General features: G+C 70.8%; 48 protein-coding genes and 1 riboswitch (1 of these 49 running past the window's edge). Of the genes, 22 read left to right on the plus strand and 26 right to left on the minus strand.

The features are described from left to right. Positions 1–23 precede the first annotated feature (23 nt). The 4 genes from ACFYM0_RS16325 (at position 24) to ACFYM0_RS16340 (ending at position 2,299) form a co-directional block, all read left to right on the plus strand. Positions 24–341: a cupin domain-containing protein gene (locus tag ACFYM0_RS16325; protein WP_327253803.1), complete on the plus strand. Its 318-nt coding sequence runs from the start codon at positions 24–26 to the stop codon at positions 339–341. A gap of 163 nt (positions 342–504) precedes the next feature. Then, on the plus strand, positions 505–723 hold the full coding sequence (locus ACFYM0_RS16330; RefSeq protein ID WP_327257574.1) for a DUF5326 family protein: 219 nt from the start codon (positions 505–507) through the stop codon (positions 721–723). A 291-nt stretch (positions 724–1,014) separates the two neighbouring features. Then, entirely contained in the window at positions 1,015–1,752 is a 738-nt protein-coding gene (locus ACFYM0_RS16335) for an IclR family transcriptional regulator (protein ID WP_388501747.1), read from the plus strand. Between the two features lie 97 nt (positions 1,753–1,849). Next, a complete protein-coding gene (locus tag ACFYM0_RS16340) occupies positions 1,850–2,299 on the plus strand; it encodes an SsgA family sporulation/cell division regulator (RefSeq protein ID WP_243331178.1) in 450 nt (149 codons plus the stop codon). A 204-nt stretch (positions 2,300–2,503) separates the two neighbouring features. Here the strand turns inward: ACFYM0_RS16340 and ACFYM0_RS16345 are convergent, their stop codons facing one another. Continuing rightward, positions 2,504–3,910 carry a YibE/F family protein gene (locus ACFYM0_RS16345; RefSeq protein ID WP_388501530.1) on the minus strand — a complete coding sequence of 469 codons (1,407 nt, stop codon included), beginning with the start codon at positions 3,908–3,910 and terminating at the stop codon, positions 2,504–2,506. Between the two features lie 72 nt (positions 3,911–3,982). After that, positions 3,983–4,127, plus strand: a riboswitch (TPP riboswitch). On the opposite strand from ACFYM0_RS16345, the gene thiC reads away from it, so the two are divergent. After that, entirely contained in the window at positions 4,122–5,909 is a 1,788-nt protein-coding gene (thiC, locus tag ACFYM0_RS16350; protein ID WP_327253801.1) for a phosphomethylpyrimidine synthase ThiC, read from the plus strand. (Overlaps the previous riboswitch by 6 nt.) 66 nt (positions 5,910–5,975) lie before the next feature. On the opposite strand, the gene ACFYM0_RS16355 is transcribed toward thiC, so the two are convergent. Next, positions 5,976–7,112 (minus strand): glycosyltransferase, encoded by a 1,137-nt coding sequence (locus tag ACFYM0_RS16355; protein ID WP_388501533.1) that lies wholly within the window; start codon positions 7,110–7,112, stop codon positions 5,976–5,978. A 241-nt stretch (positions 7,113–7,353) separates the two neighbouring features. On the opposite strand from ACFYM0_RS16355, the gene ACFYM0_RS16360 reads away from it, so the two are divergent. After that, on the plus strand, positions 7,354–8,289 hold the full coding sequence (locus ACFYM0_RS16360; protein ID WP_388501535.1) for a hypothetical protein: 936 nt from the start codon (positions 7,354–7,356) through the stop codon (positions 8,287–8,289). An 8-nt stretch (positions 8,290–8,297) separates the two neighbouring features. Here ACFYM0_RS16360 and ACFYM0_RS16365 read toward each other — a convergent pair whose 3' ends face one another. From ACFYM0_RS16365 to ACFYM0_RS16375, 3 genes are all read right to left on the minus strand, one after another. After that, positions 8,298–9,110 (minus strand): hypothetical protein, encoded by an 813-nt coding sequence (locus tag ACFYM0_RS16365; RefSeq protein ID WP_388501537.1) that lies wholly within the window; start codon positions 9,108–9,110, stop codon positions 8,298–8,300. A gap of 148 nt (positions 9,111–9,258) precedes the next feature. Beyond that, positions 9,259–10,515 carry a metallophosphoesterase gene (locus tag ACFYM0_RS16370; RefSeq protein WP_388501749.1) on the minus strand — a complete coding sequence of 419 codons (1,257 nt, stop codon included), beginning with the start codon at positions 10,513–10,515 and terminating at the stop codon, positions 9,259–9,261. Positions 10,516–10,730: 215 nt separating this feature from the next. Continuing rightward, positions 10,731–11,846 (minus strand): LacI family DNA-binding transcriptional regulator, encoded by a 1,116-nt coding sequence (locus ACFYM0_RS16375; protein ID WP_214954921.1) that lies wholly within the window; start codon positions 11,844–11,846, stop codon positions 10,731–10,733. A gap of 362 nt (positions 11,847–12,208) precedes the next feature. On the opposite strand from ACFYM0_RS16375, the gene hisC reads away from it, so the two are divergent. Further along, positions 12,209–13,291, plus strand: coding sequence for a histidinol-phosphate transaminase (gene hisC / locus ACFYM0_RS16380; protein WP_388501539.1), 1,083 nt, complete (start codon positions 12,209–12,211; stop codon positions 13,289–13,291). 16 nt (positions 13,292–13,307) lie between these two features. Here the strand turns inward: hisC and ACFYM0_RS16385 are convergent, their stop codons facing one another. Then, positions 13,308–13,676, minus strand: coding sequence for a cyclophilin-like fold protein (locus ACFYM0_RS16385; RefSeq protein WP_243331197.1), 369 nt, complete (start codon positions 13,674–13,676; stop codon positions 13,308–13,310). Positions 13,677–13,864: 188 nt separating this feature from the next. Between ACFYM0_RS16385 and ACFYM0_RS16390 the strand changes: the two genes are divergently transcribed. From ACFYM0_RS16390 to ACFYM0_RS16405, 4 genes are all read left to right on the plus strand, one after another. Then, positions 13,865–15,370 (plus strand): cytochrome ubiquinol oxidase subunit I, encoded by a 1,506-nt coding sequence (locus tag ACFYM0_RS16390; RefSeq protein ID WP_388501542.1) that lies wholly within the window; start codon positions 13,865–13,867, stop codon positions 15,368–15,370. 18 nt (positions 15,371–15,388) lie between these two features. Then, positions 15,389–16,390, plus strand: a complete 1,002-nt coding sequence (cydB, locus tag ACFYM0_RS16395) for a cytochrome d ubiquinol oxidase subunit II (RefSeq protein ID WP_388501545.1) — start codon at positions 15,389–15,391, stop codon at positions 16,388–16,390. A 61-nt stretch (positions 16,391–16,451) separates the two neighbouring features. Next, on the plus strand, positions 16,452–20,078 hold the full coding sequence (cydD, locus tag ACFYM0_RS16400; protein ID WP_388501547.1) for a thiol reductant ABC exporter subunit CydD: 3,627 nt from the start codon (positions 16,452–16,454) through the stop codon (positions 20,076–20,078). Positions 20,079–20,088: 10 nt separating this feature from the next. Further along, on the plus strand, positions 20,089–21,825 hold the full coding sequence (locus ACFYM0_RS16405) for a GAF domain-containing sensor histidine kinase (protein WP_388501548.1): 1,737 nt from the start codon (positions 20,089–20,091) through the stop codon (positions 21,823–21,825). Between the two features lie 18 nt (positions 21,826–21,843). Here ACFYM0_RS16405 and ACFYM0_RS16410 read toward each other — a convergent pair whose 3' ends face one another. Then, the gene (locus ACFYM0_RS16410) at positions 21,844–22,779 is read right to left on the minus strand and encodes an HAD hydrolase family protein (RefSeq protein WP_388501550.1); all 936 of its coding nucleotides are present in this window, start codon (positions 22,777–22,779) and stop codon (positions 21,844–21,846) included. Positions 22,780–22,956: 177 nt separating this feature from the next. Here ACFYM0_RS16410 and ACFYM0_RS16415 point away from each other — a divergent pair, with 177 nt between their 5' ends. Both ACFYM0_RS16415 and ACFYM0_RS16420 read left to right on the plus strand, forming a co-directional pair. Further along, positions 22,957–23,223: a hypothetical protein gene (locus tag ACFYM0_RS16415; RefSeq protein WP_388501554.1), complete on the plus strand. Its 267-nt coding sequence runs from the start codon at positions 22,957–22,959 to the stop codon at positions 23,221–23,223. Between the two features lie 138 nt (positions 23,224–23,361). Beyond that, complete coding sequence (locus ACFYM0_RS16420) at positions 23,362–24,267, plus strand: LLM class flavin-dependent oxidoreductase (protein ID WP_388501556.1); 906 nt, start codon at positions 23,362–23,364, stop codon at positions 24,265–24,267. Positions 24,268–24,353: 86 nt separating this feature from the next. Here the strand turns inward: ACFYM0_RS16420 and ACFYM0_RS16425 are convergent, their stop codons facing one another. From ACFYM0_RS16425 to ACFYM0_RS16435, 3 genes are all read right to left on the minus strand, one after another. Then, positions 24,354–27,401 (minus strand): tetratricopeptide repeat protein, encoded by a 3,048-nt coding sequence (locus ACFYM0_RS16425; protein ID WP_388501558.1) that lies wholly within the window; start codon positions 27,399–27,401, stop codon positions 24,354–24,356. Further along, complete coding sequence (locus ACFYM0_RS16430) at positions 27,398–29,302, minus strand: HSP90 family protein (RefSeq protein ID WP_388501560.1); 1,905 nt, start codon at positions 29,300–29,302, stop codon at positions 27,398–27,400. The genes ACFYM0_RS16425 and ACFYM0_RS16430 overlap by 4 nt, the downstream gene beginning before the upstream one ends. Positions 29,303–29,497: 195 nt before the next feature. Next, positions 29,498–30,037, minus strand: coding sequence for an RNA 2'-phosphotransferase (locus tag ACFYM0_RS16435; protein ID WP_388501563.1), 540 nt, complete (start codon positions 30,035–30,037; stop codon positions 29,498–29,500). 135 nt (positions 30,038–30,172) lie between these two features. Here ACFYM0_RS16435 and ACFYM0_RS16440 point away from each other — a divergent pair, with 135 nt between their 5' ends. Next, on the plus strand, positions 30,173–30,994 hold the full coding sequence (locus ACFYM0_RS16440) for an aquaporin (protein WP_388501566.1): 822 nt from the start codon (positions 30,173–30,175) through the stop codon (positions 30,992–30,994). A 105-nt stretch (positions 30,995–31,099) separates the two neighbouring features. On the opposite strand, the gene ACFYM0_RS16445 is transcribed toward ACFYM0_RS16440, so the two are convergent. From ACFYM0_RS16445 to ACFYM0_RS16460, 4 genes are read right to left on the minus strand one after another with little or no spacing between them, the layout of a single operon-like run. Next, the gene (locus ACFYM0_RS16445; RefSeq protein WP_388501568.1) at positions 31,100–32,014 is read right to left on the minus strand and encodes a MerR family transcriptional regulator; all 915 of its coding nucleotides are present in this window, start codon (positions 32,012–32,014) and stop codon (positions 31,100–31,102) included. Positions 32,015–32,024: 10 nt separating this feature from the next. After that, on the minus strand, positions 32,025–32,948 hold the full coding sequence (locus tag ACFYM0_RS16450) for a metal-dependent hydrolase (RefSeq protein WP_327253741.1): 924 nt from the start codon (positions 32,946–32,948) through the stop codon (positions 32,025–32,027). Continuing rightward, on the minus strand, positions 32,945–34,717 hold the full coding sequence (locus tag ACFYM0_RS16455) for an SDR family oxidoreductase (protein ID WP_388501752.1): 1,773 nt from the start codon (positions 34,715–34,717) through the stop codon (positions 32,945–32,947). Before ACFYM0_RS16455 ends, ACFYM0_RS16450 begins: the two co-directional genes overlap by 4 nt. Positions 34,718–34,722: 5 nt before the next feature. Continuing rightward, positions 34,723–35,592: a M24 family metallopeptidase gene (locus tag ACFYM0_RS16460; RefSeq protein ID WP_388501571.1), complete on the minus strand. Its 870-nt coding sequence runs from the start codon at positions 35,590–35,592 to the stop codon at positions 34,723–34,725. Positions 35,593–35,819: 227 nt separating this feature from the next. On the opposite strand from ACFYM0_RS16460, the gene ACFYM0_RS16465 reads away from it, so the two are divergent. The 5 genes from ACFYM0_RS16465 (at position 35,820) to ACFYM0_RS16485 (ending at position 40,161) form a co-directional block, all read left to right on the plus strand. Continuing rightward, on the plus strand, positions 35,820–36,875 hold the full coding sequence (locus ACFYM0_RS16465; protein WP_388501574.1) for an ABC transporter ATP-binding protein: 1,056 nt from the start codon (positions 35,820–35,822) through the stop codon (positions 36,873–36,875). Continuing rightward, on the plus strand, positions 36,865–37,752 hold the full coding sequence (locus ACFYM0_RS16470; RefSeq protein WP_388501576.1) for an ABC transporter permease: 888 nt from the start codon (positions 36,865–36,867) through the stop codon (positions 37,750–37,752). The genes ACFYM0_RS16465 and ACFYM0_RS16470 overlap by 11 nt, the downstream gene beginning before the upstream one ends. Next, positions 37,749–38,660: an ABC transporter ATP-binding protein gene (locus ACFYM0_RS16475; protein WP_388501578.1), complete on the plus strand. Its 912-nt coding sequence runs from the start codon at positions 37,749–37,751 to the stop codon at positions 38,658–38,660. The genes ACFYM0_RS16470 and ACFYM0_RS16475 overlap by 4 nt, the downstream gene beginning before the upstream one ends. 14 nt (positions 38,661–38,674) lie before the next feature. Continuing rightward, complete coding sequence (locus tag ACFYM0_RS16480) at positions 38,675–39,394, plus strand: ABC transporter permease (protein WP_388501580.1); 720 nt, start codon at positions 38,675–38,677, stop codon at positions 39,392–39,394. A gap of 125 nt (positions 39,395–39,519) precedes the next feature. Continuing rightward, the gene (locus ACFYM0_RS16485) at positions 39,520–40,161 is read left to right on the plus strand and encodes a rhomboid-like protein (RefSeq protein WP_388501582.1); all 642 of its coding nucleotides are present in this window, start codon (positions 39,520–39,522) and stop codon (positions 40,159–40,161) included. Positions 40,162–40,302: 141 nt separating this feature from the next. Here ACFYM0_RS16485 and ACFYM0_RS16490 read toward each other — a convergent pair whose 3' ends face one another. The 9 genes from ACFYM0_RS16490 to ACFYM0_RS16530 all read right to left on the minus strand — a co-directional run bounded on the left by ACFYM0_RS16490 (position 40,303) and on the right by ACFYM0_RS16530 (position 50,203). Further along, positions 40,303–41,115 (minus strand): HAD family hydrolase, encoded by an 813-nt coding sequence (locus ACFYM0_RS16490; RefSeq protein ID WP_327253734.1) that lies wholly within the window; start codon positions 41,113–41,115, stop codon positions 40,303–40,305. Then, the gene (gene serS, locus ACFYM0_RS16495; protein WP_388501585.1) at positions 41,112–42,389 is read right to left on the minus strand and encodes a serine--tRNA ligase; all 1,278 of its coding nucleotides are present in this window, start codon (positions 42,387–42,389) and stop codon (positions 41,112–41,114) included. The genes ACFYM0_RS16490 and serS overlap by 4 nt, the downstream gene beginning before the upstream one ends. Positions 42,390–42,915: 526 nt before the next feature. Next, entirely contained in the window at positions 42,916–43,851 is a 936-nt protein-coding gene (gene pheA, locus ACFYM0_RS16500) for a prephenate dehydratase (RefSeq protein ID WP_388501588.1), read from the minus strand. A gap of 42 nt (positions 43,852–43,893) precedes the next feature. Continuing rightward, entirely contained in the window at positions 43,894–45,201 is a 1,308-nt protein-coding gene (efeB, locus tag ACFYM0_RS16505) for an iron uptake transporter deferrochelatase/peroxidase subunit (protein WP_388501590.1), read from the minus strand. Between the two features lie 5 nt (positions 45,202–45,206). Further along, on the minus strand, positions 45,207–47,264 hold the full coding sequence (locus ACFYM0_RS16510; RefSeq protein ID WP_388501593.1) for a copper resistance CopC/CopD family protein: 2,058 nt from the start codon (positions 47,262–47,264) through the stop codon (positions 45,207–45,209). Positions 47,265–47,286: 22 nt separating this feature from the next. Beyond that, on the minus strand, positions 47,287–47,802 hold the full coding sequence (locus ACFYM0_RS16515; protein WP_388501595.1) for a copper chaperone PCu(A)C: 516 nt from the start codon (positions 47,800–47,802) through the stop codon (positions 47,287–47,289). Next, positions 47,799–48,452 carry an SCO family protein gene (locus tag ACFYM0_RS16520; protein WP_388501598.1) on the minus strand — a complete coding sequence of 218 codons (654 nt, stop codon included), beginning with the start codon at positions 48,450–48,452 and terminating at the stop codon, positions 47,799–47,801. Before ACFYM0_RS16520 ends, ACFYM0_RS16515 begins: the two co-directional genes overlap by 4 nt. 96 nt (positions 48,453–48,548) lie before the next feature. Continuing rightward, positions 48,549–49,277: a YcnI family protein gene (locus ACFYM0_RS16525; protein ID WP_388501601.1), complete on the minus strand. Its 729-nt coding sequence runs from the start codon at positions 49,275–49,277 to the stop codon at positions 48,549–48,551. A gap of 110 nt (positions 49,278–49,387) precedes the next feature. After that, the gene (locus ACFYM0_RS16530; RefSeq protein ID WP_388501603.1) at positions 49,388–50,203 is read right to left on the minus strand and encodes a hypothetical protein; all 816 of its coding nucleotides are present in this window, start codon (positions 50,201–50,203) and stop codon (positions 49,388–49,390) included. Between the two features lie 295 nt (positions 50,204–50,498). On the opposite strand from ACFYM0_RS16530, the gene ACFYM0_RS16535 reads away from it, so the two are divergent. After that, on the plus strand, positions 50,499–51,005 hold the full coding sequence (locus tag ACFYM0_RS16535) for an ATP-binding protein (protein ID WP_388501606.1): 507 nt from the start codon (positions 50,499–50,501) through the stop codon (positions 51,003–51,005). Between the two features lie 60 nt (positions 51,006–51,065). On the opposite strand, the gene ACFYM0_RS16540 is transcribed toward ACFYM0_RS16535, so the two are convergent. Together ACFYM0_RS16540 and ACFYM0_RS16545 are read right to left on the minus strand one after the other, a co-directional pair. After that, entirely contained in the window at positions 51,066–52,532 is a 1,467-nt protein-coding gene (locus tag ACFYM0_RS16540) for an aminopeptidase P family protein (protein WP_388501609.1), read from the minus strand. 190 nt (positions 52,533–52,722) lie between these two features. After that, a complete protein-coding gene (locus ACFYM0_RS16545; RefSeq protein ID WP_388501612.1) occupies positions 52,723–54,327 on the minus strand; it encodes a PP2C family protein-serine/threonine phosphatase in 1,605 nt (534 codons plus the stop codon). A gap of 407 nt (positions 54,328–54,734) precedes the next feature. Here ACFYM0_RS16545 and ACFYM0_RS16550 point away from each other — a divergent pair, with 407 nt between their 5' ends. Together ACFYM0_RS16550 and ACFYM0_RS16555 are read left to right on the plus strand one after the other, a co-directional pair. Further along, positions 54,735–55,433: a bifunctional DNA primase/polymerase gene (locus ACFYM0_RS16550; RefSeq protein WP_388501614.1), complete on the plus strand. Its 699-nt coding sequence runs from the start codon at positions 54,735–54,737 to the stop codon at positions 55,431–55,433. A 108-nt stretch (positions 55,434–55,541) separates the two neighbouring features. Next, a complete protein-coding gene (locus ACFYM0_RS16555) occupies positions 55,542–56,219 on the plus strand; it encodes a hypothetical protein (protein ID WP_388501616.1) in 678 nt (225 codons plus the stop codon). 253 nt (positions 56,220–56,472) lie between these two features. On the opposite strand, the gene ACFYM0_RS16560 is transcribed toward ACFYM0_RS16555, so the two are convergent. Continuing rightward, on the minus strand, positions 56,473–57,440 hold the 3' portion of the coding sequence (locus ACFYM0_RS16560; RefSeq protein ID WP_388501617.1) for a DUF5926 family protein. The gene runs 7 nt beyond the window's last position; the window shows 968 of its 975 coding nt (coding positions 8–975); the start codon falls outside the window, past its right edge; it ends in the stop codon at positions 56,473–56,475.

Raw genomic sequence — 57,440 nt, forward strand, 5'->3', positions numbered from 1 at the left:
AGAGCACAAGGGGTACAAAGAAGATGAAGGCCTTCCGGCTGGACGAGCTCGAGGCCGAGCGGGCCGCGAACAAGGGTGCCTACCTGCAGTTCCTGCGCGAGCGGAACATGTCGGTCGGGCTGTACGCGCTGGACGCCGGGCAGAGCGATCCCCAACAGCCGCACGGCCAGGACGAGGTGTACTTCGTCGTCAGCGGCAGGGCCTCGATCACCGTCGGGGAGGAGACGACGACGGTCGCCAACGGGAGCGTGGTCTACGTGCCGGCCGGGGTGCCGCACAAGTTCCACCACATCACCGAGAACCTGAAGGTAATGGTCGTCTTCTCTCCGCCGGAAGGGTGAACGGGCCCGGGGGCTGAGGGTCCGGGGCCCCGTTCCCCTAGGGGTCGGGTCAGGGGACTACGGGGGCTCGCGGGCCCCCGCCGGCGGCCGTGGCCTCCTAGCATCGAGAGCAGGAGTTACCGGCTAGACGGACTAGGAAGAAGAGGTCGAGGACATGGAAGGCATCCGAGGGATATTCGAGGGCATGCCCTGGTGGGTCAAGTGGGTCGCCGTTCCACTGCTGGTGCTGTTCGTCTTCGGTGGTGTGATCACCAGCATCATCGGTGCAGTGATCGGCTTCCTGTTCAAGGCGCTGCTCCTCGTGGCCCTCGTCGGAGGCCTGATCTTCGTCGTCAGGAAGTTCAAGGGCAACGAGACGAAGTCCTCCGCCGGAGAGTGGTAGAACTGGCACAACCAGGGTCACAGTGGGATTAACCCAGCTGAGGGAACGTGAAGCGCTAAACCGCTCTCAGCCCGGGAATCGGCGGATAGAGTGGCAATCTGTGCCGTTCCCTGGGCACCGAACGCCGGTACTGCCGCTCTGACCTGCGGTTCTTTGTTACAGCCACCGAGCACGACCCCCAGGAGTCACGGCACACGCGGGGGCGGCCCCCGCAGGGCGGGCCCCCCCAAGGCTCGCCGCCACGCCTGGGGGTGAGCTTTGTCTTCGGTTCACAATGCCGGTGTGCCGACTCTGATCGGTTCGGTGCAGCGCGCACTGAGGCTGCTCGAAGCGGTGGGTTCCCATAGCGAGGGAGCCCCGGCGAAACAACTGGCGCGCGAGGCCGGGCTCCCGCTTCCCACCGCGTACCACCTGCTGCGCACCCTGACGCACGAGGGCTATCTGCGACGGGAGAGCGGGGTCTTCGTCCTGGGGGACGCAGCGGGCCGTCTGGCCGGTGGCGGGCTTCAGCAGAAACGTCGCAGCATGATCCTCGACTCCCTCGCGCACTTCCGCGACGCGGTCGGGGCCCCCGTCTACTTCGCCGTCTACCGCGAGGGTGAAATCGAGGTCGTGGGTGTTTCGGACACCCCGGCGAACCCGGCCTGTGAAGAGTGGGCCGATTTCCGCGAGACCGGCCACGCGCACGCCATCGGGCAGTGCCTGCTCGGCCAGCTCGACGAGAAGGCGCGCAAGGAGTACTACGACCGTCACCCGGTCGAGGCCGTCACCCCCTACACCGTGCGGGATCAACGGGCTCTGGAGCAGCGGATCGGCTCCATGGAGCGGATGCAGCCGGTGACCGAGCGGCAGGAGTACGCCCTGGGAACGGTGTGCGCGGCCATCCCCATCACGGCCGGCGACACCGCCGCGACCATGGCGATTTCTCTCCCTCTGCACCAGGAACACCGATTGCTGTATGCGGTCGATCGGCTACGGAGTGAAGTAGGCGCGCTGTTGAGCACCCTCTCGTTCTCTATCAGTATCTGAAAACTCACTCCTTGTGATCTGCAAGCGCTTCCACCACTCTTGTCAAGAGGGCCTTGGGGGATCATTCCTGGCCACTTCCACTACAGCGGGGTAGGCAATGCGCGAGTCGGTACAGGCAGAGGTCATGATGAGTTTCCTCGTTTCCGAGGAGCTCTCGTTCCGGATCCCGGTGGAACTCCGGTACGACGCTCGTGACCCCTACGCAGTCCGCCTGACCTTCCACCTTCCCGGAGATGCGCCCGTCACCTGGGCGTTCGGCCGGGAGCTCCTTCTGGACGGCATCAACAAGCCGTGCGGTGACGGCGATGTCCACATCGCCCCGACCGATCCGGAGGAGCTGTCCGATGTCCACATCCGGCTGCAAGTAGGCGCAGACCGGGCACTCTTCCGTGCGAGCGCGGCGCCACTCGTGGCATTCCTCGACCGCACCGACCGGATCGTCCCGCTCGGCCAGGAGCGCAACCTCGGGGACTTCGAGGAGAACCTCGACGAGGCGCTCGACAAGATCCTCGCGGAGTCGCAGCAGAACGAGCAGAACGCGGGCTGACCGAAGCCCGGCCGGACACCTGCTGACCAGGGTGGCCCGGCACGCATCACCGCATCACCGCACGACCTGATTCATTTGCATCACTTGCATCACCGGATTCACGCACCAGGGCTCAGCGTGCCGACGCGCTGAGCGCTCCACCTTGCCGTTCTTCACGACCGGCCGTGCGCGCGAACTGACCGGTCGCGCCCGCCGGTCCGCCTTTCAGCGCTTGCGCCGCCGACCCCGGCCGCCGCGGAGCGGCCCCGAGGCCGCTGTGGCCGCCGGGGATTCCGCGCGGTCCGCGGACACCACCAGCGCGGCCAGCGCCGTGGTCACGGGTACCGAGGCGACCAGTCCGATCGAGCCCACGAGGGTCCGTACGATCTCCTCCGCGACCAGCTCGCTGTTGGCCACCGAACCCATACTGCTGTTCGCGATCGAGAACAGGAGGAGCAGGGGCAGCGCCGCACCCGCGTAGGCCAGTACCAGGGTGTTCACCACCGATGCGATGTGGTCGCGCCCGATGCGGATGCCCGCCCGGTAGAGCCCGCGCGGGCCCATCGACGGGTCCGCCTGGTGGAGTTCCCAGACCGCCGAGGTCTGAGTGACGGTCACGTCGTCGAGCACGCCGAGCGATCCGATGATGACACCCGCAAGCAGCAAACCGCTCATGTCGATGTTCGGGTAGAGCCCGTGGATCAGCCCGGTGTTGTCGTCCGTGTTGCCACTGAGGACGGCCCAGTCGATGAACAGCGAGCCCAGCAGGCCGATCAGCAGCAGCGAGACGAGGGTGCCGAGGACCGCGACCGAGGTGCGGGCCGTCAGTCCGTGGCACATGTAGAGCGCGATCAGCATGATCGCGCTGGCCCCGACCACGGCGACGACCAGCGGATTCGACCCCTGCAGGATCGCGGGGAGGATGAAGAAGGTCAGCACCGCGAAGCTGACGGCGAGTGCGATGAGTGCGAACAGCCCTCGCATCCGCCCGACGAGGACCACCGCGAGGGCGAAGATGCCCGCGAGCACGGCCATCGGCAGCTTGCGGTTCACGTCGATCACGGAGTACTGGAGATCCTGCGGTGCGTCCGGGGCGTACGCGACCACCACGCCCTGGCCGTCCGTCAACTGTCGTGGTGCGCCCGGCTGGACGATCTCGACGAACTCGCGGCCCTTGTCGGGGCCGCTGCCGACCCTGATGGTGGCCTTCTTGCACTCGCCGGTCTGAGCGGCGAGTGCCTCGCGCCCCTCGGGGGTCGAGGTGTCGCCGGTGGCCGGCACCTGCGCGGCGTTCACGGATTTGCAGTCGACGTGCTGGAGCGCGACGACCGTGCCCTGCTGGGTCTGCCGGTCGAACCCGACCCCGGTGCGCTCGTGGGCCGGGGCCCCACCGGGCCAGAGCACCGCCATGCCGATCACGACCGCGGCGGCGAAGGGGATCAGAACGGCCGCGATCACCTTGCGCAGGTGCTTCGAGACGGGGGCCGCCGGGCCATGGCTGTGCGAATGGCCGTGGGAGTGCCCGGGAGACCGGTCGGGCGAGTGACCGGGGTCCGCGTGCGCATGGCCTGAGTGGCCGGCGTGACCAGCGGGATCCGTGGGCTCGGTGGGGGGCTGCGGCGAGGACGTCACTGACTGATCATCGCAACAGATGAGGGGGCCCACTGTTCAGCACGCCACACATGACGCTAGCGTGGGGGCTACTTTGCACAACGCGGGAGCTCGGAGCACCGGGCTGAGAGGGCGCTGATCACCGTTCGCATTCGAATATGCGTACGGGAGGAGGCTGCGTCGACCGCCGAACCTGTTACCGGGTAATGCCGGCGTAGGGAGATTAGGTCTCATGACCATTCAGGACGCACGCACGCCTGCCGTCAGCCAGGACGCCGATGGCCAGACCGAGCGCCAGCCTGGCTGGCACAAGGGATACGTGGCGGGCTCCCGCCCCGACATCCGGGTGCCGGTCCGCCAGGTCCACCTCACCAACGGCAAGGACGTGACGCTCTACGACACGTCCGGGCCGTACACCGACCCGCAGATCGAGACCGACGTGCGCCGCGGCCTGCCGCCGCTGCGCGAGAACTGGATCATCAGCCGCGGGGACACCGAGGAGTACGCGGGCCGCCCCGTGCGCCCCGAGGACGACGGCATCAAGCACACCTCGCCGCGCGGTGGCCTCAAGAACCTCGACGCGGTCTTCCCGGGTCGTCCGCGCCAGCCCCGCCGTGGCCGTGGCGGCGCCGCGGTCACCCAGCTCGCGTACGCCCGCCGGGGCGAGATCACCCCGGAGATGGAGTACGTCGCGATCCGTGAGAACGTCTCCCCCGAGGTCGTCCGCGAGGAGATCGCCGCAGGTCGCGCGGTCATGCCGGTCAACGTGAACCACCCCGAGATCGAGCCGATGATCATCGGCAAGCGGTTCCTGGTGAAGGTCAACGCCAACATCGGCAACTCCGCCGTCACCTCCTCGATCGAAGAGGAGGTGGACAAGATGACCTGGGCGACCAAGTGGGGCGCCGACACGGTCATGGACCTCTCGACGGGCCGCAACATCCACACCACCCGCGAGTGGGTGCTGCGCAACTCCCCCGTGCCGATCGGCACCGTGCCGCTGTACCAGGCGCTGGAAAAGGTCGATGGCCGAGCCGAGGACCTGACCTGGGAGATCTACAAGGACACGGTCATCGAGCAGGCCGAGCAGGGCGTCGACTACATGACGGTCCACGCCGGCGTGCTGCTGTCGTACGTGCCGCTGACCGCGCGCCGCAAGACCGGCATCGTCTCGCGCGGCGGTTCGATCATGGCCGCCTGGTGCCTGGCGCACCACAAGGAGAACTTCCTCTACACGAACTTCGAGGAGCTCTGCGAGATCCTCGCGGCGTACGACGTGACGTACTCCCTGGGTGACGGCCTGCGCCCCGGTTCCATCGCGGACGCCAACGACGCGGCGCAGTTCGCGGAGCTGAAGACGCTGGGCGAGCTGAACACGATCGCCAAGCGGTACAACGTGCAGACGATGATCGAGGGCCCCGGGCACGTCCCGATGCACAAGATCAAGGAGAACATCGACCTTCAGCAGGAGATCTGCGAGGAGGCGCCGTTCTACACGCTCGGCCCGCTGACCACCGATGTCGCGCCCGCGTACGACCACATCACCTCGGGCATCGGCGCCGCGATGATCGCCTGGTGGGGTACCGCGATGCTCTGCTACGTCACGCCCAAGGAGCACCTGGGCCTGCCGAACCGCGACGACGTGAAGACCGGTGTCATCACGTACAAGATCGCGGCCCACGCGGCGGACCTGGCCAAGGGTCACCCGGGTGCCCAGGAATGGGACGACGCCCTGTCGGACGCGCGGTTCGAGTTCCGCTGGGAGGACCAGTTCAACCTGGCCCTCGACCCGGACACGGCCCGTGAGTTCCACGACGAGACCCTCCCGGCCGAGCCGGCCAAGACCGCGCACTTCTGCTCCATGTGCGGTCCGAAGTTCTGCTCGATGAAGATCTCCCAGGACATCCGCCGCCAGCACGGTGGCGACCTGGGCGCCGAGGAGATCGAGGCGGGCATGGCGGAGAAGTCCGCCGAGTTCGCGGCCGCGGGCAACCGCGTGTACCTGCCCCTGGCCGACTGACGCCGGACAGATCGGTACATCGCCGCTCGGCGACCCGTGACCCGGGGGGAGTCACGGGCCGCCGTGTCAGGCGGGCGAGCGCTGCGATGTTTCACGTGAAACAGGGATCGATGTTTCACGTGAAACATGGCTCGCGGCGAAGCCGCGGTTGGCTTCGGTCTGGCGGCGATAGGACTCGGGCAGGTCGGGCAGGGCGAGCAGACGGTCGCAGGCCCGTAGTGAGGTGTTCATGTCTCCCACCCAGTACGCGGTGATGGAGTGCTCGAAGAGCAGCCCCCACCGGTAGACCCAGGGCTGGACGAAGAGAAGGTCCTCGGGGACCGGCCGGTCCAGCACCGCCCCGGTGATCGCGTGCGCGGTGTGGTGGCGGCCCAGGAGGCGCAGCCTGGAGGCGAGTTCGTAGCAGGCTTCCAGTCGGGCCGGCCGGGATTCCCAGGCGCGGGTCAGGGCGTCCAGCGCGGCGGGGTGGTCTCCCGACTCCCCGTTCAGGATGCCGACCTGGAGCAGGGCGTAGTAGATCTCCTCCTCCCATCCACCCATGGCCGCACGAAGCTCGTAGAGCCGGACGGCCTCCGCCGTGTCGCCCATGTCGCGCATCGTCTGGGCGAGGTAGAAGACGGTGCGGGGGTTCGACGGGTCCCGCTGGAGCTCGGCGCCGAGTAGACGGGCGTCCCGTTCGAACTTGTCGTGCCGGGAGCCGCCGTCGGCGTAGTCCTCGATCACCAGCGCATCCAGGTTTTCCTGGATCCCGGGTCGCTGGTCGTTCTCGTCGGGGCGGTCGCAGGTGAGGTACTCGTGGGTGACCCCCTCGTACCGCCAGGGGAAGTCACCGCGGACCAGGCGCTTGATCCGGTACTCCAGCGCGCCCTCGTGGCGCAGCATGTACGAATCCGCGGTGAGCGGGGGCAGTGGGCCGTTGCGGCGCAGGACGAGGTCGGCGTCGAGGAGCAGCAGATAGTCGGCCTTGCCACGGGCATGGCCGATGTTGAGGCTCCGGTTGTGCCCGAAGTTCGTCCAGGGCTCCTCGTGGAGCTCTCCCGGGATTCCGTTCAGGGCCGCGCGGATGAGGTCCTGGGTGCCGTCGGTGGAACCGGTGTCGGAGATGACCCAGGTGTCGATGAGGTCCCGTACGGAATCGAGGCAGCGCTCGATGACAGCGGCCTCGTTCTTCACGATCATGCAGAGGCAAATGGTCGGCTTCACGGCCGCTGACCCTAGGGACGGCCCTCGGCCGGGCGGGTGAGGCACGCCGGGGCGTCGGAGCGCGAACCCGACTGGCCGCGCGGCGGACCGCCAAGTGGCCGTGTCCACTGCGCCGTTCCGCTGACCTCCGGGCGCGCCGGTCCGTGTCGCCGAGACGGACTCTTCAGGATGGCCCGCGGAGTCCGGTCGTATTTCCGGACTTCGCAGATCCGATCCATCTGGTGTGTGCGAGGAGCGGTAGATGAGTTCTGAGAAGAAGGCCCGCAACTACCTGGGGCCCCTGCCCCGACGGACCGCCTGGCTCACGGGAGGCACGCTCGCCTCGGTGGCGCTGGTGCTCGCGGGTATGGCGTCCCCGGCGGTGGGCCTGGTCTCGGCTCCGGTCAACGGGGACCCCTGCAAGTCGGGCCACAACAGACCGGACACCCGGACTCAGGAGGCGGCGCTCGAGGCAGGACAGCTCGTACACGGTGACGACAAGTGCAAGGTGGGTCCGACGGGTCCGAGGGGTCCGCGTGGCCCCAAGGGCAACACGGGGCCGACGGGCGCGCGGGGCGCGACCGGAGCCACCGGCCCGACGGGTCCGCGGGGCTACACCGGCCCGACCGGTCCGACGGGTGCGGCGGGCACCAATGGTCTGACGGGTCCGACGGGCCCGACGGGTGCGGCGGGCACCAATGGTCTGACCGGTCCGACCGGTCCGACGGGTGCGGCGGGCACCGACGGTCTGACGGGTCCGACCGGTCCGACGGGTCCGCGGGGAGCCAGCGGCGTGTGTTACGACGTCGACGCCCACCGGCCTTCGGCTGCCCGCGAGGTCAAGGCCGTGCTCTCGGCCGGCGTCACCTACGCCGGCATCCGCGACCTGCAGCCCACGGTGACCGCCTGGCGCTGGTACGACCTGACCACCACAGGGGACACCTACCCCGAGGACGCCTGTGCGGTGTCGATCTCGGAGCAGGCCAACATCGTCAACGTCGAGGTGCTGACGACGGGTGGCCTCGTCTACGAGACTTCCTGTGACATCGACACCGGCACCCCGGACGCACTCGTCTGCACCGGAGTGTGGGCGGCCGCCAGCCCTCAGCCCACCCCGGGTGCGAACGGGCTGGCCCGGTTCGCTCACAAGGCTCTGAGCAGGGAAGACCGCAACATCAACCCCATGGTGGTCAAGTAGCGGGTGGTCTACTCCGGCTCGGGTTCCGGGCCGCCGAAGTCCGGGCTGGTGAAGTCCGGAGACGAGTAGCCGGGACGGGGCCCCTGCGCCGGGGCCCCCGGACTGGTGAAATCGGGCCGGGTGTATCCCAGGTTGGGGATGCGCCCGGCTCCTGGCTTTCTGGGGGCCGGGAAGCCGGCCCCCGCGCTGGGATCGGCCAGCGCGTCCCGGAGGAACGGCACGATGCCCCGCTCCAGCAGGGCGTTGCGCCAGGCCTCACGGGCCCGTGCCACCTCGTCGGGTACCGTCTCCGTCTCGTCGGCCGCCACCTCCGTGGAACTGTTGCGGACGGCCGTCACGAGCAGCCCGATCACGGCGAAGAGCAGTGCGGCGGCGGTGAGTCCGCCGAAGAGCCAGCCGGCCGTCAGCATCGTGTCGGCGAAGGCCGGCTCGGGGTCGATCATCTTCAGGATGTAGCCCACCAGCAGGAAGATCAGCATGGCGGTGCCGGCCAGGACCGGTGCGAGGACCGCGACCACGGCGCTGACGCCCGCGCCACCGCCCTGACCGTCGTCCTCCTCCCCCGTCGTTCCGGGGGTGGACAGGATCTCGTCCTGCCGTTCCTTGCGGACCTTCACGTAGTGGTCGTACTCGGCCGCGGCCGCGGCCGTCAGCAGTGAGGTGGCCCCCATGGCCATGGTGCGCAGCTGTTCGGCGTTCAGCCGTTCGCCGAGGGCGGCGAGTTCGGGCCGTGCGTTCGCCGTGCGCAGCGCCTCGTCGAGGAGCCGATCGAACTCCGGTCGGTCTTCGGTGAGCAGGTGCGGAGCGCTGGTCATGTGCATCCCCCGATGCTCCGTGGGGACCGGTTTGCCCGCGTAGAACGGGGCACCGGCACAAACGGAGGAGAGCCTGCTACGGATAGAGCGATGGTAGAGCGCCCACGCCGTACGTCGACAGGGGCTTTCCGGAAATACCCAGCTCCGGAAGGCCTCAGTCGTTCAGCGGGAGTTGCACGACGAGCAGTTTCCCCGCCATCGTCACGCCACCGTCCATGGCGATGGCCAGGCCTTCCGCGTAGACGTGGGGGCCGACGACGGCCTCGGGACCGTGCGCCCCATCGCCGTCCTCGGTGCCCACCTCGCCCAGCAGGTACGGGATGGGGCTGTGGCCGTGCACGACGCGACTGCCGCCGTAGGTGCCGATGAGCTCGCGTACGGCCTGGGGGCCGGTCTCCTCGTCGCGGAAGGCGAAGCGCTTGGTGAACTTGCGGAACAGGTCCCAGGTGATGTCGGCGTCGTTGCGGTTGAGCAGCTCGTGGATGGTGTCGTTGACGTCCTCGACCGAGTCGCCGTAGTCGAGGTAGGCGGTGGTGTCGGAGTGGAGGAGGAGGTGGTCCTCCACCAGGACCGCCGCGTCCAGCCGGGACATCCACTGGAGATGGACGTCCTGCAGCCGGTCCATGTCGGTGCGCTGGCCGCCGTTGAGGAGCCAGGCGGCCTGGAAGGTGGCGGTGCCGGCGCCGGAGACGACGGGGGTGTCCCCGAACCGCTTGGCGCCGATGAGCAGCAGCTCGTGGTTGCCCATGAGGGCCTTGCAGTAGCCGCCCGCGGCGGCGGCTTCGGCGGAGAGCCGCATGACGAGGTCGATGACCCCGATGCCGTCGGGGCCGCGGTCGGTGAAGTCGCCGAGGAACCAGAGCCGGGCGTTTCCGGCGGACCAGTTGCGGTCGGCGTCGATGAGTCCCTGGAACTGCAGTTCGGCGACGAGTTCGTCGATGTAGCCGTGGACGTCGCCGACGACGTAGAGCGGGCCGGGGCCGTCGCCCGGGCTCTCCTGGGGGACGTACTGGATCTGGACGGTGTCGCCGGGGCCACCGAGGGCGCCGCGTCCGATGACGGGGAGGTCGCGCTGCGTCGGGGTGTACCCCTCGGGGTCGCTGTCCTCGGAGACGTGGCCCATCGGACGGCCGGGCCCGGCGAGGGTGCCGGCGGCGCCGTACGGGGCTTCGTGGCCGTACCCGTGCTGCGCGGGGACGGGGGCCGGGACAGCGTCGTAGTACGCGGGGTACTCGCCGTAGACGGGGGCATCCGCCCCGAGCCCCGTGGGGCCGCCCGATCCGGCCGTTGTTGCCCCCTGGGGGACGGTATGCGAGGCGGGTTCGGCGACCGGCAACCGGAAGTCCCGCTCGGTGTCCGTCCGCACCGCGGGTCCCTGACCGGCCCCCTGAGTCATCGACCCCTCCACCACCGTCGCGCTGCCGTACACCTGCGGACCCACCCGCCTCGGGGGCGGAGGGTCCGTGATGTCGTGCGCCCATCATAGGAATGCAGCTCGCGCTCTGTGACGCACCAGGGGTGGTGAATCCTGGGCGGAGCTGGCCCTTCCTACCGGTTTCTCCCGATATCGGTGTTGCTGAAATCCCAGGCGGGGCCTCAGGCCCCGCCGTTGGGCCTGCGTGGTGGTCAGTCCTGTGCCGGGGATCGGGGCGGGCTGACGGTCGTACGGGGCTGCCTGCGCTGGGACGAGGTACGGATGATCAGCTCGGTCGGGATGACCTGCTCGACGGGTCCGCCCGTGTCGACGCCCTCGATGGCGTCGATGAGCAGCTGGACGACGGCGGTGCCGATGCGGCGCGGTTTGAGGGACAGGGTGGTGATGGGCGGTTCGGTGTTGGCGTACACGGTGGATTCGCTGCAGCACACGAGCAGCAGATCCTCGGGAACGCGCAGGCCGTAGCGCCGGGCGGCGGCGAGCAGGTCGGTCCCGTTGGGGTCGAACAGACCGTAGACGGCGTCGGGCCGGTCGGGCCGGGCGAGCAGCCGGTCGGCGGCGACGGCGCCGGCGCACGGATCGTGGGCGGGATAGGACTCGTAGACGGGGTCCTGGCCCACGCGCTCGCACCAGCGCAGGTAGGCCGTGGTGGAGAGCCGGGTGTAGGTGTCGGTGGTGGTGCCGGTCAGCAGCCCGATGCGGCGGGCTCCGGCGGCGGCGAGGTGGTCGAGGAGGCCCAGTACGGCTGCCTCGTGGTCGTTGTCGACCCAGGCGGTGACGGGGAGTGAGCCGGCAGGGCGTCCGTCGGAGACGACGGGGAGGCCCTGGCGGACCAGTTCGGTGACGACGGGATCGTGGTCGGAGGGGTCGATGACGACGGTGCCGTCGAGGGCCACGTTGGACCAGACGTCGTGTCGGGAGGTGGCGGGGAGGATGACGAGGGCGTAGCCGCGAGCGAGCGCGGCGGAGGTGGCGGCCCGTGCCATCTCGGCGAAGTACGCGAATTCGGTGAAGGTGAAAGGTTCATCCCCGTACGTCGTCACGGTCAGGCCGATGAGGCCCGACTTGCCGGTACGGAGGGTGCGGGCCGCCGCGGAAGGGCGGTAGCCCAGCCGGTCTGCAACCTCGCGAACGTGGCGGCGGGTGGCGTCCGGCAGCCGTCCCTTCCCGTTGAGGGCGTCGGAGACGGTCGTGATCGAGACGCCCGCCGCGGCGGCCACGTCCCTGATGCCGGCCCGGCCTTGTCGGCCGGCGGCCCGCCGGGTGGTCTCGGTCCGGCTCACCTGATGCTTCCCTGCTGCTGTCATGGCGAGCCGATAGTAGGGCTCGGTGGGCAGGGCGGTCCGGATGCATATGCACGCGTTGACAGGCACGATTCTGCATGGTTCGCCACCCCCAATGACCTTGGAAATAGAGGTGCTTGGTGGTGATGAGTGTCTGGTGTCCTTGTCGACGGGACCGTGCATGCCAAAACGGTGCGCTCTCGGGCTCTACTCAACTCACCTGTACGAGGGACGCGCGCCACGGCGCAGGCCACCGGCGCACGCATATATGCGTGCGCTCTCCCGCATTCCAGGCGCCTGCCGTTCTCGGATGGACGGAATCCTCATAAGGTGAGGAGTATTGAGTCGACGGCGACGTCGTACGGGACGGTCGAGGAGGACCTGCGGTGAGCGAGAAGAGCCCGAAGCTGCGCGCCGAGCTGGACGGCATCCCCACCTACAAGCCCGGAAAGCCCGCGGCAGCGGGCGGTCCGGTGGCTTTCAAGCTGTCCTCGAACGAGAACCCGTACCCGCCCCTGCCTGGGGTGCTGGAGAGCGTGGTCGCGGCGGCCGGCCACTTCAACCGGTACCCGGACATGGCGTGCACCGGCCTGGTGAACGAGCTCGCGGAGCGGTTCGGGGTCCCGGTCGAGCACATCGCCACCGGCACCGGCTCGGTCGGGGTCGCCCAGTCGCTGATCCAGTCGACGGCGGGTCCGGGCGACGAGGTCATCTACGCCTGGCGGTCTTTCGAGGCTTATCCGATCATCGTTCAGATCTCGGGTGCGACCTCGGTCCAGGTCCCGCTGGCCGAGGGCGACGTTCACGACCTGGACGCGATGTTCGAGGCGATCACCGAGCGGACCCGTCTGATCTTCGTCTGCAACCCCAACAACCCCACCGGTACCGCGGTGCGCCGTGCCGAGCTGGAGCGGTTCCTGGACCGGGTGCCCTCCGACGTCCTCGTCGTCCTGGACGAGGCGTACAAGGAGTTCGTGCGCGACGTCGAGGTCCCGGACGGCATCGAGCTCTACCGCGGCCGCCCCAATGTCGCCGTGCTGCGTACGTTCTCCAAGGCCTACGGGCTCGCCGGCCTGCGCGTCGGCTTCGCGGTGGCACACGAGCCGGTGGCCGCGGCGCTGCGCAAGACCGCGGTGCCCTTCGGTGTCAGTCAGCTCGCCCAGGACGCGGCGGTCGCCTCGCTGCGGGCGGAGGACGAGCTGATGGGCCGCGTCGGGTCGCTGGTGAGCGAGCGCAACCGGGTCTACGGGACGCTGCTGGCCCAGGGCTGGACGGTGGTGCCCGAGACGCAGGCCAACTTCGTGTGGATGCGGCTCGGGGAGCGGACCGCCGACTTCGCGGCGGCCTGCGAGAAGGCCGGCGTGGTGGTCCGACCCTTCGCGGGCGAGGGCCTGCGGGTCACGATCGGCGAGCCCGAGGCGAACGACCTCTTCCTGCACACGGCGGAGGCGTTCTTCAAGGAGCTCTAGAGCTCCCGGGGGCTGGTCAGGCCAGTTCCACGCGGATGGGGTCGCCGTCGCGGACGGTGGCCAGCAGGCGGGGGTCGCCGTCGAACGAGCCGAGGACGTTGCACGGGCTCGCCAGGCGGCTCTCGCCCCCGCGGGAGATCGGGGTCGGGCCGTAGGGCAGTGCGAGTGCGTCGCCCTCGGTCCAGAACGCGACCGTGCCGGGCTCGACGACCTGCTGGGCGTCGTGCTCCAGCGCCACGGAGACGCCCGTGTCGAAGTAGACCTCCTCGCCCCAGGTGTTGGCAGAGGCGGAAATGGGGAGCGCGTCGGCGAGCGCCTTGGCGGTCGGGGTCTCGTCGAGCGTTGCGGTGAGCTGGCCGGCGGGCCAGAGGAATCGAATCTTCATGGGTCGCATTCAACAATCTGTTGAATTTCTTCGCTAGGGGGACCCCCCTGAAGGATGCCGACAGCAGTGCGACATAATGCTTGTGAATGTGAACGCGTTCACAAGCGTGTCCTGCTTGCTCCCGTATTGAGTGGGATACAAGAGGCAAACTGCGGCTGTGACCACGGCGAAACGAAGGAGACGACGACGTGGACCTAGCTTTGGCGCCAGAGACCCTGGCGCGATGGCAGTTCGGTATTACCACCGTCTATCACTTCCTCTTCGTTCCCTTGACGATCTCGCTGGCCGCGCTCGTCGCGATCTTGCAGACCGCCTGGGTGCGTTCGGAAAAGGAGAAGTACCTCAGGGCCACCAAGTTCTGGGGCAAGCTCTTCCTGATCAACATCGCGATGGGTGTCGTCACGGGCATCGTCCAGGAGTTCCAGTTCGGCATGAACTGGTCCGACTACTCGCGGTTCGTCGGTGACATCTTCGGAGCCCCGCTGGCCTTCGAGGCGCTCATCGCCTTCTTCTTCGAGTCCACCTTCATCGGCCTGTGGATCTTCGGCTGGGACAAGCTGCCGAAGAAGATCCACCTGGCCTGCATCTGGATGGTCTCGATCGGCACCATCCTGTCCGCGTACTTCATCCTCGCGGCGAACTCCTGGATGCAGCACCCGGTCGGCTACCGGATGAATCCCGAACGCGGCCGGGCCGAGCTCACCGACTTCTGGCTGGTGCTCACGCAGAACACCGCGCTGACCCAGTTCTTCCACACCATGACGGCGGCCTTCCTGGTCGGCGGCGCGTTCATGGTCGGCATCGCGGCCTTCCACCTCGCCCGCAAGAAGCACATCCCCGTCATGCGGACCTCGCTGCGACTCGGCCTGGTCGTCATGATCATCGCCGGTCTGGGAACCGCCATCAGCGGAGACCTCCTCGGCAAGGTCATGTTCAAGCAGCAGCCGATGAAGATGGCCGCCGCCGAGGCGCTCTGGGACGGCGAGGCACCGGCACCCTTCTCCGTCTTCGCCTACGGCGACGTGGAAAAGGGCCACAACACGGTCGCCATAGAGATCCCCGGCCTGCTGTCCTTCCTGGCCAACGACGACTTCACCTCGTTCGTCCCGGGCATCAACGACGTCAACAAGGCCGAGCAGGAGAAGTTCGGGCCCGGTGACTACCGGCCCAACATCCCCGTCGCCTACTGGGGATTCCGCTGGATGATCGGCTTCGGCATGGCGTCGCTCGGCGTCGGCATGCTGGGGCTCTGGCTGACCCGCAAGAAGTTCATGCTCCCGCCGGGGCTGCGCACCGGTGAAGAAGAGGTCCCGCACCTGGTCCTCTTCAAGAAGGCGCTGAGCCCGAAGTTCACGAACTGGTACTGGATCATCGCGCTCTGGACCATGGGCTTCCCGCTGATCGCCAACTCCTGGGGCTGGATCTTCACCGAGATGGGCCGCCAGCCCTGGGTCGTCTACGGGGTCCTGCGCACCAGGGACGCGGTCTCGCCGCACGTCTCCCAGGGCGAGGTGCTCACCTCGATGATCGGCTTCACACTGCTCTACGCCGCGCTCGCCGTGATCGAGGTCAAGCTCCTCGTGAAGTACGTCAAGGCAGGCCCGCCCGAGCTCACCGAGGCCGACCTCAACCCGCCGACCAAGATCGGCGGGGACGACAAGAACCCCGACCGGCCGATGGCCTTCTCGTACTGAGGCTGAGGAGACCACACCATGCAACTCCACGACGTCTGGTTCGTGCTCATCGCCGTTCTGTGGATCGGCTACTTCTTCCTGGAGGGCTTCGACTTCGGAGTCGGCGTCCTGACCAAGCTGCTGGCCCGCAACCGCACGGAGAAGCGGGTCCTGATCAACACGATCGGGCCCGTGTGGGACGGCAACGAGGTCTGGCTGCTCACGGCCGGCGGCGCGACCTTCGCCGCCTTCCCGGAGTGGTACGCCACCCTCTTCTCCGGCTTCTACCTGCCGCTCCTGATCATCCTGATCTGCCTCATCATCCGCGGGGTCGCCTTCGAGTACCGGCACAAGCGGCCAGAGGACAAGTGGCAGACCAACTGGGAACACGCGATTTTCTGGACCTCGCTGATCCCCGCGTTCCTGTGGGGAGTGGCCTTCGCCAACATCGTGCGCGGAGTGAAGATCGACCAGGACATGGAGTACGTCGGAAACTTCTTCGACCTGCTCAACGTCTACTCGATCCTCGGCGGCCTGGTCACCCTGACCCTGTTCACCTTCCACGGCGCGGTGTTCACCTCGCTCAAGACGGTCGGTGACATCCGCGACCGCTCGCGCAAGCTGGCCACGCGGCTCGGAGCGGTGACCGCCGTCCTGGCGCTCGTCTTCCTGATCTGGACCCAGGTCTCGCGCGGTGACGGGTGGAGCCTGATCGCCATGACCGTGGCGGTACTGGCCCTGGTCGGTGCCCTCGGCTTCAACCTCGCGGGCCGGGAGGGCTGGTCCTTCGGCCTGTCGGGGGTCACCATCGCGGCGGCCGTCGCGATGCTCTTCCTGACGCTGTTCCCGAACGTCATGCCGTCCTCGCTGGACGACGCCTGGAACCTCACGGTCACCAACGCCTCGTCCAGCCCGTACACCCTGAAGATCATGACCTGGTGCGCGGCGGTGGCGACTCCGGTCGTCGTGCTCTACCAGGCGTGGACCTACTGGGTGTTCCGCAAGCGCATCGGCACGCAGCACATCGTCGACGTGCACTGAGTCCGGCCCCGCGCACCTTGCCTGCTCCGCTCCGCCTGCTCCTGCCTGGGGGATGTTTCACGTGAAACCGATCGACCCGCGTCTGCTTCGGTACGCCCGGTCCACCCGCCTCTTCCTGGGGGCGGTAGTGGCCCTCGGGCTCGCCGGGGCGGGGCTGGTCGTCGGCCAGGCGATGCTGATCGCCGAGATCGTGGTCGGCGCCTTCGAGGACGGACTGGACGGCGGCGCCCTGCAGACGCCCCTGCTGCTGCTCGCGGCGGTGGCGCTCGGCCGGGGTCTGGTCGCCTGGCTGACCGAGCTGGCCGCGCACCGGGCGAGCGCGGCGGTCAAGTCGGAACTGCGCGGCCGGCTGCTGGAGCGGGCGGCGGACCTCGGACCCGGCTGGCTGAGCGGACAGCGGACGGGCTCCCTGGTGGCCCTGGCCACCAGGGGCGTGGACGCCCTCGACGACTACTTCTCGAAGTATCTGCCCCAGCTGGGGCTCGCGATCGTCGTCCCCGTGGCGGTGCTCGCGCGGATCGTCACCGAGGACTGGGTGTCGGCGGCGATCATCGTGGTCACGCTCCCGCTGATCCCCCTGTTCATGATCCTGATCGGCATGGCCACCCAGTCCCGGATGGACCGCCAGTGGCGGCTGCTTTCCCGGCTCTCAGGGCACTTCCTGGACGTGGTGGAGGGCCTGCCGACCTTGAAGGTCTTCGGTCGCGCGAAGGCGCAGGCGGAGTCCATCCGCAAGATCACCGATGACTACCGGCAGGCGACGATGCGGACCCTGCGCATCGCGTTCCTGTCCTCCTTCGCACTCGAACTGCTGGCGACCCTGTCGGTGGCGCTGGTCGCTGTGACCATCGGCATGAGGCTCGTCCACGGGGAGCTGGACCTCTACACCGGGCTGGTCATCCTCGTCCTGGCGCCCGAGGCGTACCTGCCGCTGCGTCAGGTCGGAGCGCAGTACCACGCGGCGGCGGAGGGACTGGCCGCCGCGGAAGAGATCTTCGAGGTGCTGGAGACCCCGGTCACCGCATCGCGGGGGACGGCCTCCGTTCCGGTCTCGGAACTGCGGATCGAGCTCGACGGGGTGGCCGTCCGGTACGAGGGCCGGGGCGAGGACTCCCCCGGACCCGTCTCGCTGACCGTGGAGCCGGGCGAATGCGTGGCCCTCACCGGGCCGAGCGGCGCGGGCAAGTCCACGCTGCTGCAGGTGCTCTTGGGCTTCGTGACGCCGACTGCCGGCCGGGTCCGGGTCGGGGACGCGGACCTGGCCGGGCTGGCGCCCGAGCAGTGGCGGGAGCGGATCGCGTGGGTGCCGCAGCGGCCGCACCTGTTTGCCGGGACGATCGCGGAGAACGTACGGCTTGCGCGGCCCGGCGCCACCGATGCCGAGGTGACCGCCGCTCTGGTGGACGCGGGGGCCTGGGAGTTCGTACGGGCTCTGCCGCGGGGGGCGGAAACGCTCCTCGGCGAGGGCGGGGTCGGTCTGTCCGCGGGGCAGCGCCAGCGTCTCGCGCTGGCGCGGGCGTTCCTGGCGGACCGGCCGGTGCTCCTGCTCGACGAGCCGACGGCGGCCCTGGACGGCGAGACCGAGGCGGCCGTGGTCGAGGCGGTACGCCGCCTCGCGGTCGGGCGTACCGTCCTGCTCGTGGTGCACCGACCGGCGCTGCTGGCGCTGGCCGACCGGGTCGTGAGGGTCGGGGCCGGCCCTGCCCGTCTCTCCACCGCCCGTCTCTCCACCGCCTGTCCCTCCACCGCCGAGCCCTCCCCCGCCGTGCTGCATCCCGCCGTGCGGGCGGGACAGGCCGCGCCGGGAACGGAGCCGCGCGATCCCGGCGAATGGATCCTCGGGGACGCCCCGGAGCGGACGGGCGGTACGGGCGCCGGTGCCGATTCGGGCGGCGGCGATGCCGGCGGCGATCCGCTCAAGCGGGTGCGGGGGGTGGCCAAGGCCTGGCAGGGACGTTTCAGGCTCGGGCTGTTCCTCGGGGCGCTGGCCGTCGGGTGCAGCGTCGGGCTGATGGCCGTCTCCGGATGGCTGATCTCGCGCGCCTCCGAACAGCCGCCGGTGCTGTACCTGATGGTGGCCGTCACCGCGACGCGGGCCTTCGGCATGGGACGGGCCGTCTTCCGCTACGCGGAGCGGCTGGTGTCCCACGACGCGGTCCTGCGGATGCTGGCAGACCTTCGCGTCGCGGTGTTCCAGCGGCTGGAGCGCATCGCGCCCGCCGGACTGCGCACCCAGCGGCGCGGGGATCTGCTGACCCGGCTGGTGGCCGACGCCGACGCCCTGCAGGACTACTGGCTGCGCTGGCTGCTGCCCGTCGGTACCGCGGCGCTCGTCGGCACCGGCTCGGTGGCGTTCACCGCCTGGCTGCTGCCCGGGGCCGGGGCGGTGCTCGCTGTCGGGCTGCTGGCCGCCGGTGTCGGAGTACCGCTCGTCAGCGCGGTCTGCGCACGCCGGACGGAGCGCAGGCTCGCGCCCGCCCGGGGCGAGCTCGCCACCCGTGTGGCGGATCTGCTCACCGGAACCGCGGAGCTCACCGTCGCCGGAGCGCTCGGCGGGCGCAAGGCCGCCACGAAGGACAGCGACCGCACACTGACCGGGATCGCGGCCCGCGCGGCTGCCGTCACCGGGCTCGGGAGCGGGCTGTCGGCCTTGGTGAGCGGGCTGACCGTGGTGTGCTCGGCCGCCGTCGGGGCGAACGCCGTCGCCGGGGGCCGGCTGTCCGGGGTGGCCATGGCGGTGGTCGTCCTGACCCCGCTGGCCGCCTTCGAGGCCGTCAGCGGGCTTCCGCAGGCCGTCCAGTACCGCCAGCGGGTCCGGCGCAGCGCGGAGCGGGTCTACGAAGTCATCGACACGCCCGCTCCCGTCACCGAGCCGGAGCGGCCCGAAGCCCTGCCCGACTCGCCCTTCCCGCTGCGGCTGACGGGGCTCGCCGCCCGCCACCCCGGGCAGGAGAAGGACGCGCTGAGCGGGCTCGACCTGACCCTGGAGGCGGGCCGCCGGATCGCTGTTGTCGGGCCCTCGGGAGCCGGCAAGACCACGCTGGCACAGGTCCTGCTGCGCTTCCTGGACCAGCACGAAGGCTCGTACACCCTGGGCGGGACCGAAGCTCGCGCCCTCGACGGGGACGATGTGCGCCGGGTCGTGGGCCTGTGCGCGCAGGACGCGCACATCTTCGACAGCTCGGTACGGGAGAACCTGCGCCTGGCGGCGCCCGGGGCGAGCGAGGCGCGGCTGCGTGAGGCCCTCGGCGCGGCACGGCTGCTGGAGTGGGCCGAGGGGCTCCCGGACGGGCTGGACACGCTGGTCGGCGAGCACGGAGAACGGATCTCCGGAGGGCAGCGCCAGCGTCTCGCCCTGGCGCGGGCGTTGCTCGCGGACTTCCCGGTCCTCGTCCTGGACGAGCCGGCCGAGCACCTCGACCTGGCCACCGCCGACGCGCTGACCGCGGACCTTCTCGCCGCGACCGAGGGCCGCACCACCGTGCTGATCACGCACCGGCTGGCCGGCCTGGAAGAGGTCGACGAGGTGCTGATCCTGGACGGCGGCGCCGTGGTCCAGCGCGGTGCGTACGCGGAGCTGGCGGCGGCCCCCGGTCCGCTGCGCCGGCTGTTGGAGCGGGAGCGGGAGGCGGGCCTGACCGGCGGCTCCGGGCAGGCTCGACTTTCCTCGCTAAAGGGGACTAACTAGGCTCAAGGGCATGTCAGCGCAGGAGTCGCAGGAATCGCCCGAGTACCCGCCGGAATCGGCAGACCCGATGGAGGCTGCGACCGCCGCCACCCGCAGCCTCCAGGGGCTGTCCACCGAGCTCACGGCCCGGGTGCCGCAGCTGCTGGAGGCCATGCGGTCGGTCGGCACCGGCCTCGAACTGCACTCCACGCTGGACCGGATCTGCGAGACCGCCGCCGAGCTCGCGGACGCACGCTACGCGGCCATCGGCGTGGTCGACACCGAGGGCCGCGGGCTTTCGGACTTCGTCACCTTCGGCATCAGCGACGCGGTGGCGAAGAAGATCGGGCACCGCCCGGACGGGAAGCGCGGCCTGCTCGGCGCGCTGATCTCGCACCCCGACACGGTGCAGCTCGCCGACCTGACCAAGGACCCGCGCTCGGCGGGCTTCCCCGCCCATCACCCGCCGATGAAGACGTTCCTCGGCGTTCCGATCCGGGTCCAGGGAGAGATCTTCGGGAACCTCTACCTGGCGGAGAAGAACGGCGGCGGCGCGTTCAACGACTACGACGTCCACATGGTCCGGGTGCTGGCGACCGAGGCGGGCATCGCCATCGGCAACGCCCGGCTCTACGAGGCCGCCACCCAGCGCGAGCGCTGGATCGACGGCTCGGTCGCCGTCACCACGGCCCTGCTGTCCGGCGGGGACGCGGACGACGCGCTGGCGGTCGTGGCCGAACAGGCACGCCGACTCGCCGATTCGGCCGCCGGGATCGTGATGCTGCCGGCCGAGGAGGGCGGGATGGAGATCGTCGCGGTCTCCGCGGAGAACCCGGCGACCTCCCTCGGCGTCGTCATCCCTGCCGAAAGCCCGGTGGTGGCCCGGCTGCTGGAGGGCGAGCCGGTCTTCGTGGACGACGCCGCCTCGGACCCGCGCATGATCAGCCGCCTGACCAGCCAGTACGGGGCCTGCATGATGCTTCCGCTGCAGAGCGGAGGCCGGGTGCTGGGGGCTCTCGTCACGCCGCGGGCGCGGGGGAAGCGCCCGTTCACCGAGGCGGAGCGGACCCTGGCCACGCAGTTCGCCTCGCAGGCGGCCCTGGCGCTGATGATGGCGGAGGCGCAGCGGGACCGGGAGCGCCTCGCGGTGTTCGAGGACCGCGACCGGATCGCCCGCGACCTGCACGACCTGGTCATCCAGCGGCTCTTCGCCACCGGGATGATGCTGGAGGGCGCCCAGCGCCGCTCCATCGTCCCGGAGGTCCGCGAGGGTGTCGGCAAGGCCGTGGACGAGCTCGACGTGACGATCCAGGAGATCCGCACCGCGATCTTCGCTCTCCAGCAGGGACCGGCAGAGGCCCCCTCGGGGCTGCGCACCCGGGTGCTGCGGGAGATCAACATGGCTGCCGTGCCGCTGGGCTTCAAGCCCGCACACCGCTTCCTCGGACCGATCGACGCGGTGGTCGGCGAACTCGTCGGCAAGAACCTGATCGCGGCCCTGCGCGAGGCGTTGTCGAACGCGTTCCGGCACTCGGAGGCGTCCCGGATCGAGGTGGTGCTGGACTCGACCGTCAGCCTGGCCGACGGGCGGCCCGGGGTCCGGCTGGAGGTGGCCGACGACGGGGTGGGCATCCCGGAGGGCGGGCGGCGCAGCGGGCTGCGGAACCTGCGCCGGCGGGCCGAATCGCTCGGCGGGTCCAGCTCGTACGGCCCCGGCCTCGGTGAGGAGGGCGGCGGGACCACCCTGGTGTGGGAGGCCCCGCTGTAGTCACGCCTCGGCTCGCGGCTACGCCTCGGTGTGGGCGGTCCGTTCGGCCAGGATGCGCTCGATCACCAGGGCGACGCCGTCCTCGTTGTTGGCGACCGTACGGCCCGACGCGGCCGCGATCACATCCGGATGGGCATTGCCCATCGCGTACGAGGTGCCGGCCCAGCCGAGCATCTCCACGTCGTTCGGCATATCGCCGAAGGCGACCACCTCGGCCGGGGAGATGCCGCGCTCCTCGCAGCACAGCGCCAGGGTGCTCGCCTTGGAGACCCCCGGGCCGCTGATCTCCAGCAGGGAGGTAGGGCTGGAGCGGGTGATCGAGGCGTACGCGCCGGCGACGGAGCGGGCCAGGGCCAGGAACTCGTCCGGAGCCAGCTCGGAGTGGTGCGCGAGCACCTTGAGCACGGGCGCCGAATCGTCGTCCGTGGCCTGATGGAGCAGTTCTTCGGCGGTGGCGACATTGGCGCCCGGGTCCTGGAAGAACGGCGGGTACTGCGGTTCGTAGTTGATGCCGGTGGTCAGCTCGACGGCGAAGGAGGTGCCGGGGGCGGCGCTCCGCAAGGCCTCCACCACTTTGAGTGCCGTGATCCGGGGCAGCGGCCTGACCTGGACGAACTCCCGGCCCGCGGGCCGGTGGTCGGAGGCGGTCCGGTCAGGGGCGTGCCGGTCGATGGCATGCAGGTCGACGACGGCGGCGCCGTTCGCGCAGATGGCCAGGCCGTGGCCCTGGACGTGGTCGCTGACCACACCCATCCAGCGGGCCGGTCGTCCGGTCACGAAGAACACCGCGATGCCGGCCTCCTCGGCGGCGGCGAGGGCGGCGACGGTGCGCTCCGAGACGGATTTGTCGTCGCGCAGCAGGGTGCCGTCGAGGTCGGTGGCGATGAGCCGGGTCGCGGGGGTTGGCCCGTCCGGGCGCTGGGGAGCCGAGGTCACGGCTCCATCTTCGCCCATGCCAAGGGTCGGCGATGTTTCACGTGAAACATCACGTCCCTGGCTCGGGCCGCTGTTTCACGTGAAACATGGCGACATGGTTGTCAGTGGGCGGTGGAAGGATCTCCTCGCCGGTTCGACTGCCGTTATGGCGCTGCCGGCTCGGTGCAGGTTCCGACGACGTCATACGGGGGCGACGTGCTCATCCCTTCAGCCCGCACGGCGGACTGCGACGCCTGTGGCGGCTCGCATGCCAGGTGGGTCGCGAGCCTGGCGATGGCCCTGTGCACGGTGTGCGAACGGGCGGGCACCTCCCAACCGGAGCGCGAGCCGGTGCTGGTGGGTGAGGTCCTGGCCGGTGTGGCCGACGCCCTGGCCCGCGCCGGCCGCGCCGCTGCTTCGGCCCGCCCCTACTCCGCGGTGCTGCTGGCCCTGGGGGGCAGCAAGGTCCAGAGCGGGACATGAGGGCTCCGGGCCGCTCACGACGTGGACCCGCGTGCGCGCCGCCCCAGCATCCGGCGGTGCGTGCTTCGGCGCGGATCCAATCGGCCGTGTCGGCGGGATGCCGACGACCGGCTCCAGAGCGGACGTAGGCTCGGGGACATGAGTCTGCGCCTGAGTACCGTGATCCTGCCCGTCGAACGCTGGCACGAGGGAGGTCGGGCCACGTGGCAGCGGGCCGAGGAACTGGGGTTCCACGCGGCCTACACCTACGACCACCTCTCCTGGCGGACCTTCCGGAACGGGCCGTGGTTCGGCGCTCTGCCGACGCTCACGGCCGCCGCGACCGCTACGGAGCGGCTGCGCCTCGGCACGCTCGTCACCTCGCCGAACTTCCGCCACCCGGTGACGCTCGCCAAGGAACTGATCTCCCTCGACGACATCTCCGGCGGACGGATCACGCTCGGCATCGGCGCCGGCGGCAACGGCTTCGACGCCACCGTGCTCGGCCAGGAGCAGCCGTGGACCCCGAAGGAGCGCGCCGACCGGTTCGGGGAGTTCCTGCCGCTGCTCGACCGGCTGCTCACCGAGGACTCCGTCTCGCAGCGGGGCACCTTCTACTCGGCGGAGGAGGCCTTCAACATCCCCGGGTGCGTCCAGCGGCCCCGGCTGCCCTTCGCCGTCGCCGCGACCGGCCCGCGCGGCCTGAAGCTCGCCGCGCGGTACGGGCAGGCCTGGGTGACCACCGGCGACCCGAAGATCTTCGACGAGGGAACCCCGGAGCAGTCGGTACAGGCCCTGCGCGGGCAGGTCGAGAAGCTCGGCAAGGCGTGTGCGGAGACCGGCCGGGAGGTGGCCGAGCTGGACAAGGTCCTGCTCACGGGCTTCACCCCGGACCGCGGGCGGCCGCTGGAGTCCGTGGCGGCCTTCGTCGACTTCGCCGGCCGCCACCAAGAGCTCGGCTTCACCGAACTCGTGATCCACTGGCCGATCCCCGACTCCGACTTCGCAGCCGACCAGGGCGTCTTCGAGCAGATCGCCACCGAGGCGCTCGCACAGCTGGGCTGAGACGGGATGAGCTGAATGGCTCCCGCTGCCGCCGCCTGCTGTCCGCTGCCGTCGCCCCGGGTTCGGAGTGACGGCAGCGCCCCGCCTCAGGACGAGGTGCGCAGCAGGTGTTCCGTGGTCCGCTCGGCACTCTCCAGGAGCCACTCCGGGGCCACGCCCCCGGGCAGCGCGCGCACCTCGGTCGCCAGTGCCGAGACCCGGGCGGCGCCGGCTTCGGCCCGGCCCAGCTCGTGCTCGGTCCAGGCGGCGTTGTTCACGCACTGGAACCGGGCCTGGAGATGCTCCGGGCCGAGCTCCGCGTAGAGGGCAGCGGCCCGCTCCCACAGCAGGATCTCCTCCAGCCGCAGCGCCTCGAGCTCCGCCTCGCCCAGCGGCTCCGCGGGCCCTGAACCCCCGCTCTCCTCCCGCTCTTCCGCTCCCCCACCCTCCTCGTGCGCCTCCTCGTCGGCGCGGACCCGGCGGTCGAGGACCTGGGCGAGCTGGTTCCAGGTCTCGGCCAGTTCGGCTCGCGCCTCGGGGTCCTGCGGAGCCTGTTCCAGCGCGGCCGTCAGTACCTCGGCCGCCTCGCCCATCCTGGCCCGGGCCCGCGCCACCCCCGCATCGGTGACCTCTTCGCGCAGCCCCAGCCAGGCCAGCGACCGCAGGATCCGTACCTCGGCGACCGGCGCGTCCTTCGACCGCCGGCGCAGTTCGAGGGCCCGCTCGTACGCGGCGACCGCCTCCGGCACCAGCTGAGCCCCGGAGAGCTGATCGGCGGCGGCCTGGGCGAAGTTCGCCTGCGGACGCGGGTCCTCCCAGCCCTCGGCGAGCTCCGCCGCCAACAGGTACTGCTCGGCCGCGCCCCGGGGATCGTGCAGCTCGCGCAGCAGGTCTCCCAGGAACTCCCGTGCGGAAACGGCCTGGCCCTCGCCGTGCTCCAGCAGGTCCGGCAGCGTCGACTGCAGCACCTCGGCCGCCTCGACGGTGTGGCCCTCACGAGCGTGGCACCGGGCGAGCAGCAGCCGGGCCTGTGCTCCGCCGTCGGCGGTGAGCCCCGCCTGGTCGAACCAGTGCGCCGCCTCCAGGGCGTGCCGCGCGGCCTCCGCGTCGGCCTCGCCGCGCCCCAGCAGGATGTCGGCGAGGGTGAGCCGTACGACGCCCTGCGCCTCGGCGTCGGTCACCTCCGCGGCGTGAGCCAGACCGGCGCGGGCCGACTCCTCGGCCTCCGCCGTTCGGTCCAGGGACATCAGCACGCCGGCCCGCAGCACGAGCGGGTCCACGGCGAGCCACGGCCGGGCCGCCGCCACCGAGCGGTCGGCGGAGCCGGCGAGCAGCGCCACGGCTCGTTCGGGGTCGCCCTGCGAGAGGGCGAGCCGGCCCAGCATCTCCTCGGCCTCCGCCACCAGGTCGGGCAGGTGTGCGGCGTAGGCATCGGCGAAGGCGGCCAGGTCGTGCGCCAGTTCGCCGTGGCCCTGTCCCTGGCCCGGCCCGTGCCCGTCCCCGTGCCCGTGCCCGTGCCCGTCCCCGTGTTCGGGGTCCTCCGTGGCTTCGACCGAGCGGAGGTACGACTCCACCCGGATCCCGGTCAGTTCCGCGAGGGCGATCCGCCGGATCCGCAGCGGCTCGTCCGCTTCCAGCTCCTCGGCGGCACGCAGGGCGACGGCCAGCAGTGCGCGCAGCTCTCCCGCAGCGGTGCCCGACTGCGCGGCCACGGTGGCCAGCCGCAGCTCGGCCAGGGCGGCCCGCTCCGCGAGCCCCAGCTCCCGGTAGCGCTCGCGTACGCCGGCCAGCAGTTCCGCGGCGTCGCCGGCCCCGGCCCGGGCCGCCGCCAGGGCCCGGTGGTCCGCCACATCGGCGGCGACCAGCGGATCGGACCCGGCCGCCGCCTCGGGGCGCAGGGCCACCTGTTCCCAGAGGGCGTCCGAGCCGGGATGCCCGAGCTCGCGCGCCTCCCGGGCCCGTTCCACGAGTTCCGCGAAGCCCCCGGCCGGGGCCGCCGCCCCGGGTACCGGGGCGGGGCCCGGCTGCGGGAGCGCCGCGAGCGCGGAGCTGCGTACGCCCAGGGGAAGGACCGCGGTCAGCGGGGGCGCGGCGATCCGCGCGAGGAACCGCTCCGAAACCCGGTTGGAGCCGTTGCGCGCGTCGAAGCGCCGGGCGATGTCGAGCGAGCCCGAGCGCAGCACCTCGTACAGCTCGGACACGGTGCGCGGGCTGCCCTCGTAGGGGACGGCGGGGCTCTGGCCGTGGCCCAGCTCCGTCAGGCGGCGCAGCAGGACGAGGATTCCGCCGTGGAAGGCCAGCCGGTCGGAGAGGTTGGCGAGCGGGGCCACGTGCGCCGCGTGCTCGGCAAGGATCTCCAGGCCGCGGGACTCGTTCCCGGTGAGCGCGCAGAACTCGATGTGCCGGCCCACCGAGGGCAGCAGGCTCTCCTTGTCCCGGGCCAGCCGGTATCCGCGCAGATGGGCCGAGCGTGCCTCGTCGAACCGGCCGAGCCGCACCAGTGGCAGCAGCGAGGCGGCCAGGACCCGGTGGGGCTCCTCGGCGCAGGTCTGCTCGCCGGACAGCACGGGCTGCCAGACCCCCAGGGCCTCGGCGTCGTCACCGCGCAGCACGGCGTACTGGCCCTGGCTGTTGAGTTCGCAGGCGTGGCAGTCGCTCATGTCGTCGCGGTCGGCGGCCTGCCAGCGTGCGTACGCGCGTCCCGCCCGCTCGTCGTCGCCGGTCGAGTCGGCGAGCCACAGCTCGGCCTCGCGCACGGGACGCTCGCTGTAACCGGCGATCCGGTAGCGGCGCTCCATCTCGTCCAGCCAGCCGGCGGCCGAATCCAGCGGGATCTCGGGAGAGTGGCCGATGGCGCTGGCGATCCACTTGAACTGCCAGAACAGCGAGTGGGCGTCCCATTCGTCGAAGGCGCCCTGGTCCTTGTCGTACTCCTGGAGCAGCCGCGCGAAGGGCACGAGCATCTTCGGCGACTCGGAGCTGTACAGGTAGGCATTGATCAGGTTGTCCAGTGCCGCACGGAACAGCGGCCGGTCCCCGGTCGCTTCGGCGGCGGCGGACAGCGCCTCGGCGTGCGCGTTGCGTGCGGTCCCGCCCGGAGCCTGGCGGTTCTCGGCCAGTCCGCGCTCGATCTCCTCGCGCGTCAGCGTGCTCACTTCTGCTCCCCCTGGCTGTCGGTGCCGTCGGCTCCGGTGGTGCTTCCGGTGCTCTCCGTGCTGTGCGCGCTGCCGACCGGGTGCGTCGCCCATTCCAGGAGTCCGAGGAAGGCCCGGTTGAGCAGGGTGGTGTCGGACGCGCGCAGCGGCCGCTGTGACCTCAGCAGGGCCTGGCCGTACAGCGATTCGATGGCGGTGGCGGTCAGGGACTCGTCCGGGAGGGCGGCGATCCGGCGGATGAGCGGGTTGTTGTGGTTGAGCACGAGGCGGGCGCGCGGAGCGGAACCGCGCAGCGAACCGAGGATGCCGCTCCACAGCGAGTCGGCGCTCTCCATTGCGGCGGTGCGGTCGCGCTCCTGACGGGCCTGGCGGTCGTCGAGGTAGAGCGCGGGGACGGCGGCGGGCTGGAAGGCGCGCAGGACCACGTCGCAGCTCTGGGCTTCCAGCCGGGTGCGGGCGGTGGCCAGGAAGGGTGCCAGGGCCAGTTCGGCGGAGGTCGGGACCGGATCGAGGCGCTCGGTGACGGCTCCCGCGTCGAGCTCGGTGACCTTGAGCTCCGGGCGTACGGCGGGGAGCAGGGCCAGCAGGTCGGCGTCGTAGGTGTAGCCGGCGTTGATGACTCCGAGGCCGTGGGCCGCCGCGATCGGGGCGATCTGGCGGAACTCCTCCACGGTCCGGGTGAAGTGGATCTCGGTGTGCGCGGCGGCGAACTCCTCCAGGTTCATCGAGCCGTCGCTGGTCTCGAACGGCAGCCAGGGCAGCATCAGGCCGAGCAGCTCGGTGTCGTGCCGTGCGAGTGATTTCACCCCGAGGTGGTGCACGCTCAGGAAGGCTGCCAGCCGCTCGGGTTCGCTGGCGGCGAGCTCGGTGAGCCAGGCGCGGACGCGGGTGCCCAGGGCCTCGCGCACGGCGGCCAGGGTCTCGTCGTCGTACAGGTTCTCGCGGGAGGCGGTGGGCCGCAGGGTATCGGTGTCCAGGACGGCTCGGACGAAGAACGCCCAGTCGGGCAGCAGGTTGTCGGCCTTCTCGGTCAGCAGCATGCCCTTGAGGTGGACGCGGTGTCCGGGCCGGTGGGCGGGGCTGGTCGGCTCGGGGAGGACGTAGGCGACTCCGCGCACTCCGGCCACCGGCAGGTCGAGGTCGATGCTGTCGAGCGGGGTGAAACCGAAGAGCTGCGCGCAGTGCCCGGCGAGCGCGACGCGGCGGGCCGCGGGGGTGGGGAAGGACCGGTCCCAGACGGCCGGCCGGTCGGTGACCGGGCGGGGTCCGGCGGCGGAGCCGTCGTCGAAGGTGATGTCGTAGGGCAGCAGGGAGCCGTAGTCGCGGGCCAGTTGCTCGACCCTGGCCGGGACGGTCCACTCCTCGGCGCCGGGGCGGGCCTCCAGGACCACGGTGGTGCCGGGCTCCGGGCGGGCCTCGGAGGGCAGCTCGCGGACGGTGTACGAGCCGTCGTCCGTGGCCAGCCATTCGACGGGCGCGGCCAGTGGATCGCGGGCGGAGCGGGTGACCACGCGGATCTGGCGGGCGACGACGAAACAGGCGAGCAGACCGATGCCGAACTGGCCGAGGAACTCCTGGCGGGTGGTCTCCAAGCCGTGCGGGCCCCCGCGCTTGGAGCTGCGTCCGATGGTGGCGAGGAGGGAGTGGGCCTCGTCGGCGGTCAGGCCGATGCCGCTGTCCTCGATGGTCACCCGGTTCCCGGTCGCCGACAGGCGGATGGCGATCTCGGCTTCGGGATCCAGGGCGTGGCGGGCGGTGACCGCGTCCACGGCGTTCTGGAGGAGCTCGCGTACGTACACGCGGGGGCTGGAGTAGAGGTGGTGGGAGAGCAGGTCGACCAGACCGCGCAGATCGACCTGGAAGGTGTTCGGGTGGGTTCCTTGGGTTTCTTCCGCCGTCATGGGGCGTCACCTCGCGTGCTGGTACGGGTTGTTCGGCGACCGCGAGGTACCCCCCTCACAGATCCCGGAGTGAGGAACAGCGTAGGGGGATGATCTGACAATCCTTCGGTGAATTCCGGGGCTTGTGGGGCTTCTCCGGATCTTCGCCCCGGCTTCTTCCCGGCTTCTCCGGTGCGTCTCCCGAGCATCTGCGGGTTATTGGAACCGCAGGAATTGCGGCGGCACGGAGTCCGCCAGCCACACCCCATTGGCGCTGATCCGAAAGACGTGCCCCGCGGCGCGCATCGCCCCCGCGTCCACGGCGAGGACGACCGGCCGGCCGCGGCGTGCGCCGACGCGGGTCGCGGTCTCCCGGTCCGGGGAGAGGTGGACGTGGTGGCGGGCCATCGGGCGCAGTCCCTCGGCGCGGATCGCGTCCAGGGCTGCCGCGACGGTGCCGTGGTAGAGGTACGCGGGCGGTTCGGCCTCCGGCAGGCCCAGGTCCACTGGCACGGTGTGCCCCTGGCTGGCACGGATGCGGCTGCCTTCGACGGCGAACCGCTGTTTGTCGTTGGCGGCGACCACGTGGTCGAGCTCCGCCCGGCTGATGGGAAAGCCGTGGGCGGCCGTGGCGCTCAGAAGATCGTCGATCTCCACCCAACCTTGCGGGTCGAGCGTCAGTCCGATCCGTTCCGGCTGATGGCGGAGGTGTTTCGAGACGTATTTGGACACCTTGACGGTGCGCTTGTCATCCATTCGCCCAGCGTGACGGCTCGGATGGGTCCGGCGCAGCGATTTTTCGCCGTTCTCCCGAACCTGGACTCCCCCTATCGCGTTTCCAAGATACGGAATACATTTTCCGCTGAACTGCCACTCAAGGGGAAGAAAAGTATGACAAATAGTGCGTCTCTGTCGCGGCGTGCGACCGCCGAGCTCGTCGGCACCGCAGCCCTCCTCGTGGTCGTCATCGGATCAGGAATTCAGGCCGCCGCGCTCACCTCGGACACGGGCGTGGCTCTGGTCGCCAACTCGCTCGCCTCGGCCATCGGGCTCGGGCTGATCATCACGCTCTTCGGGCCGCTCTCGGGCGCACACCTCAACCCGGTGGTCACCCTGACGGCCTGGTGGGGGCGGCGCACCGGCGGCGAAGGACTCGAAGGCCGGGAGGCCCTGGTCTACGTGGCGGCCCAGACCGCCGGGGCCATAGGCGGGGCCGTCCTCGCGGAAGCGATGTTCGGCCGCCTCCCCGGAGCCTTCTCCACCCAGGTCCGCGACGGCGGACACCTGCTCGTCGGGGAGGTCGTGGCCACCGCAGGACTGGTCCTGGTGATCCAGGGCCTCGACCGCATCGGGCGGCCGAAGCTGATCCCGGCCGCGGTCGCCGCGTACATCGCCGCCGCGATCTGGTTCACCTCCTCCGGGTCCTTCGCGAACCCGGCCGGCACCATCGGGCGCAGCTTCAGCGACTCCTTCACCGGCATCGCCCCGCAGTCGCTGCCGGGGTTCGTCGCCGCCCAGCTCGTCGGCGGAATCCTCGGCCTGGTCCTGGCGGGCCTGCTCTACGGGAGCACCCGCCGGGCAGCCGCCTCCACCGCCGCGACCCCCTCCATCACCGGCACCCCCTCCATCACCGGTACCTCATCCACCACCGGCACCGTCGGTCCGGTGGCCGAAACCGGCGCACCCGGGCCCGCGTTCCAGGCGGTCGGCTGACCCTCCGGGGGCGGTTCCCCACAGGTCGGTCGGACTTGTCCACAGCCCTTTGTGCCGGTTTCGGAGACAAAAGCGTGATCCGGCCTGTGGACTACTGAGCGAGCACTACCGGCCTCCACGACTGGCCAGATCGTTCATCGTCCGGGCCTGCAACTCCCGCTCCGTGGCGGCCCGGACGAACTCCGCCACATGGTCCGGCCCCACCAGGTCCTGCACCGCCCGCACGGTCTCCGCGGGCAGCGCCACCGGGGCAGGCCCGGACGGCTGGGGGGTCCCGACGGCCCCGAGGTGCCGCTGCAGGTGCCGGGTGGCGAAGAGGCGCATCGCCCGCGCCAGTTCCGCGTCCACCGTCTGCTGGGCCAGTGGCCGCAGTCTCCGTACCATCGTCGCCGCCTCGGCCGCGTCGGAGTCCGTCGGGGGGACGGCCCCCAGGTACCGGGCGAAGACGTGCTCCGTGGTGAATTCCAGGAAGCGCGAGGCGATCAGTTCCACCTGCCCGCGCAGTTCCCGCAGATGACCGGTGATCGCGGGCAGCGGGACCCCGGCGGCGTACAGCTCGGCGGCCACGGACAGCTCCTGCGGGGACGGTACGAGGAACTGGTCCGGGCGCCCCGGGATCCGCTCCAGCACGCCCAGCTCGCACGCCTCGCCGACCGCCTCGTCGTCGGGCTTGCCGCCGAACCGCTCGTTCAGCTCGTCCCGGCTTATCCGGGCCGCCTCCTCGTCCGTCCACGGCCCGTGCACCTCGGCCACCAGCCCGAGGACTCCGCCGAGACCGCGGCCCGCGTCCCAGGCCTCCAGCAGTTCCTTGATGGAGGCCAGGGTGTACCCGCGGTCCAGCAGGTCGGCGATCTGGCGCAGCCGCGCCAGATGCGTGTCCCGGTAGACATTGGAACGGCCTCGCCGCTCCGGCTTCGGCAGCAGACCGCGGTCTTGGTACGCCCGGATCGTGCGGACGGTCGCACCGCTGTGGTGCGCCAGATCCTCGATCCGGTACTCGGCTACTGCCTGCTCGGACAATCCCGGCTCCCTACGACATGGCGGCTCGGCCGACCGCGCCCGCGGCGGACCGGGCGGCAGGTGATGCCGCGAGGTACTCGACCGCCCTGCGCAGCGAGCCCTCCTGCGAGGGATGGTACGACCGCCGCAGGTAGCGGGGTATGGCCATGCCGAGCTCTCTCCAAGTGGGCAGCAGCCCCTTGGCCACGGCCCGGTTGTGCTCGCGCAGCGAATAGCGGGTCCGTCCGCGCAACTCGGGGTCGTTGCGCAGGAGGTAGGAGGCCCCCGCGATCCACAGCCAGCCCAGGACCGGTGCGACCACGGCCATGCCCTCGATGCGCCGGGCGTAACGGGGCAGGCCCGATCCGCCGCAGTGCTGGTACATGTCGAAGGCGACGGAGCGGTGCTCCACCTCCTCCGCACCGTGCCAGCGCAGCAGATCGAGCATGACCTCGTCCGCTCCGGCCGCGTCCAGCCCCTCGGCGCCGAGCACCCAGTCGCCGAGGACCGCCGTGAACTGCTCGATCGCGGCGACCAGCGAGAGCCGGAAGCGAAGCCACTCCTGCGCCGTGATCGGGGCACCGAACGGCGGGGTCTCCCCGAGCAGCTTCTCGAAGAGGAAATCCACGTACTTCGTGTACGCCTCCGTGGGGAGCCGCTGTTCGGCGAGGTGGTCCAGGACGTAGGAGTGCTGCACGCTGTGCGTGGCCTCCTGGCCCATGAACCCCTTCACCTCGCTGCGCAGCTTCGGGTCCGTGACCAGGGGCAGGCCCTCCTTGAAGACCTTCACGAACCATCGCTCGCCGGCGGGCAGCAGCAGGTGCAGCACGTTGACGACGTGGGTGGCGGTGGGCTCGCCCGGTATCCAGTGCAGCGGGGTGGTCTTCCAGTCGAAGGCCACCCGGCGCGGTGCGATCGCGTACGGGGCTGCCCTGCCCGCGACCGCCCCGCTCACAGCTTGGGCTCCAGTTTCGCGAACCGGCGCAGGGTCCCCGGCGCGAACCGGGACATCCACAGGGCGCCCTTGGACTCGGGGGTCACCGGGACCACGGCCTGGTTCTTCACGACCGCGAGCAGGATCGCGTCCGCGACCTTCTCGGGCGGGAAGTTGCGCAGCCCGTAGAGCCGGGAGGACTTCTGCTGGCGCCGCTTCTCCTCGGCCTCGTCCACTCCGGCGAACCGGGAGGTGGCGGTGATGTTGGTGTTCACGATGCCGGGACAGATCGCCGACACCCCGATGGACTTCGAGGCCAGCTCGGCCCGCAGGCACTCGCTGAGCATCAGCACCGCCGCCTTGGAGGTGCTGTAGGCGGGCAGCGTCTTGGACGGCAGGTAGGCGGCGGCGGAGGCGGTGTTGACGATGTGCCCGCCCTGGCCGCGCTCGGCCATCTGCTTGCCGAACAGCCGGCAGCCGTGGATGACGCCCCACAGGTTGACGTCGAGGACCTTCTTCCAGTCCTCGGCGGTCGTGTCCAGGAAGGGTCCAGACAGGCCGACCCCGGCGTTGTTGACCAGGACGTCGACGATCCCGTACTCGGAGGCGACCTTCGCGGCGAGCTTCTCCATGGCCTGCTCGTCGCTGACGTCGACGCACTCGCCCCAGGCCTGCGGCGAGCCGACCAGGCGCGCCATGTCGGCGGTGCGCGACGCGCCGTCGGCGTCCCGGTCCACGCACACCACACGGGCGCCGGCCTCGGCGAACGCGAAGGCGGTGGCCCGGCCGATGCCGCTGGCGGCTCCGGTGACCAGGACCAGCTGGCCGCCGAAGCGGTCCGCATACCTGCCCGGAGCCTTCTGCTCCGGTGCCCGTGTGGCGGGCTCCTCCCGGGAGGTGACGAACTCGGTGATCCACGCGGCCAGCTGGTCGGGCCGGGTCCGCGGCACCCAGTGCTTGGCCGGCAGGGTGCGCCGCACCAGGTCCGGGGCCCACAGCTCCAGCTCGTCGTAGAGCCGCTCGGAGAGGAAGGAGTCCCCGGTGGGGGTGATCAGCTGCACCGGTACGTGGGCGTACGCGTCGGCGCGCGGCCGGCGCAGCCTGGCCCGGACGTTGTCCCGGTAGAGCCAGGCGCCGTGCGCGGCGTCGGAAGGCAGCGAGGCCGTCGGATAGTCCCCGGCCGGGACCTTCTCCAGCCGCTCCAGCAGCTTCGGCCACCGCTTGCCGAGCGGCCCGCGCCAGGCGAGTTCCGGCAGCACGGGGGTGTGCAGCATGTACACGTACCAGGACTTGGCGCCCTGGTTCAGCAGCTGGGCCGCCCGGCGCGGGGTGGGCCGGGCCATCCGCTTCTTGATCCAGTGCCCGAAGTGGTCGAGGGAGGGCCCCGACATCGAGGTGAAGGAGGCGATCCGGCCCTCGGTACGGGCGACCGTCGCGAACTCCCAGCCCTGTACGGAGCCCCAGTCGTGGCCGACCAGGTGCACCGGGCGGTCCGGGCTGACCGCGTCCACGACCGCGAGGAAGTCGTCGGTCAGCTTCTCCAGGGTGAACCCGCCGCGCAGCGGCTGCGGGGCGGTGGAGCGACCGTGGCCCCGTACGTCGTAGAGCACGACGTGGAACCGGGCGGCCAGCCGCTCGGCGACCTGGGACCAGACCTCCTTGCTGTCCGGGTACCCGTGCACCAGGACCACGGTCGGCCGGTCCGCGTCGCCGAGTTCGACGACGCACAGCTCGACCCCGCCGGTGCTCACCCAGCGCTCGCGCGCGCCCGCCAGGCCCGCGTCCGTCATTGCGCTCATGCCGTCTTCTCCTCAGCCCAGCGCCGCACGTGCGGCAGATCGTCGTCCAGCCAGTACGCGCTCTCCTCGGGGTCCCGGGAGTCGGTGACGACCAGGATCTCCTCGAACTTCGCGCCGGTGCCCCGGAAACCCAGGTGCGGCTCCACCGCCCACAGGCCGGGCTGGGGCGGGTGGTCGGAGAAGCGGTAGGGGCTCCACAGAGGGGACCAGCCCTCGCGGTGGCCGCGCAGGGCGTCGGAGGCCAGCCCCTTCAGGGCCTGGGTGCCGAACCCGAACGCGGTCGGTGCCCAGCTCCGCTCCTTGACCCGGTCTATCTTGTGCGCGATGACGCCGAAGGGGTAGGCCCGGTGTCGGTTCGTGTACCCCTGGCTGATCATCAGCCGCTCCACCTCCCCGTAGATGTCGCGCAGGGAGCGGCGCTCGCGCACCTGGTCGAGGATCAGCGTGCGGTGCGCCTGCAGATCCGACATGAGCCGGTCCTGCACCGGGTTGAGACCGAGGCTGCCCGAGTACCCGATGTCCGCGGTGTGGCCCTTGTAGACCGGGGCCATGTCGAGGATGAACGGCATCCCCGGCTCCAGGGCCCGGTTCGTCGGGAAGAACTGCAGGGGGATCTTGAAGCCCGTGAAGGCGGTCCGGTCCCCGAACCACGCGAACGGCATGTGGAACCAGTCCCGCACCCCGCGCTCGCGCAGCCACTCGCGCTGCATCCGCGCGGCCTCGCGCTCGGTCACGCCGGGGCGCAGCTGCGCCGCGACGGCCTCGGCGCACTCGTAGGAGAGGCGCTGCACCTCCCTGAACCCGCGCAGCTCGGCGGAGAGTTCCGTGGTGCGTCGCTTCGTGCGTTGCCTGGTGTCCCCAGCCATGCCAGCCGTCCGTCCATGTAGCCGTACGCGCCCGTAACTTGACACTGATGAATGTGACAATGACCGGAGATCACGTCAAGGCCCGTGCACGGACCTGTGGACAAACTTGTCCGGTACGCATCAGCCCTACGTCAGCCTTATGTCGGGGTCCGTAGTCCTGAAGGCGGAGAAAGGATCGAGCTCCAGGTCTGACGATCCGGGCTCCGTACGCCACTAACGTCGTTCACGTGACTGTCATCGCGACCGAAAGCCTGAGCAAGCGGTACCCCCGAGTGACCGCCCTCGACCGGCTCTCCTTGGACATCGGACCCGGAGTTACCGGGCTCGTGGGCGCCAACGGAGCCGGCAAGTCCACGCTGATCAAGATTCTGCTGGGACTCTCCCCCGCCACCGAGGGCACCGCCGCCGTGCTCGGACTCGACGTAGCCACCCATGGCAGCGCGATCCGCGAGCGCGTCGGCTACATGCCCGAACACGACTGCCTGCCCCCCGACGTCTCGGCCACCGAGTTCGTCGTGCACATGGCGCGCATGTCCGGGCTCCCGCCGACCGCCGCCCGTGAGCGCACCGCGGACACCCTGCGCCACGTGGGGCTGTACGAGGAGCGCTACCGCCCCATCGGCGGCTACTCCACGGGCATGAAGCAGCGCGTCAAGCTGGCCCAGGCGCTGGTCCACGACCCGCAACTGGTGCTCCTCGACGAGCCCACCAACGGCCTCGACCCGGTCGGCCGCGACGAGATGCTGGGGCTGATCCGCCGGGTCTACACCGACTTCGGCATCTCGGTCCTGGTCACCTCCCACCTGCTCGGCGAGCTGGAGCGGACCTGCGACCACGTCGTGGTCGTCGACGGCGGCAAGCTGCTGCGCTCCAGCTCCACCAGCGACTTCACCCAGACCACCACGACCCTGGCGGTCGAGGTCACCGACTCCGACGCCCACCCGGACGGCACCGCCGCCCTGCGCAAGGCGCTCACCGAGGCGGGCGTGACGCTGCACGCGGGCGAGGAGGAGGGCCTGCCCGGAGCCGGCCACATCCTCCTCGTCGAGGCCACCGGCGAGGCCACGTACGACACCGTCCGCGACACGGTCGCCGACCTCGGCATCGGCCTGGTCCGCATGGAACAGCGCCGCCACCACATCGCGGAGGTCTTCCGCGACAGCGACGCGGCCACCGCCCGGGCCGTGGCCCAGTCCGCGGCCCAGTCCGCCGCGTGGGCGGCCAACATGGCCCAGGCCCAGTCCACCACCCAGCAGAAGGGAGCCGGTTCCGATGGCGCCTGACACCTCGACCCAGATCCACAACATCGGCTACCGGTCCTACGACGGTCCCCGGCTCGGCCGCGCCTACGCACGCAAGTCGCTGTTCGCACAGTCCCTGCGCGGCGCCTACGGACTCGGCCGCTCGGCCAAGTCCAAGGTGCTGCCGATGCTGCTCTTCGCGGTGATGTGCGTCCCCGCGCTGATCCTCGTCGCGGTCGCCATCACCGTGCCCGGCTCCACGGCCCTGCCGATCAAGTACACGACGTACGCCATGACCACCCAGGTGATCGTCTACCTCTACCTGGCTTCCCAGGCACCGCAGTCCGTTTCGCGGGACCTGCGCTTCAAGACGGTGCCGCTGTACTTCTCGCGGCCGATCGAACGCGTCGACTACGTCGTGGCCAAGTTCGCCGCCATGGCCTCGGCCCTGTTCATCCTCACGGCGACCCCGCTGCTGATCATGTGGATCGGCTCGCTCCTGGCGAAGTTCGACTTCGCCGACCAGACCAAGGGATTCGGGCAGGCACTGGTGTCGGTACTGCTGCTGTCGCTGCTCTTCTCCGGCCTCGGCCTGGTCATGGCCGCGCTCACCCCGCGCCGCGGCTTCGGCGTCGCCGCCATCATCGCCGTGCTCCTGATCCCCTACGGCGCCGTCTCCGCCGTCCAGGCCATTGCCTACGAGACGGGCTCGACCGGTGGCATCGAGTGGCTGGGCCTGTTCTCCCCGATGAGCCTCATCGACGGCCTGCAGACCGCCTTCCTCGGCGCGGACTCCGGCTTCCCCGGCAGCGAGGGCCCCTCGGGCGCCGCCGGCTTCGTCTACCTGCTCGTCATCCTCGGCCTCATCGCCGGCTCCTACGCCGCCCTGATGGCCCGCTACCGGAAGGCCGGGCTGTGAGCATCATCGACATCGACCACACCTCCCGCTGGTTCGGGAACGTCGTCGCCGTCAACGACGTGACCATGCGCATCGGTCCCGGAGTCACCGGCCTGCTCGGCCCCAACGGTGCCGGCAAGTCCACGCTCATCAACATGATGGGCGGCTTCCTCGCCCCCTCGACGGGCACCGTCACCCTCGACGGCACCGCGATCTGGCAGAACGAGCAGGTCTACAAGCAGATCGGCGTGGTGCCCGAGCGCGAGGCCATGTACGACTTCCTCACGGGCAAGGAGTTCGTCGTCGCCAACGCCGAACTGCACGGCCTCGACGAGGCGGCCGCCCAGCGGGCCCTGGCCACGGTCGAGATGGAGTACGCGCAGGACCGCAAGATCTCCACGTACTCCAAGGGCATGCGCCAGCGCGTGAAGATGGCCTCCGCCCTGGTCCACGACCCGTCGGTGCTCCTGCTCGACGAGCCGTTCAACGGCATGGACCCGCGCCAGCGCATGCAGCTCATGGAGCTGCTGCGGCGGATGGGCGATGACGGCCGGACCGTGCTCTTCTCCTCACACATCCTGGAGGAGGTCGAACAGCTCGCCTCCCACATCGAGGTGGTGGTCGCCGGCCGGCACGCGGCCTCCGGCGACTTCCGCAAGATCCGCCGCCTGATGACGGACCGCCCGCACCGCTACCTCGTCCGCTCCTCCGACGACCGGGCCCTCGCCGCGGCCCTGATCGCCGACCCGTCCACCGCCGGGATCGAGGTCGACCTCAAGGAAGGCGCCCTTCGCATCCAGGCCGTCGACTTCGGGCGCTTCACCGAGCTGCTGCCGCGGGTCGCCCGCGAGCACGGCATCCGGCTGCTGACGGTCTCGCCTTCCGACGAGTCCCTCGAGTCGGTCTTCTCCTACCTCGTCGCGGCCTGAAGGAGCTGGCACCCATGTACAACCCCACCGTTGCCCGGCTCACCTACCGGGCCCTGCTCGGCCGCCGTCGCGCACTGATCCTGTGCGCGCTGCCCGTCCTGCTGATCGCGATCTCCATCGCGGTCCGCGCCTTCGCGGGCCTCGACGACAAGGTCGCCGCCGACCTCCTCGGCGGCTTCGCCCTGGCCACGATGGTCCCGCTGATCGGCGTCATCGCCGGCACCGGTGCCATCGGCCCGGAGATCGACGACGGCTCGATCGTCTACCTGCTCTCGAAGCCGGTGAAGCGTCCGACGATCATCATGACGAAGCTGACCGTCGCGATCGCCGTCACCATGGTCTTCTCCGCGATCCCCACCCTGATCGCCGGCTTCATCCTCAACGGCAACGGCCAGCAGATCGCCGTCGCCTACACCGTCGCCGCCCTCGTCGCCTCGGTGGCCTACAGCGCGCTGTTCCTGCTGCTGGGCACCGTCAGCCGGCACGCGGTCGTCTTCGGCCTGGTCTACGCCCTGATCTGGGAGTCGCTCTTCGGCAGCCTCGTCGACGGCGCCAAGACCCTCAGCGTCCAGCAGTGGTCGCTGGCCCTCGCGCAGAAGGTCGCGGGCGAGGGGTACGTGGACGCCACCGTCGGGCTGCCCACCGCGGCGATCCTGCTCGTCGCGGTCACCGTGGGAGCCACCTTCTACGCCGGACAGAGGCTCCGGCGCCTGACTCTGGCGGGCGAGGAGTAGGACCTCCGCACCGGCATCCGCACCGGTGTCCGCACGGGCGCCCATACCGGATGTTTCACGTGAAACAGTGCCCCGCCCGGCCCACCGGCCAGGCGGGGCACAGCTTTGCGCGAGATCATCGGGGCATGATCGAGTACACCGAGCCCGAGGCGTCCAGGCCAGTACGGTCCTGGATACGCTCCGCGCCCGGCACCCACATCTGGCTGCTGATCATCGTGGCCACCAGCATCGTGGTCGTGATCGTGCCCGACCATCTCGAGCACGTCCTGCTCCACCGCAACAGCAGCAATATCCACGAGCTCGCCCGGCACCCCCTACGGGCACTGCTCAGCAGCGCGTTCTGGATCGAGGACCCGGCCTCGCTCCCGCTCTACTTCGTCCTCTTCGAGATCTTCCAGGCCAATGTCGAGCGCTGGCTCGGCACCCTGCGCTGGCTCTTCATCATCGCGACCGGACACATCACGGCCACGCTGATCAGCCAGAAACTGGTCCTGATGGCCATCCAGGACCACCGCGCCCCGCGCAGCATGGTCCACGTCGTCGACATCGGCGTCAGCTACGGACTCGCGACCGCCGTCGGGGTGCTGACGTACCGCCTGCCCGGTCCCTGGCGCTGGCTCTACCTCGCCGGCTCCGTGGCCTTCTTCGGGCTCCCGCTCGTATCCGGCGGCACCTTCACCGACTTCGGCCACGCCATCGCACTGGCCGTCGGCCTCCTCGCCTGGCCGCTGACCCGGCACCCGAACCCGGGCCGGATCCACGGCTGACGCAGGGAAATTCACTGGTACGAGGCGTGCGACGGGGGCAGAGTGAGCCGTGCGGGGAGCAACAAGAAGGTCCGGAACAGCCACTTCGAGCGCGCCTCGCGGCGCGGGCCGTTCCGGACCTTCCCCACGTCCTCCGCTCGGTTACGCGGCGCCCAGCAGACGCTCGAGGACCACGGCGATGCCGTCCTCCTCGTTGGAGGTGGTGACCTCGTCCGCCACCGCCTTGAGCTCCGGGTGCGCGTTGGCCATGGCCACTCCGTGCGCGGCCCAGCCGAACATCGGGATGTCGTTGGGCATGTCGCCGAAGGCGATCGTGTCGGCCGCCTTCACTCCCAGCCGGCGCGCGGCCAGCGAGAGGCCGGTGGCCTTGCTCAGCCCGAGCGGCAGGATCTCCACGACACCCGGACCGGCCATGACGATGCCGACCAGGCTGCCCACGGTCTCGCGGGCCACCTGGACGAGGGCGTCCTCGTCCAGCTCGGGGTGCTGGATGTACAGCTTGTTCAGGGGAGCGGACCAGACTTCGGAGGTGTCCTCCAGATAGAGCGCGGGAAGGCCCTCCTGGACCTGGTAGCCGGGGCCGAAGAGCACTTCGCCCTCGACTCCGTCCCGGCTGGCGGCGATCGCCAGCGGACCCACCTCGGCCTCGATCTTCTCCAGCGCCAGCGCGGCCAGCTTCCGGTCGAGCGTCACCGAGGTCAGCAGCCGGTGCGCGCCCGCGTCGTAGACCTGCGCGCCCTGTCCACAGACCGCGATGCCCTTGTAGCCGAGGTCGTCGAGGACGTGCCGGGTCCACGGCACGGCGCGGCCGGTGACGATGATGTGTGCTGCGCCCGCCGCGGTGGCCGCGAGGAGTGCCTCACGGGTGCGCTCGGAGACGGTGTCGTCGCCGCGCAGCAGCGTCCCGTCGAGGTCGGTCGCGACGAGCTTGTACGGGAACGGGGCCGTGCTCACTTGGTGATCGGCTCCAGGATTTCCCGACCGCCCAGGTAGGGCCGGAGCACCGGGGGAACCCGGACCGTGCCGTCGGCCTGCTGGTGGTTCTCCAGGATCGCGACGATCGTGCGCGGGACCGCGCACAGCGTTCCGTTCAGGGTGGACAGCGGAGCGGTCTTCTTGCCGTCGCGGTAGCGGATCGACAGGCGGCGGGCCTGGAAGCCGTCACAGTTCGAGGCGGAGGTCAGCTCGCGGTACTTGCCCTGGGTGGGGATCCACGCCTCGCAGTCGAACTTGCGGGAGGCGGAGGCGCCCAGGTCGCCGGTGGCGACGTCGATCACCTGGAAGGGGAGCTCCAGGCTGGTCAGCCACTGCTTCTCCCAGTCCAGGAGCCGCTGGTGCTCGGCCTCGGCCTCCTCCGGCGCGACGTACGAGAACATCTCGACCTTGTCGAACTGGTGGACGCGGAAGATGCCGCGGGTGTCCTTGCCGTACGTGCCGGCCTCGCGGCGGAAGCACGGGGAGAAGCCGGCGTAGCGCAGCGGCAGCTTGTCCGCGTCGATGATCTCGTCCATGTGGTACGCGGCGAGCGGGACCTCGGAGGTGCCGACCAGGTAGAGGTCGTCGTTCTCCAGGTGGTAGACGTTCTCCGCGGCCTGACCGAGGAAGCCGGTGCCCTCCATGGCGCGCGGGCGGACCAGCGCCGGCGTCAGCATCGGGGTGAAGCCGGCCTCCGTGGCCTGGGCGATGGCCGCGTTGACGAGGGCGAGCTCCAGCAGGGCGCCGATGCCGGTGAGGTAGTAGAAGCGCGAGCCGGACACCTTGGCGCCGCGCTCGACGTCGATGGCGCCCAGGGACTCGCCGAGCTCCAGGTGGTCCTTGGGCTCGAAGCCCTCGGCGCCGAAGTCGCGGATGGTGCCGTGCGTCTCGAGGACGACGAAGTCCTCCTCGCCGCCGACGGGCACGTCCGTGTGGACGACGTTGCCGAGCCGCAGGAGCAGCTGCTTGGCGGCTTCGTCCGCCTCGTTCTGCTCGGCCTCTGCGGCCTTGACGTCCTGCTTGAGCTGATCGGCCTTCTTCAGCAGCTCGGCCCGCTCCTCCGGAGAGGCCTTGGGGATGAGCTTGCCGAGCGTCTTCTGCTCGTTGCGGAGTTCGTCGAATCGCATGCCAGAGGACCTGCGGCGCTCGTCTGCGGAGAGCAGTGCGTCGACGAGGGCGACGTCCTCTCCACGGGCGCGCTGCGAGGCGCGGACACGGTCAGGGTCTTCACGGAGCAGCCGGAGGTCAATCACCCCTCCAGGCTACCGGGCCGGGCTTCCGGGGGTCGCACCGATATCACGCTGCGTGTCGCTTTGTCCTAATTGCCGCGAATGGAAAACTTCCGCCGGGAGACCGGAAGCCCCCCTTCCGAGGAAGCTGATAAACCGGCCCCATTCCCCGAAAAGGGGCACGGCGGCAGGGATCGGGCAGCCCCTGAGCAGGAGGGAAGGGGCTTCCTTGTCCACAGGAATTCCCCAGGCGACCGGCTTATCCACAGGCTGTGCGCCAGATCTGTGGACACAGGAATAGATCAATCCCGGCTGTGGAGTGAGCGGGCCCAATCAGGGTTCAAACCACCCTCACACACTCATTCGGGTGGGAATGACTCGTCCCAAAGAGTTGATCGGTGATACGGGGGTGACGCCGTTCACCTCCCGCTCGTCAGCGCGAAACCTGCGGCACCCGACCGATTTGTCGACCTTGTCGTGTTGCTCTGTCGACTTGTCCCCAGGTCTGCACGGATCCCTGTGGATAACTCTGTGGACAGTGGACAGAGCGTTAGGGGCGCCCGTCGAGGCAACGCGTCAGCCAGTCCGAGGCCGCCGTGAAGTCACCGTCGGAGGTGCCGGGCCGGGCGGCCAGGACGTCACCCTGAGCGACACCGGCGCGCGGATAGGAGCCGAGGAACCGGATCTGCGGGCAGGTGCGCTTGAGGCCCATGAGCGCCTCGCCGACCCGGCGGTCGGAGATGTGCCCCTCGGCGTCGACGGCGAAGCAGTAGTTGCCGATCCCCGCACCCGTGGGCCGGGACTGGATCAGCATCAGGTTCACCCCGCGGACGGCGAACTCCTGGAGCAGCTCCAGCAGCGCGCCCGGGCGGTCGTCGCCCATCCACAGCACGACGGAGGTCTTGTCGGCACCGGTCGGCGCGGCCGGCCGGGCGGGACGCCCGACGAGCACGAAGCGGGTCTCCGCGTTCTGCGCGTCGTGGATCTCTGTGACCAGCGGGACCAGCCCGTAGGTGGCGGCCGCGAACTCGCCCGCGAAGGCGGCGTCGAAGCGGCCCTCCTGGACCAGCCGGGCACCGTCGGCATTGGACGCCGCCGACTCCCACAGGGCGTCGGGAAGGTTCGCCCGCAGCCAGTTGCGCACCTGGGGCTGGGCGACCGGGTGCCCGGTGACGGTCTTGACGTCCGACAGCTGGGTCCCGGGCCGCACCAGCAGCGCGAACGCGATGGGGAGCAGCACCTCGCGGTAGATCATCAGCGGTACGCCGGCAGCCAGCTCGTCCAGGGTCGAGGTGACCCCGCCCTCCACCGAGTTCTCGATCGGGACTAGGGCCGCCGCGGCCTCGCCGTTGCGCACGGCGTCCAGGGCGGCCGGGACCGAGACCATCGGGACGAGCTCCCGGGTCGCGGCTTCGGGGAGGGTGCGAAGGGCGGCTTCGGTGAAGGTGCCTTCGGGACCGAGATAGGTGAAGCGGGTGGCCGACATGTGATCAGCCTAATGCCGGGGCCCGGACGTCACCCGGGCTGTTCACCCTTCGAGCAGCCGCTGGCCCACGTACTCCCCGGCGCGCGCGCCGGGCGGCACCGCGTACAGGCCGCTCGACTCGTGCCGGATGAATGCCGACAGGGCGTCGCCCCGGTCGAGCTTGCGCTGGACGGGGACGAAACCGCGGGACGGGTCGGCCTGCCAGCAGATGAAGAGCAGCCCCGCGTCGGGGGTTCCGTCGGCGGCGATCCCGTCGTGGAAGGAGAAGGGACGCCGCAGCATGGCCGCCCCGCCGTTCTGCGCGGGTGCGGAGATACGGGCGTGCGCGTTGGAGGGGATGACCGGCTTTCCGTCGGCACCGATCTTGTCGAGGGCCATCGCGGTGGTCTCGCCGCCTCCGGTCAGCGGGGCGCCGGTGGCCTTCGTACGGCCGATGACCTGCTCCTGCTGGGCGAGTGACTGCTGGTCCCAGGAGTCGAGGAGCATCCGGATGCGGCGTACGACGGCGTACGAGCCCCCGACCATCCAGGCGTGCTCCGGGGGCACCGCGCCCTGGACGAAGATCCGCCGGTCGAAGTCGGCTTCGGTGGGCTTCGGATTGTTGGTCCCGTCGACCTGGCCCATGAGGTTGCGGGCCGTCATGGGGGAGGCCGTGGCTCCGGGCGAGCGGTTGAAGCCGTCCATCTGCCAGCGGGGCCGGGCCGCCTCTCCGGCGTCCTTCTGCAGGGCGCGCAGCGCGTGGAAGGCGACCAGCGCATCGTCGGAACCGATCTGCACCCACAGATCGCCGCCGCTGCGCCTGGCATCGAGCCGGTCGGCGGAGAAGTCCGGCAGCGGGTCGAGGGCGGCGGGGCGGCGCGCGGTGAGGCCGGTGCGCTCGAAGAAGGAGTGGCCGAAGCCGAAGGTCACCGTGAGGGAGGAGGGGCCGGAGCCGAGGGCGATGCCGGTATCGGCGACCGGTGCGGTCTCGCCGGCCGTCAGCCGCCGCGCGGTATCGGACCAGCGCCGCATCAGGGCGGCGGCCTCGGTCCGCCCGGCGCCGGGCGACAGGTCGAAGGCGAGGACGTGCCCCTTGGCCTGGAGGGGCGTGGTGATCCCGGCCTGGTGATCCCCGTGGAAGGCGACCCGGGTGGCACCGAGGCTGCCGGGAGCGCCGCCGGAGCCCGCCGCCCCGGACCCGGACACCTCGGACTGTACGAGGGCCCCGCCCGCGGCGCCGAGCGCGAGCCCGGCGGCGCCCGCGGCGCCGACCGTGCCCAGCAGGCGTCGCCGGGAGATCTCGAGACCGGGAAGTTCCGTGCTGCTCGCGGAGCTCTTGGTGCTCGCGGTGGGTGCGCTGTTCTGGGTCACGCTGGTCAGCCGATCTTCACGTTCTTCTGGACGGTCGTCTGGTCGATGTCGGAGGTGCGGATGGTCACGTCGATCCGCCAGTCCCCGGCCAGCGGAAGCTGGACGCCCGATGCGGTCCAGTGCCCGGGAGCGGCGCGCTCGGGGAGGACCGGAAGCGGGCCGATCTCCTTGGCCTCCAAGGTGAACGACACCTTGAGCTCGGGCAGGTCGAGCGGCTTGCCGTCGGGGGTCTCGGCCCATACGTGGAGCGTGTTCGCACCGACGCGGCCCGGGTCCAGCTGGAGCCGGACCGATCCCTTGCCGTTCTGACCGCCGGTGTCGAAGGGCAGCGTGACCTTGACCGCGCGGTCGGGAACGGCGGTGGCGGTGGACCCGCGACCCGCCTCCAGCTCAGCGGCACGGCCTGGCTCGGTGCTGGTGAGGATGGTGGTGACGGCCAGCAGCACCACGGCGACGCCCGCCTCGGCGAGGACGGACCGGCGCAGGCCGGCACGGTCGGGGTCGGCGTCGCGCGCCTGCTTCTCCCGCGCGGTCCGCCGGGCGGCACTCTGGCGGGCGAGCTGTGCGGCCCGCCGGGGGTCGGAGGTGCCGGTGTCGGTGTCGGTGGTCCCTGTGTCGGCGGCGTCGGCGTCGGCGTCGGCATCGGCATCGGCGTGGGCGGTGGCGGCCGGGGCGACGGTCACGGGCGATGTTTCACGTGAAACATCGAGGGTGCGCTCCTCCGCGAGCCGCGAGGTCCACTTCCGGGAGGTGTAGGCGATGGCGACGACGACGGCGACGAGGCCGATCTTGATGAGCAGCAGTCGCCCGTAATCGGTTCCGGTCAGTGCGGACCAACTGCCTACCTGGCGCCAGGCCTGGTAGGTGCCGGTGCCGGCCAGGACGAGAACACTGGTGAAGGCGACGGTGGAGAACCGCCGGATCGCCGTGCGCTCGATCCCGGGGACCTTGTGGAGGGCGACGAGCAGCGCGGTGAGTCCGCCGAGCCACGCGGCGACGGCCAGCAGGTGCAGGATGTCGACGGGCATGGCGAGGGCGGGCTGGATACCGGTGGAGGCGTGCTCGGACAGCGCCCAGGTGGCGGCGATGCCGCCGGCGACGACGGTCCCGCCGATGCCGAGCCCGAAGACGAGGTCGCTCTCCCCCTTGGCATCCTCTTCGGAAACGCCGGACACGCCGGAGGAGTCGGAGGAGTCGGAGCTGTCAGAGCGGTCCAAGCCGTCAGAGCCGTTCGACGCGTGCCGCCGGGCATAGGAGCCGAACAGGACGGTGATGAAGAGTGCGGCGGCGCCGAGCAGGAGCAGCCGCGAGACGAGCGAGGCCCCGGACTTGGTCTCCAGGACGGCCTTGAGCCCGGCCAGGTCGAAAGCATCGGAGAAGTTCCCCGACCCGGTGTACGGGTTGCGGAGCAGCAGCATCACCAGGGTGGCCACGGTGAGCGCGACCCAGGCCCGTACGACCAGCTTCTGCATCGGCCGCTGTGCGGCGCCCCGGCGCCAGCACAGGAGGATGAAGGCGGCGGCGCCGACGAGTACGGCGAACCCGGCGTAGGCCACGTAGCGCGCGATGCCGTAGGCGACGGCGACGGGCCCGTCGCCCGCCGTCCGCGAGGGCAGGGAGACGGCGGTCTCGGAGGGGGCTCCGATGGAGAAGGTGAAGGCGCCGGAGACCGGGTGGCTGTCCGCGGATATGGCCTGCCAGGCGACGGTGTAGGTGCCGTCGGGCAGGCCCGGGCGCAGGGCGGTGCCGTAGCGGATGATGTTCCCGCTGCAGAGGTCGCGCAGTTCGCCGGTGTCGACGCGCTTGCCCTGCGGATCCAGGACGCGGATGGAGTCGCCGTTCATCGCGACCCCTTCCGAGAAGGAAAGGGTGATCTGGGCGGGCGCCGTGGCGACCACCGCCCCGTCCGTGGGGTCGCTCGCGGTCAGCGCGGCGTGTGCCGAGGCCGGCGTGGCAGCGGCGAAGAAGGCTGCCAGCAGAGCGGCGAGGACCAGCGTGAGCCGCGGCAGGAGTGCCGTGGCACGGACGCGGGCCGTGGATGGGGTCGGGGCGGTGGCCGTCATGGCGTGTCAGTCCCTCGGTCCGTCAGTGGGCGGTGCCATCGGTGGATGTCGGAGCCTTGTACGTCCGCTCCTTGACGTCCAGCTCGACCTTGACCGGGCCGGACTTCTCGAAGCGCAGTTCGATGGTGACCTTGTCACCGACCTTGGGGGTGCTCTTGAGCCCCATGAACATGACGTGACTGCCGCCGCGCGCCAGCTTCAGCTCGCCGTTCGCGGGCACGTCCATGGACTGCACCTGCTGCATCTTCTGATCCTTGGTCTCGTGGATCTGCAGATCGTCGGAGAGCGGGCTCGTGGCGCCGGTCAGCTTGTCGGCCGTCTTGGAGTCGTTCTTGATGACCATGAACGCGCCGGCCATCTCGTCGTTCACGGGCTGCGGCATGTAGCCGCCGCTGACCGTCAGCTTCGGCGCGCCACCGGAGGCGGATCCGGAGTCCTCGCCGTCCGAGGAGCAGCCGGATATGGCGAGCGCGGCCGTCAGGGAGAGGGCGACGGCGAGGGCGCGGGTGATGCGGGTGCGGGTGGTGCGGGTGTTCACGGGTTCTCTCCCTTGACGACCTTCGGCAGGTCCTTGGTGTAGTCATCGACGGTGGTGCTCTCGCCGTAGAGGAGGTATCCCTCGTCGGTCTTGGGCGAGAAGGCGATGACCTGGGCGCCGTGCATGGAGACGACGTTGCCGGCGGCGTCCGTCTTGGCGGCCTCGATGCCGATGCCGAGGGTGCGTGCCGCGGCCTGGATGGTGGCGAAGTCCCCGGTCAGCCCGGTGAATGCCGGGTCCTGGGCCTTGAGCCACGCGCCGAGGGATTCGGGGGTGTCCCGTTCCGGGTCGGTGGTGATGAAGACGACCTGGAGCTTGTCCTGGTCGGCCTTGGGAAGGGCCTTCTTGGCGACGGCGATGTTGCTCATCGTCAGGGGGCACACGTCGGGGCAGCGGGTGTAGCCGAAGTAGATGAGCGTCGGCTTGCCCTTGGTCTGCTCGCGCAGGTTCCACGGCTTGCCGGTGGTGTCCGTGAGGACGACGTCCGGCTTGTCGAAGGGGCGGTCGAGCACGGTGGCGGCGCCGGCTTTCGCCTGGCTCTCGCTGATCTGGGTGACCTGGCCGTTCTTGGCCGGTTCGTCACCGCAGGCGGTGAGGGTGAGGGCGGCCGCCGCCACGAGGGCGGCGAGCGTCACACGTGTGGTGCGCATGGGAAAGTCCCTGGGATCGGGGGTGGTACGGGTGGATCCGCGAGCCCGGCCGGCCCGGATGACCGGCCGGCTGCGCGGGATCGTCAGGTCAGGAGGTCAGGAGGTGCGGCGGCGCGAGGCGACGCCGAAGGCCACGCCGCCGAGTCCGATGACGATGCCGGCGATGCCGAGGGCTCGCGCGGTGGTGTCGGAGCCGCTCTTGGCGGCGGCCGTGTCGTGGCCGTCCTTGTGGTCGGCGGCGCCGTTCTTGTCGCCGTCCGCCTTCGGGGTGGCGCCGTGGTGGTCGCCGCCGGCCGGGGCGGCGGTCAGCTTCAGGACGGGTGCCGGGTTCTGCGGCTCCGCGGCGCCTTCCTTGGGCTCTTCGATCCAGCGGACGATCTCGCCGTTGTCGTAGGTCTGGATCGCCTTGAAGACCATCTGGTCGGCGTTCTCGGGCAGCTTGCCGACGGAGACCGGGAACTGCTGGAACTTGCCGCTCTCGATCTTGCCACCGGACCAGGTCACCTTGGTGACGACCTCGTTGACCTGCTTTCCGTGCACAGTGAGCGGCTTGTCGAGCTTGGTCTTCTCGACGCTGGACGTCCAGCCGGGGATGTCCTGAGGCATGACGGACGTGAGCGGCTGGTCGACCGGGAAGTTGACCTCGAGCTGCGTCGTCGCAGCGTTGTCGCGCTCGTTGGGGACCTTGAAGTTGAGCGTCGCGTAGCCACCCTTGGCGGCCTCACCGACGGGCTGCACCCCGACGTGGGCGAAGGCGGTGCCGGAGAGAAGGAGGACGGAACCGGCGGCGAGGGCGGCGGCGAAGGAGACGCGAGAGGTCTTCATGGCAGAAACACTCCACGGAAGCTGTGGTGACGGTGGCTCCGCGCGCGGCGCGCACGGAGTTCGCGGCACCGGTGCTCCCGTCGTGAGTCCCGGGGAGGAGAGGTGCCGCTTCAGGCTGCGAGGGCGAATGCCGTGGGCGGCCCGCGCCTGATCACCGTGTGCTGGAGTGCGTCCCGGCCCGTGGAGGGCCCGGAGCCGGTCCCGGCGTCCGCCGCCCGCGGAGTGCGGACGGGCCGGTCCGGAAGGCCCGCGCCGAGCGCCCGTACGTAGGCCAGCGCGGCACGCAGCGGGCGCACCGGTGCGGCCGCCGCGGAGAGCCTGGACAGTTCGAGGAGGCGGAACAGCGCGGCGTCGCCGCGCCCGAGCAGCCAGCCGGCGGCGAGTGCGGCCAGCAGGTGCCCGATCAGCATGGCCGGGCTGAACAGCCCGACCAGTCCGGTGGTCGGCTCTACGAGGCCCTGCCCCATGTGGGCGTGGGCCAGGTGCCCCTGAGCTTCGGCCTGCGCGGCCACGGCGTCCGGGTCCAGCCCGGCGCTCTCCAGGATCCGCCGGGCGTCCGCCGGGTGGATCGGGACGGAGTTGCCGCCGCAGACCAGTTGGGCGGCCAGTGCCGCGAGCGAGGTCTCCGAGGAGGTGCCGCCGCCCGCCGAGGCGTTGTGCTGGCCGAGGCCGAACACCGTGTGCAGGGCGAGCTGTCCGCCCGCCAGCGCGGCGGCGATGCCCGGCAGCGAGCGGCGGCGTCCCGCGAGCGGGGCCGCCACCGCGAACACGGCGAGGAAGCCGGCGCAGAGGGACCACCAGGGCACCGTCGCGCAGGAGGCCAGCGCGTGCCCGGCCGCGGACAGCACGACACAGACCGCGGTGAACACCGCGGCCCGGATCAGCCTGAGGCCGGGTCCGGCCTGCGTCGCGTGGGGGGCAGTCATGGCCGGGCCATCATCGCACTGGCCTTAGGCGCCGCATACGGCAGGTGCGACAGCAGGTTGGCATTCCCGCGCACGGATGCCCGGTGTGCGTCGGTGCACGCGCACCCGGGTGCTCCCCCGGGTGCTCCCACCCGAAGAGTCCACGAGCGCTCCGCGAGCCCTACCCGAGCACTCCTCCGGGTCTCCCCCACCCGCACCGCATACACCGCCGCCCGGGAGCGCCGCATCGGCCGAACGAGGGCTCTGTCGGCCTTCGGGGGCTTAGCCCCGGCCCTTGGCGGCAATAGGTAACCGTATGAGCATCTGGTGGTCTCTCCACTTGAGGCGCGAAGCAGCGAGTGTGCCCCTCGCGAGGCGACTGCTGCTGGGGACGATGGAGACCGCGGGGGTGGACCCGGACATCTCCTTCGACCTGTCGGTGGCGCTGAGCGAGGCGTGCGCGAACGCGGTGGAGCACGGTGGACGCGAACCGGTCCCGCGGTGCGGGTACACGGACGACGCGTCGTATCCGGACGACGCGGCCTCGGGCGGCGGATCCCCGGACGGGACCGGGGCGTACCACGTCACGGCCTATCTGGACGGGGACCGCTGCCGCATCGAGGTGAGCGACTCGGGCCCGGGGTTCCCGCCCGCGACGGTGGCCCGCCGCAGACCGTCCCTGGCCGAACACGGCCGGGGACTGCACCTGATCGAGGAGCTCGCCGACCACGTCCGCTTCCGCAACCGGCCCGGCCGGGGCGCCGTGGTCAGCTTCGACAAGATGCTGAAGTGGCGGGACGACTCACTGCTGAAGGTGTCGTAGACGCGCCGATGGGCGGAACCCCTGGAGGGTCCCGCCCATCGGCGCGTACGAGCGGTGGCGTCAGCCCTTGAGGCGCGCCATCCACGCCTCGACCTCGTCGGAGGTGCGGGGCAGCCCGGCCGACATGTTCCGGTTGCCGTCCTCGGTGACGAGGATGTCGTCCTCGATCCGGACACCGATGCCGCGGTACTCCTCGGGCACGGTCAGGTCGTCGGCCTGGAAGTACAGACCGGGCTCGACCGTCAGGCACATGCCCGGCTCCAGCGTGCCGTCGACGTACGCCTCGGTGCGCGCGGCGGCGCAGTCGTGGACGTCCATGCCGAGCATGTGGCCGGTGCCGTGCAGGGTCCAGCGGCGCTGCAGGCCGAGCTCCAGGACGCGCTCGACCGGGCCTTCGAGCAGGCCCCACTCGACGAGCTTCTCGGCGAGCACGTGCTGGGAGGCGTCGTGGAAGTCGCGGAACTTCGCGCCCGGCTTGACGGCGGCGATGCCGGCTTCCTGGGACGCGTAGACCGCGTCGTAGATCTTGCGCTGGATGTCGGTGTACGTGCCGTTGATCGGCAGCGTGCGCGTGACGTCGGCGGTGTAGAGGGAGTGGGTCTCCACACCGGCGTCGAGCAGCAGCAGGTCGCCGGAGCGGACGTCGCCGTCGTTGCGGACCCAGTGCAGGGTGCAGGCGTGCGGGCCGGCGGCGCAGATGGAGCCGTAGCCGACGTCGTTGCCCTCGACGCGGGCGCGCAGGAAGAACGTGCCCTCGATGTAGCGCTCGGAGGTGGCCTCGGCCTTGTCGAGCACCTTCACGACGTCCTCGAAGCCGCGGACGGTGGAGTCGACGGCCTTCTGCAGCTCGCCGATCTCGAACGCGTCCTTCACGGCGCGGGCCTCGGAGAGATAGACGCGCAGCTCCTCGTCGCGCTCCTTGGTGACCTTGTCGGTCAGGGCGGCCTCGATGACGGAGTCGTGACCGCGGACGCTGCGGACCGGGCCCTCGGCCTCGGTCAGCTCCTCGGCGAGCTTGCGCACGTCCTTGGCCGGGATGCCCAGGAGCTGCTCGGCCTCCGTGAGGGAGTGGCGGCGGCCGACCCACAGCTCACCGTTGCCGGAGAGCCAGAACTCGCCGTTCTCGCGGTCGGAGCGGGGCAGCAGGTAGACGGTGGCGTGGTGGCCGGTCTCCCCCGCGGGCTCCATGACCAGGACGCCGTTCTCGGTCTGGTCGCCGGTGAGGTACGCGTACTCCGTCGAGGCGCGGAAGGGGTACTCGGTGTCGTTCGAGCGCGTCTTCAGCCGGCCGGCGGGGACGACGAGGCGCTCCCCGGGGAACCGCCGGGACAGGGCGGAGCGGCGGGCGGCGGTGTGCGCGGCTTGAGCGATCGGCTCCAGTCCGCGCAGCTCGGTGTCTGCCCAGCCCGTGCGCATGCTTGCGGCGAGCTCCTCGCTGACACCCGGGTACAGCCCGTTCTTGCGCTGCTTGTGCTTCTTCTTGGGCTGCTCTTCTTCCGGGGTCTCCGGGGTGAGCTCGTCAGCCACGTCTTCTCCTCAGTACGACGGACACGGACCGGGTACGGACCTCATCCATCGTATGTGCGAGCGGATGCCCCCCGGCGGGTCGTGTGACAAATCCGCCAAACCAGGTCACACACCCCGCCCTCGTCTCCTCGTCGTTCGAAGTCATTCGAACCGCGCCGTCATCCGAACCCGCCGTCATCCGAACCCGCCGTCATTCGAACCGTGCGGCGAGCAGCACGATGTCCTCGGAGGCGTCCGCCGGGGAAGCGGGGCCGTCCCCGTCGCCGTCCGGCAGCACCGTCCGCAGGATGTGGTCGCAGATCGCGGCCGGGTCCTCGCGGACGCTACGGGGGATCCCCGCGGCGGCGGCGTGCAGCCGCGCGTACGCCCGGTCCATCGGGTCCCCGGTGCGCCGGAGCAGCCCGTCCGTGTAGAGCAGCACCGTTTCTCCGGGCGCGGGCTCGATCTCCACGCTCGGAGCCTCCCAGCAGGACAGCATTCCGAGCGGCGCGGACAGGGTGGTCTCCACGTACTCGGTGCGCCGCTCGCCGATCAGCAGCGGCGGGGTGTGCCCGGCCCCGGCCAGGATGAGCTTGCGCCCCCGGCCGCCCGCCGGGCCGCCGGCGGGCTCGCAGTAGGCGAAGAGCGCGGTCGCCGAGCGCGCGGGCTCGGTCAGGCGCAGCAGCAGCTCCAGGTCGGAGAGGACGGCGACGGGGTCCTCTCCCTCCATGACGGCGTACGCCCGCAGGGAGGCGCGCAGCCGCCCCATCGCGGCGACGGCGCTCGGCCCCGAGCCGGTGACGGAGCCGACGGCCAGCCCGAGGGCGCCCTCCGGCAGCGGCAGCGCGTCGTACCAGTCGCCTCCGCCGTGCGGCCCGGTGTGGTGCCGGGCGGCGAGCTGGACCCCGGGGATCCGGGGGAGCCGGCTGGGCAGCAGTTCCTCGGCGACGGTGGCCAGGCCGGCGCGGGCACGCTCCACTTCCAGCATCCGGGCCAGGTGCTCGGCGGCGTGCCGGACGTACAGCCCGGCCAGGTCGCGCTGGCGGTCGCTGGGCTCGGCCTGTTCGTCGTAGAGCCAGACGGCCGCGCCGAGCCGGCCGGTGGCCTCGGCGGTCAGCGGCAGCGCGTAGCTGGCGGCGTAGCCGAGGCGGGCGGCGACCTCGCGGTGGCGGGGGTCGACGGGGGTGGCGTACCCGTCGCCGCCGGGGCCGGTGGCCGTGCCGGGCTCGGGCAGGAACTCCGAGCCGCCGTTGGCGTCGGGCAGGCCGTCGAGGATGCGGCCGTACGAGGTGGCGCTGCGCGGCACGGTCTCGATGTGGCCGAGGTCGGCGTGCCCGAGGCCGAGGCCGATCGTGGTGGTGGGGCCGAGTCCGTCGGAGGGCTCCAGGACGATCAGGCCGCGACGGGCGCCGACCAGCGCCGCGCCCGCCCGCAGGAACTCCTGCAGGGAGGCGGTGAGGTCACTGGCGCGGGCGAGCCGCTCGGTGAGCTCGTGGAGGGTGGTGAGGTCGGAGACCATGCCCGCGAGGCGGTCCTGAATGACCGAGCTCGCGGCGGGGACCTGCGCCGGTGTGTGAACCGCTCGCGGGCTCGTCGATGTGGACACGGCCGTGGGCGCCGGTGTGGGCGCCACAGTGTGCGGGGACGCTGTGACAGCTGGATCGATTCCAGCCACTTTCGGCAGATGCGGGGCGCTCATGGCGTCCGCCTTTCCAGCTGGTGCGATTCGCCATATAGCATCGCAAACCCCCAGATCATGCTGCGCCGCTATCAATGAATCCACATCTACACGCACACGAGGAGCGATGTCCAGCATTGCCCAGGTGGGAATCCTGGTGTCCGTGGGACGGCAACTCACTGTCCGGTCAGGGCTAGAACTTGGCCGGAAAAAGCGGGAAGCGGACGGTTTTTGCGGTCGACTGGGCGAGTCAGTCGGCCGGTCCGGGTACGTAATCCGTTGCACCCGGGGAGAGTTGGCGCAGCCCGGTGCCCGCCGGGAACCGTCGGGCACGGCCCGTCGTCCCCATCGACGACAGCCGTTCCCCGCGCGGTCCCGGGTCGCGTACCGCCCCCGACGGACGTTTCATGGACCCGCAAGAAAACTGCACGAACCGTGTGAACCTGCTTCAGGCGGACAGTGACGCGAAACGTGTACGTGTGGTGAGACACCGCTTACATGGTGTGATGTGGCCCTCGGCGTTCAACGGAAAGGAACGAGCGCTCATGCGCGAGATCCTCGGAAGGCGTCTCCAGCGGCTCCGCAATCGCTTGCAATCCCTGCGCCCCGCCCCGCCGCAGGGTGATGTGCCGGGTCTCCTCGAAGCGGCGCTGACCTGCGCCGAAACCTGGAATTGGCCTGTGCTGCCGGGTGTGGGACGCTCCGGCGCCGACAGCTCCCGGTGTGCCTGCCCCGAGCCCGACTGCGTCGTACCGGGCGCGCACCCCTTCGATCCCGGGCTGCTCGCCGCCACCACCGACCCCCGGATGGTGTCCTGGTGGTGGGCCAACCGGGCGGGTGCCCCGATCCTGCTGGCCACCGGCGGCAGCGCGCCCTGCGCGGTGAGCCTGCCCGCAGCGGCGGCCGCGCGTGCCGTCGTACGACTGGACGCCGAGGGGATGCGGCTCGGGCCGATCGTGGCCACGCCCACGCGGTGGTCGCTGCTCGTGGCGCCGTACTCGCTGGAGCGGCTCGGCGAGATCCTCTACGCCAAGGACCACGTGCCCTCCTCGCTGCGGTTCCACGGCGAGGGCGGCTACTTGCTGCTCCCGCCCTCCGCCGCGATCGGCGGCGGCCAGGTGCGGTGGGAGCGCGAGCCCGCGGATGCCGGGGAGATCTGGCTGCCGGAGGTGGAGGCGGTCGTGGACGCGCTGGTGGAGGAGAGCAGCGGGGCCTCGGGCGGCGGGAGCCGGCTCGCGTACTGACGCCCGTGCACTGACGGATCACTCGTACGGGTGCCAGCGAGACGAGTTTCCAAGGGAATTGGGCGCGGGGATCTCCGTGCCCCATTCCCGCATCGCTATCTTCGGCGAATGAATCTCCGCCTGATCGGTATCGGCGCCGGTGTGTTGATCATCTTGTCGCTCCCGTTGGCGGGAGCGATCGCCGGGCCGGATTTCGCCGGTCAGAGCGACGGAAAGGGCGGCGGGCTGCTCTCCACCTTCGGCCTCGGTCACCCGCCCAAGGGCGACCGGGGGGCGCCGGACGCAGGCAACTCCCGCGACTCCGACACCTCAGGGGGCGCAGGGAACACCGAGGGCTCGGCCGATTCGGCCGGTTCGGGAACGAGTTCCGCCACCGGCGGGTCCCGTACGCCGGCCTCCGCCGCCGCGCCGGCCCGCCCGGGTCCGGCCGAGCAACCGCGTACGGACGCCCGCTGTGGACCCGAACTGTCCTCTCCGCAGGGGGTGGAGGCGCAGACGTGCGTCCTGTCGGGCGAGGGCCGGACGTGGGGGCGCAGCTACTACCGGAACACCAGCGGCCGCGCGCTCGACGCGGTGCTCACGGTGATGGGTCCGGCGGGGCGCACGGTGCAGATCCGCTGCGCGGTCGGCGCGGGCGACGAACCGGGGTTGTGTGAAACGCCGAGGGAGGAGTCGGCCGGCGCTCCCAAGGACTACTCGGCCGTATCGGAATTTGCAGTTCCGGATGATGAAGGAGCCCTGCTCTTGCGGTCCGGGAGCAACTCACCGGTACCGGGTGACGGTTGAGCGTCACCGGAAAATCAAGGGCCCGGTCGCTGGCGACGGGGGATGCACCAGCGACCGGGCTACAAGAACGGTAACAAGAGATCGCCTGTTCGCAAATTCGATCTCTGATATTCGGACACCGATTTGCAGGCGATTAGCGGGAGTTGTGACTCCGATCACCGGTGAGCAGCCGCCGGCGACCCTCCCGTGGACCCTCCCCGGGACCCCTCCCCCGGACCCTGGTGGCCGGCCCGCGAACGGGCCGGCCATCCGGTCAGCTGAGCGTGACCTGGCGGTTGGTGAGGCCGCCGCGGGCGCGACGCTCCTCCGTGGTCAGCGGCGCGTCCGTCGCGAGGGCCGCGGCGAGCCGCTCCGCGAGCTCGGCCGCGGGCTTCTCCACGTCCTCGGCCGAGACTCCGGTCGGCAGGTCCCAGACGGGGACCATCAGGCCGTGGGCGCGGAAGGAGCCGACCAGCTTGGTGCCCTCGCCGAGCGAGGACGTGCCCGCGGCGGACAGTCGCGCGAGCGCGTCGAGCAGCTTCTCCTCGGGGTGCGGCATGACCCAGCGCAGGTGGTTCTTGTCCGGGGTCTCGCACCAGTAGGCGGCATCCACGCCGGTCAGCTTGACGGTCGGGATGGCGGCCGCGTTGGCGCGCTCCAGGGAGGCGGCGATCTCCGGGGAGGCGCTCTGGGCGCTCTCCGCTTCCGGAATCCAGAATTCGAACCCGCTGTGGACAACCGGCTCGAAACCGCCGTCGACGGACAGGAGATCCTGAAGTCGCGGGCCCTCGGCCGGAACCCGGCGGGCCGCCACGACGGTGCCGGGCTCGGCGACGAGCGCGCGCTCCAGCGTGTCGGCCATGTCCCGGGCGAGGTCGCCGCTGGTCGAGTCGTTCTGCAGGCCGAGCAGGACGGAGCCGTCCTCGCGGCGCAGTGCCGGCGAGGCCAGCGGGAGTACGGTCACCAGCGTGACGGAGGGGACGCCCTCGGGCAGTCCGCCCTTGAGGGTGAGCGGCACGGTGGCGGCGGGGACGAGCTCGCGCAGCGCCACCCAGTCGCACTCGCCGGGCAGGCCCTCGAACGGGCGGGCCACGTGCTCGGTGACGGCGTGCGCGGCGGCCGCGCCGTGGCAGGCCTTGTAGCGGCGCCCGGATCCGCAGGGGCAGGGCTCGCGAGCGCCCACCACCGGGATCTCCCCGCTGTTGAGCTGCGGCTTTGCGGACTTCGCGGAGGGGCGCTTCT

Source organism: Streptomyces sp. NPDC006487 (assembly GCF_042870555.1).
Lineage (GTDB): Bacteria > Actinomycetota > Actinomycetes > Streptomycetales > Streptomycetaceae > Streptomyces.

Excerpts from the sequence above, each read along its gene's own strand:
- ACFYM0_RS16550 (WP_388501614.1), top strand. The coding sequence starts at position 54,735 with ATGCGCGAGATCCTCGGAAGGCGTCTCCAGCGGCTCCGCAATCGCTTG.
- ACFYM0_RS16520 (WP_388501598.1), bottom strand. The coding sequence starts at position 48,452 with ATGCGCACCACACGTGTGACGCTCGCCGCCCTCGTGGCGGCGGCCGCC.
- ACFYM0_RS16440 (WP_388501566.1), top strand. The coding sequence starts at position 30,173 with ATGACAAATAGTGCGTCTCTGTCGCGGCGTGCGACCGCCGAGCTCGTC.
- ACFYM0_RS16385 (WP_243331197.1), bottom strand. The coding sequence starts at position 13,676 with ATGAAGATTCGATTCCTCTGGCCCGCCGGCCAGCTCACCGCAACGCTC.
- ACFYM0_RS16545 (WP_388501612.1), bottom strand. The coding sequence starts at position 54,327 with ATGCTGGACATCGCTCCTCGTGTGCGTGTAGATGTGGATTCATTGATA.
- ACFYM0_RS16480 (WP_388501580.1), top strand. The coding sequence starts at position 38,675 with ATGTACAACCCCACCGTTGCCCGGCTCACCTACCGGGCCCTGCTCGGC.
- ACFYM0_RS16455 (WP_388501752.1), bottom strand. The coding sequence starts at position 34,717 with ATGACGGACGCGGGCCTGGCGGGCGCGCGCGAGCGCTGGGTGAGCACC.
- cydB (WP_388501545.1), top strand. The coding sequence starts at position 15,389 with ATGCAACTCCACGACGTCTGGTTCGTGCTCATCGCCGTTCTGTGGATC.
- ACFYM0_RS16410 (WP_388501550.1), bottom strand. The coding sequence starts at position 22,779 with ATGGGCGAAGATGGAGCCGTGACCTCGGCTCCCCAGCGCCCGGACGGG.
- ACFYM0_RS16470 (WP_388501576.1), top strand. The coding sequence starts at position 36,865 with ATGGCGCCTGACACCTCGACCCAGATCCACAACATCGGCTACCGGTCC.
- ACFYM0_RS16525 (WP_388501601.1), bottom strand. The coding sequence starts at position 49,277 with ATGAAGACCTCTCGCGTCTCCTTCGCCGCCGCCCTCGCCGCCGGTTCC.
- ACFYM0_RS16535 (WP_388501606.1), top strand. The coding sequence starts at position 50,499 with ATGAGCATCTGGTGGTCTCTCCACTTGAGGCGCGAAGCAGCGAGTGTG.
- ACFYM0_RS16340 (WP_243331178.1), top strand. The coding sequence starts at position 1,850 with ATGCGCGAGTCGGTACAGGCAGAGGTCATGATGAGTTTCCTCGTTTCC.
- ACFYM0_RS16460 (WP_388501571.1), bottom strand. The coding sequence starts at position 35,592 with ATGGCTGGGGACACCAGGCAACGCACGAAGCGACGCACCACGGAACTC.
- thiC (WP_327253801.1), top strand. The coding sequence starts at position 4,122 with ATGACCATTCAGGACGCACGCACGCCTGCCGTCAGCCAGGACGCCGAT.
- ACFYM0_RS16365 (WP_388501537.1), bottom strand. The coding sequence starts at position 9,110 with ATGCACATGACCAGCGCTCCGCACCTGCTCACCGAAGACCGACCGGAG.
- ACFYM0_RS16530 (WP_388501603.1), bottom strand. The coding sequence starts at position 50,203 with ATGACTGCCCCCCACGCGACGCAGGCCGGACCCGGCCTCAGGCTGATC.
- ACFYM0_RS16510 (WP_388501593.1), bottom strand. The coding sequence starts at position 47,264 with ATGACGGCCACCGCCCCGACCCCATCCACGGCCCGCGTCCGTGCCACG.
- ACFYM0_RS16420 (WP_388501556.1), top strand. The coding sequence starts at position 23,362 with ATGAGTCTGCGCCTGAGTACCGTGATCCTGCCCGTCGAACGCTGGCAC.
- ACFYM0_RS16485 (WP_388501582.1), top strand. The coding sequence starts at position 39,520 with ATGATCGAGTACACCGAGCCCGAGGCGTCCAGGCCAGTACGGTCCTGG.
- pheA (WP_388501588.1), bottom strand. The coding sequence starts at position 43,851 with ATGTCGGCCACCCGCTTCACCTATCTCGGTCCCGAAGGCACCTTCACC.
- ACFYM0_RS16360 (WP_388501535.1), top strand. The coding sequence starts at position 7,354 with ATGAGTTCTGAGAAGAAGGCCCGCAACTACCTGGGGCCCCTGCCCCGA.
- ACFYM0_RS16435 (WP_388501563.1), bottom strand. The coding sequence starts at position 30,037 with ATGGATGACAAGCGCACCGTCAAGGTGTCCAAATACGTCTCGAAACAC.
- ACFYM0_RS16325 (WP_327253803.1), top strand. The coding sequence starts at position 24 with ATGAAGGCCTTCCGGCTGGACGAGCTCGAGGCCGAGCGGGCCGCGAAC.
- ACFYM0_RS16430 (WP_388501560.1), bottom strand. The coding sequence starts at position 29,302 with ATGACGGCGGAAGAAACCCAAGGAACCCACCCGAACACCTTCCAGGTC.
- ACFYM0_RS16405 (WP_388501548.1), top strand. The coding sequence starts at position 20,089 with ATGTCAGCGCAGGAGTCGCAGGAATCGCCCGAGTACCCGCCGGAATCG.
- ACFYM0_RS16375 (WP_214954921.1), bottom strand. The coding sequence starts at position 11,846 with ATGACAGCAGCAGGGAAGCATCAGGTGAGCCGGACCGAGACCACCCGG.
- ACFYM0_RS16555 (WP_388501616.1), top strand. The coding sequence starts at position 55,542 with ATGAATCTCCGCCTGATCGGTATCGGCGCCGGTGTGTTGATCATCTTG.